At 62.9% G+C, this 57,671-nt stretch carries 49 protein-coding genes and 2 pseudogenes (1 of these 51 running past the window's edge); 43 read left to right on the top strand and 8 right to left on the bottom strand.

All coding sequences use genetic code 11. From position 1 onward, the window contains the following. The 6 genes from RAC97_RS14640 to RAC97_RS14615 form a co-directional block, all read left to right on the top strand. Positions 1 to 182, top strand: the 3' portion of a protein-coding gene (locus RAC97_RS14640) for an aspartate aminotransferase family protein (RefSeq protein WP_375100031.1). It extends 1,180 nt beyond the left edge of the window; only the last 182 of its 1,362 coding nucleotides appear in the window; its start codon lies off the left edge, out of view; it ends in the stop codon at positions 180 to 182. Between the two features lie 159 nt (positions 183 to 341). Further along, complete coding sequence (locus RAC97_RS14635; RefSeq protein WP_375100033.1) at positions 342 to 1,439, top strand: polyamine ABC transporter substrate-binding protein; 1,098 nt, start codon at positions 342 to 344, stop codon at positions 1,437 to 1,439. A 162-nt stretch (positions 1,440 to 1,601) separates the two neighbouring features. Beyond that, on the top strand, positions 1,602 to 2,696 hold the full coding sequence (locus tag RAC97_RS14630; protein WP_375100035.1) for a polyamine ABC transporter substrate-binding protein: 1,095 nt from the start codon (positions 1,602 to 1,604) through the stop codon (positions 2,694 to 2,696). A gap of 72 nt (positions 2,697 to 2,768) precedes the next feature. Then, a complete protein-coding gene (gene potA / locus RAC97_RS14625) occupies positions 2,769 to 3,911 on the top strand; it encodes a polyamine ABC transporter ATP-binding protein (protein ID WP_375100036.1) in 1,143 nt (380 codons plus the stop codon). Next, positions 3,908 to 4,828, top strand: coding sequence for an ABC transporter permease subunit (locus RAC97_RS14620; protein WP_375100037.1), 921 nt, complete (start codon positions 3,908 to 3,910; stop codon positions 4,826 to 4,828). The genes potA and RAC97_RS14620 overlap by 4 nt, the downstream gene beginning before the upstream one ends. Continuing rightward, the gene (locus RAC97_RS14615; protein WP_375100039.1) at positions 4,825 to 5,718 is read left to right on the top strand and encodes an ABC transporter permease subunit; all 894 of its coding nucleotides are present in this window, start codon (positions 4,825 to 4,827) and stop codon (positions 5,716 to 5,718) included. Before RAC97_RS14620 ends, RAC97_RS14615 begins: the two co-directional genes overlap by 4 nt. Positions 5,719 to 5,839: 121 nt before the next feature. Here the strand turns inward: RAC97_RS14615 and RAC97_RS14610 are convergent. Beyond that, positions 5,840 to 6,294: pseudogene (locus RAC97_RS14610) on the bottom strand (transposase). Positions 6,295 to 6,636: 342 nt separating this feature from the next. Between RAC97_RS14610 and RAC97_RS14605 the strand changes: the two are divergent. From RAC97_RS14605 to RAC97_RS14535, 15 genes are all read left to right on the top strand, one after another. Further along, entirely contained in the window at positions 6,637 to 7,725 is a 1,089-nt protein-coding gene (locus tag RAC97_RS14605; protein ID WP_375100040.1) for an efflux RND transporter periplasmic adaptor subunit, read from the top strand. Further along, the gene (locus RAC97_RS14600; protein ID WP_375100041.1) at positions 7,722 to 8,792 is read left to right on the top strand and encodes an efflux RND transporter periplasmic adaptor subunit; all 1,071 of its coding nucleotides are present in this window, start codon (positions 7,722 to 7,724) and stop codon (positions 8,790 to 8,792) included. The genes RAC97_RS14605 and RAC97_RS14600 overlap by 4 nt, the downstream gene beginning before the upstream one ends. Continuing rightward, positions 8,789 to 11,842 carry an efflux RND transporter permease subunit gene (locus tag RAC97_RS14595; protein ID WP_375100042.1) on the top strand — a complete coding sequence of 1,018 codons (3,054 nt, stop codon included), beginning with the start codon at positions 8,789 to 8,791 and terminating at the stop codon, positions 11,840 to 11,842. Before RAC97_RS14600 ends, RAC97_RS14595 begins: the two co-directional genes overlap by 4 nt. Before the next feature lie 238 nt (positions 11,843 to 12,080). Next, the gene (oscA, locus tag RAC97_RS14590; protein ID WP_016489716.1) at positions 12,081 to 12,263 is read left to right on the top strand and encodes a sulfur starvation response protein OscA; all 183 of its coding nucleotides are present in this window, start codon (positions 12,081 to 12,083) and stop codon (positions 12,261 to 12,263) included. Between the two features lie 47 nt (positions 12,264 to 12,310). Beyond that, the gene (locus RAC97_RS14585) at positions 12,311 to 13,318 is read left to right on the top strand and encodes a sulfate ABC transporter substrate-binding protein (protein WP_375100045.1); all 1,008 of its coding nucleotides are present in this window, start codon (positions 12,311 to 12,313) and stop codon (positions 13,316 to 13,318) included. Between the two features lie 98 nt (positions 13,319 to 13,416). Continuing rightward, positions 13,417 to 14,235 (top strand): sulfate ABC transporter permease subunit CysT, encoded by an 819-nt coding sequence (gene cysT, locus RAC97_RS14580; protein ID WP_375100047.1) that lies wholly within the window; start codon positions 13,417 to 13,419, stop codon positions 14,233 to 14,235. Between the two features lie 14 nt (positions 14,236 to 14,249). Further along, positions 14,250 to 15,122 (top strand): sulfate ABC transporter permease subunit CysW, encoded by an 873-nt coding sequence (gene cysW, locus RAC97_RS14575; protein ID WP_375100049.1) that lies wholly within the window; start codon positions 14,250 to 14,252, stop codon positions 15,120 to 15,122. A gap of 3 nt (positions 15,123 to 15,125) precedes the next feature. Continuing rightward, positions 15,126 to 16,115: a sulfate/molybdate ABC transporter ATP-binding protein gene (locus RAC97_RS14570; protein WP_375100050.1), complete on the top strand. Its 990-nt coding sequence runs from the start codon at positions 15,126 to 15,128 to the stop codon at positions 16,113 to 16,115. 304 nt (positions 16,116 to 16,419) lie between these two features. Beyond that, positions 16,420 to 17,001, top strand: coding sequence for an alpha/beta hydrolase (locus tag RAC97_RS14565; RefSeq protein ID WP_375100052.1), 582 nt, complete (start codon positions 16,420 to 16,422; stop codon positions 16,999 to 17,001). A gap of 64 nt (positions 17,002 to 17,065) precedes the next feature. Beyond that, a complete protein-coding gene (locus tag RAC97_RS14560; protein WP_375100054.1) occupies positions 17,066 to 18,025 on the top strand; it encodes a sigma 54-interacting transcriptional regulator in 960 nt (319 codons plus the stop codon). A gap of 166 nt (positions 18,026 to 18,191) precedes the next feature. Then, positions 18,192 to 18,977: a MetQ/NlpA family ABC transporter substrate-binding protein gene (locus RAC97_RS14555; protein ID WP_375100055.1), complete on the top strand. Its 786-nt coding sequence runs from the start codon at positions 18,192 to 18,194 to the stop codon at positions 18,975 to 18,977. A 544-nt stretch (positions 18,978 to 19,521) separates the two neighbouring features. Continuing rightward, a complete protein-coding gene (locus RAC97_RS14550) occupies positions 19,522 to 20,187 on the top strand; it encodes an amino acid ABC transporter permease (protein WP_375100056.1) in 666 nt (221 codons plus the stop codon). Then, complete coding sequence (locus RAC97_RS14545; protein WP_375100058.1) at positions 20,168 to 20,827, top strand: amino acid ABC transporter permease; 660 nt, start codon at positions 20,168 to 20,170, stop codon at positions 20,825 to 20,827. Before RAC97_RS14550 ends, RAC97_RS14545 begins: the two co-directional genes overlap by 20 nt. Next, entirely contained in the window at positions 20,824 to 21,597 is a 774-nt protein-coding gene (locus tag RAC97_RS14540) for an amino acid ABC transporter ATP-binding protein (protein WP_375100060.1), read from the top strand. Before RAC97_RS14545 ends, RAC97_RS14540 begins: the two co-directional genes overlap by 4 nt. Further along, positions 21,594 to 22,466, top strand: coding sequence for a transporter substrate-binding domain-containing protein (locus tag RAC97_RS14535; protein ID WP_375100061.1), 873 nt, complete (start codon positions 21,594 to 21,596; stop codon positions 22,464 to 22,466). The genes RAC97_RS14540 and RAC97_RS14535 overlap by 4 nt, the downstream gene beginning before the upstream one ends. Before the next feature lie 48 nt (positions 22,467 to 22,514). On the opposite strand, the gene RAC97_RS14530 is transcribed toward RAC97_RS14535, so the two are convergent. Further along, positions 22,515 to 24,881 (bottom strand): penicillin acylase family protein, encoded by a 2,367-nt coding sequence (locus tag RAC97_RS14530; RefSeq protein WP_375100063.1) that lies wholly within the window; start codon positions 24,879 to 24,881, stop codon positions 22,515 to 22,517. An 86-nt stretch (positions 24,882 to 24,967) separates the two neighbouring features. Here RAC97_RS14530 and RAC97_RS14525 point away from each other — a divergent pair, with 86 nt between their 5' ends. After that, positions 24,968 to 25,534 carry a sugar O-acetyltransferase gene (locus RAC97_RS14525; RefSeq protein WP_375100064.1) on the top strand — a complete coding sequence of 189 codons (567 nt, stop codon included), beginning with the start codon at positions 24,968 to 24,970 and terminating at the stop codon, positions 25,532 to 25,534. Here the strand turns inward: RAC97_RS14525 and RAC97_RS14520 are convergent. Next, positions 25,513 to 26,109: a DUF6436 domain-containing protein gene (locus RAC97_RS14520; protein ID WP_379671493.1), complete on the bottom strand. Its 597-nt coding sequence runs from the start codon at positions 26,107 to 26,109 to the stop codon at positions 25,513 to 25,515. The two genes, RAC97_RS14525 and RAC97_RS14520, sit on opposite strands and share 22 nt — an antisense overlap. A gap of 69 nt (positions 26,110 to 26,178) precedes the next feature. On the opposite strand from RAC97_RS14520, the gene RAC97_RS14515 reads away from it, so the two are divergent. Further along, positions 26,179 to 27,099 (top strand): alpha/beta hydrolase, encoded by a 921-nt coding sequence (locus RAC97_RS14515; protein ID WP_375100068.1) that lies wholly within the window; start codon positions 26,179 to 26,181, stop codon positions 27,097 to 27,099. On the opposite strand, the gene RAC97_RS14510 is transcribed toward RAC97_RS14515, so the two are convergent. Beyond that, entirely contained in the window at positions 27,100 to 27,852 is a 753-nt protein-coding gene (locus RAC97_RS14510) for a DUF2059 domain-containing protein (RefSeq protein WP_375100069.1), read from the bottom strand. A 114-nt stretch (positions 27,853 to 27,966) separates the two neighbouring features. Here RAC97_RS14510 and RAC97_RS14505 point away from each other — a divergent pair, with 114 nt between their 5' ends. Next, complete coding sequence (locus tag RAC97_RS14505) at positions 27,967 to 28,599, top strand: 2OG-Fe(II) oxygenase (protein ID WP_375100070.1); 633 nt, start codon at positions 27,967 to 27,969, stop codon at positions 28,597 to 28,599. Further along, a complete protein-coding gene (locus RAC97_RS14500; protein ID WP_375100071.1) occupies positions 28,580 to 29,089 on the top strand; it encodes a DUF523 domain-containing protein in 510 nt (169 codons plus the stop codon). The genes RAC97_RS14505 and RAC97_RS14500 overlap by 20 nt, the downstream gene beginning before the upstream one ends. A 28-nt stretch (positions 29,090 to 29,117) precedes the next feature. On the opposite strand, the gene RAC97_RS14495 is transcribed toward RAC97_RS14500, so the two are convergent. Together RAC97_RS14495 and serA are read right to left on the bottom strand one after the other, a co-directional pair. Beyond that, entirely contained in the window at positions 29,118 to 29,594 is a 477-nt protein-coding gene (locus RAC97_RS14495) for a transporter substrate-binding domain-containing protein (protein WP_375100073.1), read from the bottom strand. 181 nt (positions 29,595 to 29,775) lie between these two features. Further along, positions 29,776 to 31,005, bottom strand: coding sequence for a phosphoglycerate dehydrogenase (gene serA, locus RAC97_RS14490; RefSeq protein ID WP_375100074.1), 1,230 nt, complete (start codon positions 31,003 to 31,005; stop codon positions 29,776 to 29,778). 170 nt (positions 31,006 to 31,175) lie between these two features. Here serA and RAC97_RS14485 point away from each other — a divergent pair, with 170 nt between their 5' ends. The 4 genes from RAC97_RS14485 to RAC97_RS14470 all read left to right on the top strand — a co-directional run bounded on the left by RAC97_RS14485 (position 31,176) and on the right by RAC97_RS14470 (position 35,348). Continuing rightward, the gene (locus RAC97_RS14485; protein WP_375100076.1) at positions 31,176 to 32,606 is read left to right on the top strand and encodes an FAD-binding oxidoreductase; all 1,431 of its coding nucleotides are present in this window, start codon (positions 31,176 to 31,178) and stop codon (positions 32,604 to 32,606) included. Then, positions 32,603 to 33,268 (top strand): fumarylacetoacetate hydrolase family protein, encoded by a 666-nt coding sequence (locus RAC97_RS14480; RefSeq protein ID WP_375100078.1) that lies wholly within the window; start codon positions 32,603 to 32,605, stop codon positions 33,266 to 33,268. The genes RAC97_RS14485 and RAC97_RS14480 overlap by 4 nt, the downstream gene beginning before the upstream one ends. 130 nt (positions 33,269 to 33,398) lie before the next feature. Continuing rightward, a complete protein-coding gene (locus RAC97_RS14475) occupies positions 33,399 to 34,319 on the top strand; it encodes an SdiA-regulated domain-containing protein (RefSeq protein ID WP_375100080.1) in 921 nt (306 codons plus the stop codon). A 117-nt stretch (positions 34,320 to 34,436) separates the two neighbouring features. After that, a complete protein-coding gene (locus RAC97_RS14470) occupies positions 34,437 to 35,348 on the top strand; it encodes an SdiA-regulated domain-containing protein (RefSeq protein ID WP_375100081.1) in 912 nt (303 codons plus the stop codon). Between the two features lie 81 nt (positions 35,349 to 35,429). Here RAC97_RS14470 and rpiA read toward each other — a convergent pair whose 3' ends face one another. Continuing rightward, entirely contained in the window at positions 35,430 to 36,104 is a 675-nt protein-coding gene (gene rpiA, locus RAC97_RS14465; RefSeq protein ID WP_375100083.1) for a ribose-5-phosphate isomerase RpiA, read from the bottom strand. A gap of 137 nt (positions 36,105 to 36,241) precedes the next feature. Between rpiA and ilvA the strand changes: the two genes are divergently transcribed. The 4 genes from ilvA to ptsP all read left to right on the top strand — a co-directional run bounded on the left by ilvA (position 36,242) and on the right by ptsP (position 41,339). Next, positions 36,242 to 37,756, top strand: a complete 1,515-nt coding sequence (gene ilvA / locus RAC97_RS14460; protein WP_375100085.1) for a threonine ammonia-lyase, biosynthetic — start codon at positions 36,242 to 36,244, stop codon at positions 37,754 to 37,756. 149 nt (positions 37,757 to 37,905) lie between these two features. Continuing rightward, a complete protein-coding gene (locus RAC97_RS14455) occupies positions 37,906 to 38,331 on the top strand; it encodes a DUF2269 family protein (RefSeq protein ID WP_375100087.1) in 426 nt (141 codons plus the stop codon). 232 nt (positions 38,332 to 38,563) lie between these two features. Then, entirely contained in the window at positions 38,564 to 39,043 is a 480-nt protein-coding gene (locus tag RAC97_RS14450; protein WP_029614755.1) for an RNA pyrophosphohydrolase, read from the top strand. 22 nt (positions 39,044 to 39,065) lie between these two features. Then, positions 39,066 to 41,339, top strand: a complete 2,274-nt coding sequence (gene ptsP, locus RAC97_RS14445) for a phosphoenolpyruvate--protein phosphotransferase (RefSeq protein WP_375100089.1) — start codon at positions 39,066 to 39,068, stop codon at positions 41,337 to 41,339. Between the two features lie 120 nt (positions 41,340 to 41,459). Here the strand turns inward: ptsP and RAC97_RS14440 are convergent, their stop codons facing one another. After that, positions 41,460 to 42,206 (bottom strand): NRDE family protein, encoded by a 747-nt coding sequence (locus tag RAC97_RS14440; RefSeq protein WP_375100091.1) that lies wholly within the window; start codon positions 42,204 to 42,206, stop codon positions 41,460 to 41,462. 131 nt (positions 42,207 to 42,337) lie between these two features. On the opposite strand from RAC97_RS14440, the gene RAC97_RS14435 reads away from it, so the two are divergent. The 10 genes and pseudogenes from RAC97_RS14435 to RAC97_RS14390 form a co-directional block, all read left to right on the top strand. Next, positions 42,338 to 43,120 (top strand): sulfite exporter TauE/SafE family protein, encoded by a 783-nt coding sequence (locus RAC97_RS14435; protein ID WP_375100092.1) that lies wholly within the window; start codon positions 42,338 to 42,340, stop codon positions 43,118 to 43,120. A gap of 15 nt (positions 43,121 to 43,135) precedes the next feature. Then, the gene (gene lgt, locus RAC97_RS14430) at positions 43,136 to 43,945 is read left to right on the top strand and encodes a prolipoprotein diacylglyceryl transferase (protein WP_375100093.1); all 810 of its coding nucleotides are present in this window, start codon (positions 43,136 to 43,138) and stop codon (positions 43,943 to 43,945) included. 48 nt (positions 43,946 to 43,993) lie between these two features. Next, a complete protein-coding gene (locus RAC97_RS14425; protein WP_375100094.1) occupies positions 43,994 to 44,965 on the top strand; it encodes a thymidylate synthase in 972 nt (323 codons plus the stop codon). A 211-nt stretch (positions 44,966 to 45,176) separates the two neighbouring features. Then, entirely contained in the window at positions 45,177 to 46,913 is a 1,737-nt protein-coding gene (locus tag RAC97_RS14420; RefSeq protein ID WP_375100095.1) for a ShlB/FhaC/HecB family hemolysin secretion/activation protein, read from the top strand. A 26-nt stretch (positions 46,914 to 46,939) separates the two neighbouring features. Further along, positions 46,940 to 55,300, top strand: a complete 8,361-nt coding sequence (locus RAC97_RS14415; protein ID WP_375100097.1) for a hemagglutinin repeat-containing protein — start codon at positions 46,940 to 46,942, stop codon at positions 55,298 to 55,300. A 10-nt stretch (positions 55,301 to 55,310) separates the two neighbouring features. Continuing rightward, the gene (locus RAC97_RS14410; RefSeq protein ID WP_375100099.1) at positions 55,311 to 55,658 is read left to right on the top strand and encodes a hypothetical protein; all 348 of its coding nucleotides are present in this window, start codon (positions 55,311 to 55,313) and stop codon (positions 55,656 to 55,658) included. 207 nt (positions 55,659 to 55,865) lie between these two features. Next, positions 55,866 to 56,213, top strand: coding sequence for a colicin D domain-containing protein (locus RAC97_RS14405; protein ID WP_375100101.1), 348 nt, complete (start codon positions 55,866 to 55,868; stop codon positions 56,211 to 56,213). A gap of 16 nt (positions 56,214 to 56,229) precedes the next feature. Then, positions 56,230 to 56,502 carry a colicin immunity domain-containing protein gene (locus RAC97_RS14400; RefSeq protein WP_375100103.1) on the top strand — a complete coding sequence of 91 codons (273 nt, stop codon included), beginning with the start codon at positions 56,230 to 56,232 and terminating at the stop codon, positions 56,500 to 56,502. Positions 56,503 to 56,505: 3 nt separating this feature from the next. After that, positions 56,506 to 56,775: a hypothetical protein gene (locus RAC97_RS14395; RefSeq protein ID WP_375100104.1), complete on the top strand. Its 270-nt coding sequence runs from the start codon at positions 56,506 to 56,508 to the stop codon at positions 56,773 to 56,775. Positions 56,776 to 57,335: 560 nt separating this feature from the next. After that, positions 57,336 to 57,671, top strand: a pseudogene (locus RAC97_RS14390) (hemagglutinin repeat-containing protein); the annotation flags it as partial.

Raw genomic sequence — 57,671 nt, 5'->3', positions numbered from 1 at the left:
ACCAAGGCAAAGGCGTGGGCATGGTGTGCCGCAACTTCTGCTTCGATAACGGCCTGATCATGCGCGCAGTGGGCGACACCATGATCATCGCGCCGCCGCTGGTGATCAGCCCGGCAGAGGTCGATGAGCTGGTGGAGAAAGCCCGCAAGTGCCTGGACCTGACGCTGGAAGCGATTCGATAAGCCTTTGCTAGGCTAGCGATGTGACATTAAGTCATTACAAAACCGCGGTTTCCTTGAAACCGCGCCTTGTAACTTGCCAGACTAGCGACTGTTTCAGTCGCCCAGCGGGACCTGGCTGCTGAACAGATGGCTACTAAAAAAATTCTGGAGCATTAACGCATGAATAAAATGGGCAAGACGTTGCTGGCCGCCGCCCTCATGGGTGCCATGGCCACTGCTGTTCAGGCTGAAGACAAGGTGCTGAACGTCTACAACTGGTCGGACTACATCGCCCCGGAAACCGTGGCCAAGTTCGAGAAGCAGACCGGCATCAAGGTCAAGTACGACGTCTTCGACAGCAACGAAACCCTGGAAGCCAAGCTGTTGGCCGGTAAGTCGGGTTACGACATCGTGGTGCCGTCGAACAACTTCCTGGCCAAGCAGATCAAGGCCGGGGTCTACCAGGAACTGGACCGTTCCAAGCTGCCGAACTGGAAGAACCTCGACGAAGACCTGCTCAAGGCCGTGGGTGACGCCAGCGACCCGGGCAACAAGTACGCCTTCCCCTACATGTGGGGCTCCATCGGCATCGGCTACAACCCCGAGAAGGTCAAGGCCGCGCTGGGCATCGACAAGATCGACTCGTGGGACGTGGTGTTCAAGCCCGAGAACATCGCCAAGCTCAAGAGCTGCGGCGTGAGCTTCCTCGATGCCCCGACCGAGATGCTGCCAGCGGCGCTGCATTACCTGGGCAAGCCGACCGACAGCACCAAGAAGGACGACCTGAAGGCGGCCGAGGACCTGTTCCTCAAGATCCGTCCTTCGATCACCTACTTCCACTCCTCCAAGTACATCGGCGACCTGGCCAACGGCAACATCTGCGTAGCCGTGGGCTACTCGGGTGACCTGGAGCAGTCCAAGGCCCGTGCCCACGAAGCCGGCGACAAGGTCAAGCTGGACTACGTCATTCCGAACGAAGGCGCCGGTACCTTCTACGACATGGTCGCCATGCCCAAGGACGCCGAGCACAAGGAAGCCGCCTACAAGTTCATGGACTTCCTGATGCAGCCGGAAATCATGGCCGAGATCACCAACGCCGTGCGCTTCCCGAATGGCAACAAGGCGGCCACCCAGTTCGTCGAGAAGGAAATCACCAGCGATCCAAGCATCTACCCACCAGCGGATGTGAAGAAAAAGCTGTATGCCATCGCTGCTCCTGAAGCCAAGGCCCAGCGTGACATCACCCGTAGCTGGACCAAGATCAAGTCGGGCAAGTAAACGCCCGTCGCCAGACCCTCTGGGCCGGGCCTTCCGGCCCAGAGACAGGAACGACAATTGCTGATTGCGACATCGTAGCGACGCAGGTAAGTTGCGCGCCGGTTTTGCGTGTACGGCTGCACCCAGCCGCCACCGGAGGCACGAATTGTGAGGACCACCCACTTGTCTACTTCTGTATTTCGCAAGGCCTTGATGGCTGGAGCGGGTCTGACGCTGGCTGCCAGCGTCCAAGCGGCGCCCACGGTGCATTTCTACAACTGGTCCGACTACATCGGCCCGACTACCCTCGCAGACTTCGAGAAAGACTCCGGCATCAAGCCGGTGCAAGACGTCTTCGATTCCAACGAAACCCTGGAAGGCAAGCTGCTGGCCGGCAATACCGGCTATGACCTGGTGGTGCCGTCCAACCATTTCCTCGGCAAGCAGATCAAGGCGGGCGCGTTCCAGAAGCTCGACAAGGCCCTGCTGCCCAATTATTCCAATCTCGACCCGGCGCTGATGAAGCGCCTCGAGAAGAACGACCCCGGCAACCAGTACGCCGTGCCCTACCTGTGGGGCACCAATGGCATCGGCTACAACGTCGACAAGGTCAAGGCCGTGCTGGGCGTCGACAGCATCGACTCCTGGGCAGTGCTGTTCGAGCCCGAGAACATGAAGAAGCTCGCCACCTGCGGCGTGGCCTTCCTCGACTCGGCGGACGAAATGCTGCCGGCGGTGCTCAACTACATGGGCCGCAACCCCAACAGCACCGACGCCAAGGACTACGCCGACGCCGAGAAGAAGCTGCTGGCGGTGCGTCCCTACGTGACTTACTTCCATTCCTCGAAATACATCACCGACCTGGCCAACGGCGACATCTGCGTCGCGGCAGGTTTCTCGGGCGATGTGTTCCAGGCCAAGGCGCGCGCCGAAGAAGCCGACAAGGGCGTGAACCTGGCCTACGCGATTCCCAAGGAAGGCGGCAACCTCTGGTTCGACGTACTGGCCATTCCCAAGGATGCCAAGAACGTCAAGGAGGCCCATGCCTTCATCAACTATTTGCTGAAACCTGAGGTTATCGCCCAGGTCAGTGACTACGTCGGTTATGCCAACCCCAACCCCAAGGCTGGCGACCTGATGGACCAGGCTGTGAGAACTGACGCCGCGGTTTACCCACCGCAGGAAGTGCTGGACAAGATGTTCGTCAACTCGGAGTTGCCCCCCAAGGTGCAACGTCTGATGACCCGCAGCTGGACCAAGGTCAAGTCGGGCAAGTAATTATCCAGGCCCGCCGCGGTGGCTGTAGAACAGGCCGCGCGGGCATAAAAAATCTTGTTGGGAGTTTCACTCATGGCAGTTGCCTCCGGTGCCTATAAAAAAGCCCTCGAGGGTGGCCAGCAACCCAAGCAGGTGCTGGTCAAGATCGACCGGGTCACGAAGAAGTTCGACGAAACGGTCGCCGTGGACGATGTGTCCCTGGAAATCCGCAAGGGCGAGATATTCGCCCTGCTGGGTGGCTCCGGCTCGGGTAAATCCACCTTGCTGCGCATGCTGGCGGGCTTCGAGCGCCCTACCGAAGGGCGGATTTTCCTCGACGGTGTCGACATCACCGATATGCCGCCCTACGAGCGACCGATCAACATGATGTTCCAGTCCTACGCGTTGTTCCCGCACATGACCGTGGAGCAGAACATCGCTTTCGGCCTGCAGCAGGACAAGATGCCCAAGGCCGAGATCGAAGCCCGCGTGGCGGAGATGCTCAAGCTGGTGCACATGACCCAATATGCCAAGCGCAAGCCGCACCAGCTGTCGGGTGGCCAGCGCCAGCGCGTGGCCCTGGCCCGTTCCCTGGCCAAGCGCCCCAAGCTGCTGCTGCTCGACGAGCCGATGGGCGCGCTGGACAAGAAACTGCGCTCGCAGATGCAACTGGAGCTGGTAGAGATCATCGAGCGGGTTGGCGTGACCTGCGTCATGGTGACCCACGACCAGGAAGAGGCCATGACCATGGCCCAGCGCATCGCTATCATGCACCTGGGCTGGATCGCCCAGATCGGCAGCCCCATCGACGTCTACGAGACTCCCACCAGCCGCCTGGTGTGCGAGTTCATCGGCAGCGTCAACCTGTTCGAAGGTGAAGTAGTCGACGACGCCGAAGGCCATGCGCTGATCGCCTCGCCGGAGCTCGAGCGCAAGATCTACGTCGGCCACGGCGTCACCACCTCGGTGGAAGACAAGCACATCACCTACGCCCTGCGCCCGGAGAAGCTGCTGGTCACCACCACGCAGCCGGAGTTCGAGCACAACTGGTCGCGCGGCAAGGTCCACGATATCGCCTACCTGGGCGGGCACTCGGTGTTCTACGTCGAGCTGCCGTGCGGCAAGCTGGTCCAGTCGTTCGTCGCCAACACCGAGCGCCAGGGCACCCGCCCGACCTGGGGCGATGAAGTGTACGTGTGGTGGGAAGACGACAGCGGCGTGGTACTGCGCTCATGAAACCTCGAAAGCTCAAGCGAGCCCTCCAGCGCATCACCCCTGAAGGGCGGCACCTGGTCATCGGCGTGCCGTTCATCTGGCTGTTCCTGTTCTTCATGCTGCCGTTCTTCATCGTTCTGAAGATCAGCTTCGCCGAAGCCGACGTGGCGATTCCGCCCTACACCGACATCTACAGCTATGTCGAGGGCAAGGTCCAACTGGTGCTGAACCTGGCCAACTATGGTCTGCTCACCGAGGACGAGCTGTACCTCTCGGCCTACCTGGGTTCGTTGAAGGTCGCGTTCTTCAGCACCCTGCTGTGCCTGCTGATCGGCTACCCGATGGCCTACGCCATCGCCAATGCCCGCAAGGACATCCAGACCGTCCTGCTGTTGCTGATCATGATGCCGACCTGGACCGCGATCCTGATTCGCGTATACGCCTGGATGGGTATCCTCAGCAACAACGGCCTGCTCAACAGCTTCCTGCTGTGGCTGGGCCTGATCGACCAGCCGCTGCAGATCCTCAACACCAACCTGGCGGTCTACATCGGCGTGGTCTATTCGTACCTGCCGTTCATGATCCTGCCGCTGTACGCGAATTTGGTGAAGCACGACCAGAGCCTGCTGGAAGCCGCGAGCGACCTGGGTTCGAGTACCTTCAACAGCTTCTGGAAAATCACCGTGCCGCTGTCGAAGAACGGCATCATCGCCGGCTGCATGCTGGTGTTCATCCCGGTGGTGGGCGAGTTCGTCATTCCTGAGCTGCTCGGCGGCCCGGAAACCCTGATGATTGGCAAGGTGCTGTGGCAGGAATTCTTCAACAACCGTGACTGGCCGGTGGCATCTGCCTTGGCGGTGGTGATGCTGGCGATCCTGATCGTGCCCATCCTGCTGTTCAACCGCAGCCAGGCCAAGGAAATGGAGGGCAGGGCATGAAGCGCTTCGGTTTCTCCAAGCTGATGCTGGTGCTCGGCTTGTTGTTCATCTACCTGCCGATGCTGATCCTGGTGATCTACTCGTTCAACGCCTCGAAGCTGGTGACGGTGTGGGGCGGTTGGTCGGTGAAGTGGTACGTCGGCCTGCTCGACAACTCGCAGTTGATGGGCTCGGTGATGCGCTCGCTGGAAATCGCCTTGTACACGGCGGTGGCGGCGGTGGCGCTGGGTACTTTGGCAGCTTTCGTGCTGACCCGGGTGACGCGTTTCAAGGGCCGCACGCTGTTCGGCGGGCTGGTCACCGCACCGCTGGTGATGCCCGAGGTGATCACCGGTCTGTCGCTGTTGCTGCTGTTCGTGGCCATGGCGCAGATGATCGGCTGGCCCCAGGAGCGTGGCATCGTCACCATCTGGATCGCCCACACCACGTTCTGCGCGGCCTATGTCGCTGTAGTCGTGTCGGCGCGGCTGCGTGAACTGGACCTGTCGATCGAAGAGGCGGCCATGGACCTTGGCGCAAGGCCGTGGAAGGTGTTCTTCCTGATCACCATCCCGATGATCGCGCCGTCGCTGGCGGCAGGCGGCATGATGTCGTTCGCCCTGTCGCTGGACGACCTGGTACTGGCCAGCTTTGTTTCCGGCCCTGGCTCGACCACCTTGCCGATGGAAGTGTTCTCGGCGGTGCGCCTGGGCGTGAAGCCCGAGATCAACGCCGTGGCCAGCTTGATCCTGCTGTCGGTGTCGTTGGTAACCTTCCTGGTCTGGTACTTCACCCGCCAAGCCGAGGAGCGCCGCCGCAAGGCAATCCAGCAGGCGATCGAGGAGGGTGCTGCGGCGAACGCGCAGTCGACCCAGCTCAAACGCACCACCCAGGCCGCAGCGTCGGCCTGATCGTCCCTGGGGCCGCGCTGCGGCCCTTCGCGGGCAAGCCCGCTCACAGGTACCGCGTCGGCCTCAAGGCCAGCGCTGAACCTGTGGGAGCGGGTTTACCCGCGAATGCCTCACCGCCGCCTCAGAGCCATGCTGCATCCCAATGCGGATACTCCCGGATGCTGCTTACCAACCCCGCTCGCAGAGGGTTGGAAATGATGTAGCGAGCACCTGCCTAACATCCTCCTCCCGCCGTAGTGCGCGATCATGGTAGCCAGGCTGCCAGATCGGATCTTGTCCCACTCCCGCCTTGTGCAGGACCAAACTGGAGCGAGATTTGAATCTGCGCATCAGCGTTGCCAAGGTCACAGATCTCAATTCGATCAGCCAATGCACATGGTCCGGCATGACAACCCAAGCCAGTGATCGACATGCCAGTTCATAGTCGGATCGCCTCATCTGCTGCACCGTTTTCCGAGCATTGAGAAAGTCTAGAAACAGCGGTTTGCGCTGATGGGTGATGGTTGTCAGCAAGTACAGCCTGCCAGGTTCTGAAAAGCGTCCACGACGCAATAGGCGAGATTGAGCGAAGGGCATGTCCAGTCGTCCTTGAGATGAGTCCCCGTAGAACCATAACGTCCGGGGTGCAGATCTCCAGCGGCTGATAATTTCTGGATGTTGATCGGTGTATTCCAGTGTCGGATGGCACCGGCGTCGCCGGTGTTCGCGGGTAAACCCGCTCCCACAGGGTCTGAGCCTACCGTTGAGAACGGCGCCGTACCTGTAGGCGCGGGTTTACCCGCGAAAAGGCCGGTATTGACTCAACAAAGACAGTGGTTATCAAAAGGTCTTTCCCCGCACCGCATACCGTTTTTGGAACCCTGAACTACGCTGACAGTCGCATCCCTCGAATCATTAGCGCGCAAGCAAGGAGCCCGCATGACGTGGATACGTCTGCTGTCGGTCGTTTGCCTGGGGGGGCTGTTCACGCTTTCGGGGTGCAAGGATGAAGTTTCCAGCCCGGAACTGCCCAGGGTCGGCGTACTGCAAGTTCAACCCACCGATTTCGCCGCCAAGGTCACCCTCACCGGCGACATACAGGCCCGGGTCAAGACCGACCTGTCGTTCCGCGTGGGCGGCAAGATCATCTCGCGCAGTGTCGATGTGGGCGACCACGTCAAGGCCAACCAGGTGTTGGCACGCCTCGACCCCAAGGATTTGCAGAACAACGTCGACTCGGCCAAGGCCTCGGTGTTCGCCGAGCAGGCACGGGTGCAGCAGAGCAGCGCCGCCTTCGTGCGCCAGCAGAAATTGCTGCCCAAGGGCTATACCAGCCAGAGCGAGTACGACGCCGCCGAAGCCGCGCTGCGCAGCAGCCAGAGCGCGCTCAAGGCCGCCCAGGCGCAACTGGCCAATGCCAACGAGCAACTGAGCTACACCGCGCTGGTGTCAGAAGCCGATGGCGTCATCACCGCGCGCCAGGCCGAGGTCGGCCAGGTGGTGCAGGCGACCATGCCGATCTTCGGCCTGGCCGTCGATGGCGACCGCGATGCTGTGTTCAATGTCTATGAAACGCTGTTGGCGGCACCGCCAAGCAACGAAAGCGTGACTGTCAGCTTGCTTGACAACCCTGACGTCAGTGCCGAGGGGAGGGTTCGCGAAATCACCCCGACGGTATCCGCCGAAAGCGGCACGGTGCAGGTCAAAGTGGCCCTGCGCAACTTGCCCCAGGGCATGCAGTTGGGCTCGCCAGTGACCGCCACCGGCAACACCCAGGGCCGACCCAGTATCGAGCTGCCCTGGGCGGCGCTGACCAAGGCGCTGAAAAAGCCTGCAGTGTGGGTGGTGGGCGAGGGCGACAAGGTCGAGCTGCGCGAAGTGCAGGTGGCCCGCTACCTCACCGGCAAGGTGGTGATCGGCGAAGGCATCAAGGGTGGCGAGACCGTCGTGGTCAGCGGCGGACAGTTGCTGCACCCCGGCATGCAGGTGGAGAAGGTCGCCGCCAACGATGCAGGAGACACGCCATGACGCGTTCGTTGCTGGTGCTGTGCGTCGTCGGCGTGGTGCTTGGCGGCTGTGGCGGCGAAGAGCCGACCCCCGAGGTGGTGCGGCCGGTGCTGTCGACCCTGGTAGAGCCTCAGGCCCAGGCGCAACTGGGCCGCTTCGCCGGCAGCATCCAGGCGCGCTACGAGAGCACCCTGGGCTTTCGTGTGTCGGGGCGTATCGCCCGGCGCTGGCTGGATGTCGGCGCGCAGGTGAAGCCAGGCGACACCCTGGCCACCCTCGACCCTACCGACCAGCAGAACCAGCTGCGCGCCGCCGAGGGCGACCTGGCGCGGGTGCAGGCGCAGTGGATCAACGCCCAGGCCAACGCCCGCCGCCAGCAGCAGCTGTACGACCGTGGCGTCGGCGCCCAGGCGCAGCTGGACATCGCCCAGACCGACCTGAAGACCACCGGCGCCTCCCTGGAGCAGGCTCGCTCGGCGCTCAGCCAGGCCCGCGACCAGCTCGACTACAGCACCCTGCGCAGCGACCACACCGCCGTGGTCACTGCCTGGCAGGCCGAGGCCGGGCAGACGGTCAGCGCCGGCCAGGCGGTGGTCACCCTGGCCAGGCCCGACGTCAAGGAAGCGGTGATCGACCTACCGATACAGCTGGCCGAGCAACTGAGCCAGGGCCTGACCTTCACCGTCGCCTCGCAGCTGGAGCCAGATATCAACACCACCGCTACCCTGCGCGAGCTGGAGCCCCAGGCCGACGCTACCACCCGCACCCGCCGTGCCCGGCTGACCTTGGCAGGCACCCCCGAGGCCTTCCACCTGGGCACGGCGATCAGCGTCACCCTCTCTTCAGCCATCACCCCGCGCAGCGAGCTGCCGGCCACGGCGTTGCTCGAGCGCGAGGGCAAGACCCAGGTGTGGGTGGTCGACCCGCAGCAAAAGACCGTCGCCACCCGCGACGTCACCCTGGCTGAGCGCAACCGGCAACGGATCGTGCTGGCCTCTGGCGTACAGCCGGGCGAGCGCGTGGTCATCGCCGGGGTCAACAGCCTGGAGCCCGGCCAGAAGGTCACATTCGACGAGGACGCACGATGAAAGGAAGCTTCAACCTCTCCGAATGGGCGCTCAAGCACCAGTCATTCGTCTGGTACCTGATGTTCGTCGGGCTGCTGATGGGCATCTTCTCGTACTTCAACCTGGGCCGAGAGGAAGACCCGTCCTTCACCATCAAGACCATGGTGATCCAGACCCGCTGGCCCGGCGCGACCCAGGACGAAACCCTGTACCAGGTCACCGACCGCATCGAGAAGAAGCTCGAGGAGCTGGACTCGCTCGACTACGTGAAAAGCTACACGCGGCCGGGCGAGTCCACGGTCTACGTGTACCTGCGCGACACCACCAAGGCTCCCGACATCCCGCAGATCTGGTACCAGGTGCGCAAGAAGATCGACGACATTCGTGGCCAATTCCCCCAGGGCATCCAGGGTCCCGGCTTCAACGACGAGTTCGGCGATGTGTTCGGCTCGATCTACGCCTTCACCGCCGACGGCCTGACCCTGCGCCAGCTGCGCGACTATGTGGAGCAGGCCCGCGCCGAGATCCGCGAGGTGCCCAACATCGGCAAGGTGCAGCTGGTCGGCACCCAGGACGAAGTGCTGTACCTGAACTTCTCCACCCGCAAGCTGGCTGCCTTGGGCATCGACCAGCGCCAGGTGATGCAAGCCCTGCAAGCGCAGAACGCGGTGACCCCGGCAGGGGTGATCGAGGCAGGCCCCGAACGTATTTCGGTGCGCACCACCGGGCAGTTCGCCTCGGAGAAAGACCTGCAGAACGTCAACCTGCGGATCAACGACCGCTTCTTCCGCCTCGCCGATATCGCCGATATCGAGCGCGGCTACCGCGACCCGCCCGAACCCATGTTTCGCTACAACGGCCAGACCGCCATCGGCCTGGCCGTGGGCATGAAGGCCGGCGGCAACATCCAGGTGTTTGGCCAACTGCTCAAGGAAAAGATGGACCACATCGTCACCGAGCTGCCGGTGGGCGTCGGGGTGCACACCGTGTCCGACCAGGCAGTGGTAGTGAAAAAGGCGGTTGGTGGCTTCACCAGCGCGCTGTTCGAGGCGGTGGTGATCGTGCTGGCGGTAAGCTTCGTCAGCCTCGGCGTGCGCGCCGGGCTGGTGGTGGCGTGTTCGATCCCGCTGGTGCTGGCCATGGTGTTCGTGTTCATGGAGTACAGTGGCATCACCATGCAGCGTATTTCCCTGGGAGCGCTGATCATCGCCCTGGGGCTGCTGGTGGACGACGCGATGATCACCGTCGAGGTGATGGTCACGCGCCTGGAAATGGGTGAAAGCAAGGAACAGGCGGCCACCTTCGCCTACACCTCGACGGCCTTCCCCATGCTGACCGGCACCTTGGTGACGGTGGCCGGCTTCGTGCCGATTGGCCTGAATGCCAGCTCCGCGGGTGAATACACCTACACGCTGTTCGCGGTGATTGCCGTGGCGTTGCTGGTATCTTGGGTGGTGGCGGTGTTCTTCGCCCCGGTGCTCGGCGTGCACATCCTCGACAGTGGCAAGCTCAAGGCCCACGAAGCCGAGCCAGGGCGCGTCGGGCGCGCATTCGAGGGCGGGTTGCTGTGGTGCATGCGCCATCGCTGGCTGACCATCATCGGCACCATCGTGCTGTTCGCCCTCTCGATCTTCAGCATGCGTTTCGTGCAGAACCAGTTCTTCCCGTCGTCCGACCGCCCGGAAATCCTCGTCGACCTCAACCTGCCGCAGAACGCCTCGATCGAGGAAACCCGCAAGGTGGTCGACCGGCTGGAGGCGAAGATCAAGGACGACCCCGACCTGGTGCACTGGAGCACCTACATCGGCCAGGGCGCGATCCGTTTCTACCTGCCGCTGGACCAGCAGTTGCAGAACCCGTACTACGCCCAGTTGGTGATCGTCAGCAAGGGCCTGGAAGAGCGCGCCGGCATGATCGAGCGCTTGCAGAAACTGCTGCGCGAGGACTTCGTCGGCATCGGCACCAACGTGCAGTCGCTGGAGATGGGCCCGCCGGTCGGGCGGCCGCTCCAGTATCGGGTCAGCGGCAAGGACATCGACCAGGTGCGCAAGCACGCCATCGAACTGGCAACGTTGCTCGACAGCAATCAGCACGTCGGCGAGATGATCTACGACTGGAACGAGCCCGGTAAGGTGCTGCGCGTGGAAATTGCCCAGGACAAGGCGCGCCAGCTGGGGCTGTCGTCGGAGGACGTGGCCAACGTGATGAACAGCATCGTCACCGGCGTGCCGGTGACCCAGGTGAACGACGACATCTACCTGGTGGACGTGATCGCCCGCGCCGAAGACAGCGAGCGCGGCTCGCCGGAAACCTTGCAGAACCTGCAGATACTCACACCCAACGGCACTTCCATCCCGCTGCTGTCGTTCGCCACCGTGCGCTACGAGCAGGAGCAGCCGCTGGTGTGGCGGCGCGATCGCAAGCCGACGATTACCCTCAAGGCCTCGGTGGTCGGCGAGATCCAGCCTACCGACCTGGTGGCCCAGCTCAAGCCGGAGATCGACGCATTCGCTGGCAAGCTACCGCCTGGCTATGAAGTGGCCACCGGCGGCACGGTGGAGGAGAGCAGCAAGGCCCAGGGGCCGATCGCCCAGGTTATTCCGCTGATGCTGTTCCTCATGGCGACCTTCCTGATGATCCAGCTGCACAGCGTGCAGAAGCTGTTCCTGGTGGTCAGCGTGGCGCCGCTGGGGTTGATCGGCGTGGTGCTGGCGCTGGTGCCCACGGGCACGCCCATGGGATTCGTGGCGATCCTTGGGATTCTCGCCTTGGCAGGCATCATCATTCGCAACTCGGTGATCCTGGTGACCCAGATCGACGAGTTCGAGGCCCAGGGCTACACGCCGTGGGATGCGGTGATGGAGGCGACCAACCATCGGCGACGGCCGATCCTGCTGACCGCTGCTGCCGCCAGCCTGGGCATGATCCCCATCGCCCGCGAGGTGTTCTGGGGGCCGATGGCCTACGCGATGATCGGCGGCATCATCAGTGCAACGCTGCTGACGCTGCTGTTCCTGCCAGCGCTGTATGTGGCCTGGTACAAGATCCGCGAGCCGGAAGAGCAATCCTGAAATACGACACCACCCCCTGTGGGAGCGGGTTTACCCGCGAATGCGGCAGTGGCCATACCTCGGCATTCGCGGGTAAACCCGCTCCCACAGGGGCGGTGACGAGCATCTAATCAATGGTTATATAAACATTCTTAAACAGTATTTTTAAGAATATCCGCGCCTCACTACTATTGCCTTCAAGCCAGGCGCCCATCCCCTTCGAACCCTGCCCGGCACCCCAATCCCCAGGAGAACGAGCATGAGCGCATCGCTGCGTAGCATCGACGGTCAGGACGAAGCCACCATTCTGCGTGAAATCCAGAGCGCCTTGCGCGACCTGCGTTTCGGTGCGGTGGAAATCACCGTGCACAACGCCCAGGTCGTGCAGATCGAGCGCAAGGAGAAGTTCCGCCTGCAGCAGCCTGGCAACAAGTCCGGCTGATTCACCGAATACATCCAACTAGAAAAATGCCAATCGGGAGCTTCACCATGTCCATCCGCCGTTATGCGCTTGCCGCCCTGGCCAGTGCTGTTTTTGCCGGTTCCGCGATCGCCAAGGACTACGAACTGCTCAACGTGTCCTACGACCCGACCCGCGAGCTGTACCAGCAGTACAACGCCGAGTTCATCAAGCATTGGCAGCAGGCTCACCCGGACGACAAGGTGAAGATCCAGCAATCCCACGGCGGCTCTGGCAAGCAGGCCCGTGCAGTGATCGACGGCCTGCGCGCCGATGTGGTGACCCTGGCACTGGCCGGCGACATCGACGAAGTGGCCAAGCTTGGCAAGACCCTGCCTGAGGACTGGCAGAAGCGCTTGCCACAAGCCAGCACCCCGTATACCTCGACCATCGTGTTCCTGGTGCGCAAGGGCAACCCGAAGAACATCAAGGACTGGGACGACCTGATCAAGAAAGATGTCTCGGTCATCACCCCCAACCCGAAAACCTCCGGCGGTGCTCGCTGGAACTTCCTTGCCGCCTGGGCCTACGGCCTGAAGACCGGCGGTAGCGAAGCCAAGGCCAAGGAATACGTGCAGGAGCTGTTCAAGCACGTGCCAGTCCTCGATACCGGCGCCCGTGGCTCGACCATTACCTTCGTCAACAACGGCCAGGGCGACGTGCTGCTGGCCTGGGAAAACGAAGCCTTCCTGGCACTGAAGGAAGACGGCGGCACCGACAAGTTCGAAATTGTCGTTCCGTCGCTGTCGATTCTCGCCGAGCCGCCGGTGGCCGTGGTTGACAAGAATGCCGAGAAGAAGGGTAACACCGAGATCGCTACCGAGTACCTCAAGCACCTGTACAGCCCGGCTGGGCAAAAGATCGCCGCGCAGAACTTCTACCGTCCACGTGACGAGAAGGTCGCCGCTGAATTTGGCCAGCAGTTCCCCAAACTGGACCTGGTAACCATCGACAAGGACTTCGGTGGCTGGAAGACTGCACAACCGAAGTTCTTCAACGACGGCGGTGTGTTCGACCAGATTTACCAAGCGCAGTAAGGCCAAGGAAAAGCGGGGCCGCTCTGCAGCCCCAGGATTCAGAAGCTTGCACTGGCCCGGCATGACTGCCGGGTTTTGTGCGTCAAACAGGGACTTTTATGTCACGTCGCATTTCCCCCGTCATACCCGGCTTCGGGCTGACACTGGGGTACACCTTGGTGTATCTCAGCCTGATTGTGCTGATACCGCTGGCCGCCATGTTCGTGCATGCCGCCCAGCTGACCTGGGAGCAGTTCTGGAACATCGTCAGCGCGCCGAGGGTGCTTGCCGCCCTCAAGCTGAGTTTCGGCACCGCCCTGTTTGCCGCCGTCATCAATGGTGTGATCGGCACTCTCCTGGCCTGGGTACTGGTGCGCTATACCTTCCCGGGGCGCAAGGTGATCGAAGCGATGATCGACCTGCCGTTCGCCTTGCCCACCGCCGTTGCCGGTATCGCCCTGACCGCCCTGTACGCGCCCTCGGGCTGGGTCGGCCAGTTCGCCACCGACCTGGGCTTCAAGATCGCCTACACCCCCTTGGGCATCACCCTGGCACTCACCTTCGTGACCTTGCCGTTCGTGGTGCGCACGGTGCAGCCGGTGCTTGCCGACATCCCCCGAGAAGTCGAAGAGGCCGCGGCCTGCCTGGGCGCAAAACCTTTGCAGGTGTTTCGCCACGTGCTGCTGCCGGCCTTGCTGCCCGCCTGGCTGACCGGTTTCGCCCTGGCCTTCGCCCGTGGCGTGGGTGAGTACGGCTCGGTGATCTTCATCGCCGGCAACATGCCGATGAAGACCGAGATCCTGCCACTGCTGATCATGGTCAAACTCGACCAGTACGACTACACCGGCGCCACGGCCATCGGCGTGCTGATGCTGGTGGTTTCCTTCATCCTGCTGCTGCTGATCAACCTGTTGCAGCGGCGCATCGAAACCCCTTGAAGGAGGCCAGGCCCATGTCTTCGACTTCCATTGGCGCCAATGCCGCCGCCAATGCCGCCCGGCGTGGCAGCGCCACCTCGCGCCGCGTGCTGATCGGCCTTGGCTGGCTGGTGTTCGCGCTGTTTCTGTTGCTGCCGCTGGTGATCGTGGTGTCGCAGGCCCTGAAGAACGGCTTCGGCGTGTTCTTCGAGGCGATCTTCGAACCCGACGCCTTGTCGGCGCTGCGCTTGACCCTGCTCGCCGTGGCCATCTCGGTGCCGTTGAACCTGGTGTTTGGCGTCAGCGCCGCCTGGTGCGTGAGCAAGTACAACTTCCGTGGCAAGAGCCTGCTGGTGACCTTGATCGACCTGCCGTTCTCGGTCTCGCCGGTGATCGCCGGCCTGGTCTACGTGCTGATGTTCGGCGCCCAGGGTTTCCTCGGGCCGTGGTTGCAGGACCACGACATCCAGATCGTCTTTGCCCTGCCGGGTATCGTACTGGCCACTATCTTCGTCACCGTACCCTTCGTCGCCCGTGAACTGATCCCGCTGATGCAGGAGCAGGGCAGCCAGGAAGAAGAGGCCGCACGGCTGCTGGGCGCCAACGGCTGGCAGATGTTCTGGCACGTGACCCTGCCGAACATCAAGTGGGGCCTGATCTATGGCGTGGTGCTGTGTACCGCCCGGGCAATGGGCGAGTTCGGCGCGGTGTCGGTGGTGTCCGGGCACATCCGCGGCGTCACCAACACCTTGCCGCTGCACGTGGAGATCCTCTACAACGAGTACAACCACGTCGCGGCCTTCAGCGTGGCCAGCCTGCTGCTGATCCTGGCGCTCTTCATCCTGCTGCTCAAGCAGTGGAGCGAGAACCGTATCAACCGTCTGCGCCACAGCGCAGCCGAGGAATAATTCATGTCCATCGAAGTTCGTAACGTCAGCAAGCGCTTCAACAGCTTCCAGGCCCTGGACAACATCAACCTGGATATCCACAGCGGTGAGCTGGTGGCCCTGCTCGGCCCGTCCGGCTGTGGCAAGACCACCTTGCTGCGGATCATCGCCGGGCTGGAGACCCCGGACGACGGCAGCATCGTGTTTCATGGCGAGGATGTTTCCGGCCACGACGTGCGTGATCGCAACGTCGGCTTCGTCTTCCAGCACTACGCCTTGTTCCGCCACATGAGCGTGTTCGACAACGTCGCCTTCGGCCTGCGCATGAAGCCCAAGGGCGAGCGCCCGAGCGAAAGCAAGATCGCCGAGAAGGTACACGAGCTGCTGAACATGGTGCAGCTCGACTGGCTTTGCGATCGCTACCCCGAGCAGCTTTCCGGCGGCCAGCGCCAGCGTATCGCCCTGGCCCGCGCCCTGGCGGTGGAGCCCAAGGTGCTGCTGCTCGACGAGCCGTTCGGGGCACTGGATGCCAAGGTGCGCAAGGAGCTGCGCCGCTGGCTGGCGCGCCTGCACGAGGACATCAACCTGACCTCGGTGTTCGTCACCCATGACCAAGAAGAGGCCATGGAAGTGGCTGACCGTATCGTGGTGATGAACAAGGGCGTGATCGAGCAGATTGGCTCGCCGGGCGAGGTGTACGAGCAGCCGGCGAACGACTTCGTCTACCACTTCCTCGGTGACTCCAACCGCCTGAGCCTGAGCGAAGGGCACCATGTGCTGTTCCGCCCGCACGAGGTGTCGCTGTCGCGCCACGAAACCGAAGGCCACCATGCCGCCGAAGTACGCGACATACGCCCGCTGGGTGCAACGACGCGAGTAACGCTGAAGGTGGCAGGCCAAAGCGAGCTGATCGAGGCCGAGGTGGTCAAGGACCACGACAGCCTTGCCGGGCTGGCGCGTGGCGAGACATTGTTCTTCCGGCCGAAGGTGTGGCAGAAGGTGGCGGATATCTAAGCCGCTGACGCGCTTCTTCAGCTAGCTGTTTCAGGGCCATTCTCCTTGGCTGGGGGTGGCCCTTTTTTATGCGTTATGCCGTGCCTTCTGCGGCGGCTTTTTCGCGGGTAAACCCGCTCCCACAGGTGCAGCGCTGTATTCAGGGTCGGCGCTGTACCTGTGGGAGCGGGTTTGCCCGCGAAGAGGCCAGTACGGACGACATAAAAATTATGGTTATTAATAAATAGCTTCTTATTCCTTTACTGATATAACCGCCTCCCTATACTTGGACCCCAAGCACGCAAACTTCCAAGGAGGCGTCCCCATGCGCAATGAGTCGATTCGCTACCTGATTGTGCCGGGCTGGCAAGGATCGCCAGACAACCATTGGCAAAGTCACTGGCAACGCAGCTTGCCCAACAGCGCCCGGGTCGAGCAGCAGGACTGGCTCACCCCGCAGCGCCGCGATTGGGTCCAGGCGCTCGAGCAGGCCATCGCCGCCGAGCGCTCGCCGGTGATTCTCATCGCCCACAGCCTGGGCTGCATCACCATCGCCCATTGGGCCGCGCAGGCCAGCCCGGCCTTGCTGCGCCGGGTGCGCGGAGCGTTGCTGGTGGCGCCGGCGGATGTCGAGCGGCCAACCTGCGCGCCGGCACTGCGTAATTTCGCGCCGATTCCAACCCAGCCGCTGCCGTTCCCAAGCCAGGTGGTCAGCTCCGACAACGACCCCGCCATCAGCGTGCCGCGCGCGTTGCTGCTGGCCCAGGCCTGGGGTGCGGAAGCCGGGCTGCTGGCCAACGCCGGCCACATCAACGTCAAGTCTGGGCACGAACGCTGGGAGCAGGGTTTCGCCTACCTGTATCGCCTGCAAGGCCGGATAGAACATCGCGACCTGCGCCGCGCCTGACCCGGCGGCCTCTCACCGATCGACCTGGACCCCCAGCCGGCAGCGGTTGGGGCGGGAGCATTGCATGACTTTCAACACCCCCTTCGGCCAGCCGCTGCTGACCTTCCCCGACCAAGACAAGAGCCCGCTGAGCATTCGTGCCAAGGCGCTGGTATTTGTCGACCCGCGCTCGCAAGCCCTGCGCCAGGACCTTGAGCGCCTGGCGCCACAACCCTTGCCGGTGTTGATCCGCGGCGAAACCGGCACCGGCAAGGAGCTGCTGGCCCGCCAGATACACCGCGCCAGCGACCGCGGCGGGTTGTTCGTCTCGGTCAATTGCGCGGCCATCAGCCCGACCTACGCCGATGCCGAGCTGTTCGGCTACAGCGCTGGCAGCCACGGCGGCACGGCCAGCAGCCGCGCGGGATGGTTCGGCTCGGCCAACGGCGGCACCTTGTACCTGGATGAGATCGCCGACCTGCCGCTGGCGATCCAGGGCAAGTTGCTGGCCGCGTTGGAAAACCGCGAAGTCACCCGGGTCGGTGCGCAGCAGCCGCAGGTGGTGGATGTACGGTTGGTGGCCGCGTCCAGTATCGAGCTGGCCAAGGCCGTGCAGGCCGGGCGCTTCAACGAGCGGCTGTATCACTACTTGCAGGAGGGGGAGCTGGCGCTGCCGGCGTTGCGCGAGCGCGTGGGCGATATCCTGCCGCTGGCCGAGTATTTCGTCGGCATCTACAGCGCGCGCCTCGGCAGGCCCGTGCCGTTGATCAGCGAAGCGGCGCAGCAGGCCCTCGAGGCGCACGCCTGGCCGGGCAACACCCGGGAGCTGGAGAACGTCATCCACTTTGCCCTCTTGCTGAGCGATGACGAGCAGATATTGCCCAGGCACCTCGATTTGCCGGATGCCGAGCCGCTGGCCAGTCTTGCCGCGCAGCTCGAGCGTCTGGCCCAAGGCCGTGAGGTGGGCAACCAGGTGGCGTTGCGACAGATACTGCAAGGGGCACTGGCACGGTTGGACGCAAACGGCGCCGCAGAAGGCTCATAAGAAAATGCGTTGATGGCAATTTGTTTTTGGAATAAGCAGCGAAATAAAAGATATTGTTACGGAATAAAAAATCCCGGTATCGTCCGCCTCACGCCCACCGGCAGACGCCGGTCGGCACCTAACTTCGCCATCACCGATGGCCCCCAGCTTGATAACAAGGATTGCCATGAAAAAAACGCTGCTGACCACCGCTTTGGCCGCTGCTCTGTCGTTGTCCGGTCTGGCCCACGCCGCCGAGAAACTGGTAGTTGCCGCTACCCCGGTTCCCCACGCCGAAATCCTCGAGCTGATCAAGCCGACCCTGGCCAAGGAAGGCGTGGACCTGGAAGTGAAGGTGTTCACCGACTACGTCCAGCCCAACGTTCAGGTTGACCAGAAGCGCCTGGATGCCAACTACTTCCAGACCCTGCCGTACCTGAAGAACTTCAACGAGGGCAAGGGCACCAACCTTGTCACCGTTATCGGCGTGCACGTCGAGCCCTTCGGCGGCTACTCGAAGAAGGTCAAGAGCCTGGACGAGCTGAAGGAAGGCGCCACCGTCGCCATCCCTAACGAAGGCAGCAACAGCGGCCGTGCCCTGCTGCTGCTGCAGAAGGCTGGCCTGATCACCCTGAAGGACCCGAAGAACGCTCTGGCCACCCCAAAGGACATCGCCCAGAACCCGAAGAAGCTGAAGTTCAAGGAGCTTGAGTCGGCCCTGTTGCCGCGTGTGCTGGACCAGGTCGACCTGGCCATGATCAACACCAACTACGCGCTCGAGGCCAAGCTGAATCCGAAGAAGGATGCACTGGTGATCGAAGGTGCTGACTCGCCCTACGTGAACTTCCTGGTTGCCCGCCCGGACAACAAGGACAGCGCAGCCATCCAGAAGCTGGCCAAGGCGCTGACCAGCCCCGAGGTGAAGGAATTCATCCAGAAGAAGTATGAAGGTGCGGTGCTGCCAGCGTTCTGATACGCGGCAAGTGCTTGAGCCTCAATGAAAACGCCGACGCATTTGCGTCGGCGTTTTTGTTTGTGCTGGGTTTAGGGGTGTCTGCTTCGCGGGTAAACCCGCTCCCACAGGTGCAGCGCTGTACTCAGGGTCGGCGCTGTACCCGCGAAGCAGACACCACAGATCAGCAGGCCTGTCGTTGCTGCCCAGCCAGCGCCTTGCGCAAGGCCAGCAGCCACTGGAGTTGTTCGTTGGAGTTGGCCGGTGTGGGGCTGTTCATCGTTATCGTCCTTGTTGGTTGATGGAACGGCGGTCACTTTCTGTGTCGTTTGAGGCGATTTACAGAAGAAAGATCCCTAGCAGGGCGGGGAAATTTCCGAGGGTCCGATCGGGTGATATCAATATGCAATAAAGGTATTTAAGAAATCCTTCTTATGCCATTAGAGTCTACTGATCGTGCTTACCGGCACAGCCCATCCCTTCGTGATCGACGCCGAGCAACCCTTGCGTCGATTGAGAGCCGCCCTATGTCGCACCCTCGCATTCCTCGGTCGTGGAGTCATCCATGACGTTCGACACCGCTTTCATGCTTAGCACATTGCCAGCATTCATCAAGGCTGTAGGCGTAACCCTGCAAGTCGGCGCTATCGCCGTCGTCACCTCGCTGTTGGTCGCGGTGATCAACGCAACCCTGCTGGTGCTACGTACCCCCTACCTGTGGCGCGTGGTGAAAGGTTATGTGGAACTGGCCCGCAACACGCCGCTGCTGATTCAACTGTTCTTCGTCTACTTCGCATTGCCGAGCCTGGGCGTGAAGGTGTCGGGCTTTGCCGCTGCGATCATCACCATGACCTTCATGGGCGGTGCCTACCTCACCGAAGTGCTACGCGCCGGGGTCGAGGCCGTGCCGCGCGCGCAGTTGGAATCCGGGCGTTCCATTGGCCTTTCGGAAGGCCAACTGCTGCGCCATGTGATCCTCCCCCAAGCGGGGATCCTCAGCCTGCCCGCGCTGTTCGCCAACTTCATATTCCTGCTCAAGGAAACCACCGTGGTGTCGGCCGTGGCCGTGCCCGAGATTCTCTACACCACCAAGAACTACATCGCCCTGTACTACAAGACCTACGAGATGCTAGCCGTGCTGACCCTGCTGTGCGTGTTGCTGTTCCTACCGCTGTCACTGCTACTGCGCTACGTGGAAAGGAGGTTGCAACATGGCCAGTTCGGCAATTGAGCTGCTGCTGGTTTCGCTGCCTCAGTTGGCCAAGGGTGCCGGGCAGACCTTGGCGATCTCGGCGCTGGGCATCGTTCTCGCCACCTTGGGTGGGGTGCTCTACGGCGTGCTGGCGACCTTGGGCAAGCGCTTTCTGAACATCGCATTGCAGGTCTACCTCGAATTGTTCCGGGCCATTCCGGTGTTGGTGTGGCTGTACCTGGTGTTCTTCGGCCTGCCGATCTTCTTCTCGCTGAGCATCCCCAGCTTCTGGTGCGCGGTGCTGGTGCTGGGGCTGTGGGGCGCCAGCGAAGTGGGCGAGGTGGTGCGCGGCGCGTTGCACTCGTTGCCGCGCGGGCAGCGCGAGGCAGGGTTGTCGATCGGCCTGTCCGGCTGGCAGCTGTACCGCCACGTGCTGTTGCCGCAGGCGCTCAAGCGCATGACCCCACCGACCATCAACCTCTACACGCGCATCATCAAGACCAGCTCCCTGGCCGTGCTGATCGGCGTGGTCGAGGTCATCAAGGCCGGACAGCAGATCATCGAGCGCACCTACGAGTCGGTGCTGATCTACAGCGTGCTGTTGCTGTTCTTCTTCTTCGTCTGCTACCCGCTTTCCAGCGCCTCGCGTGCGCTGGAACGCCGCTGGGCCCACTCATGAGCGCATTGATCGAATTCCAGGGTTTCAACAAGTGCTTTGGCGACCAGCAGGTGCTCAAGGACATCGACCTGCAAGTGCAGGCCGGCGAGGTAGTGGTTGTGCTCGGCCCCAGTGGCTGCGGCAAGAGCACCTTGCTGCGTTGCCTCAATGGCCTGGAGGAGGCGAACGGCGGTCACTTGCGCCTCGAGGGCCAGGAACTGCTGAGCCCTTCCACCGATTGGCGCCAGGTGCGCCAGCGGGTGGGCATGGTGTTTCAGAGCTACCACCTGTTCGGCCACATGAGCGTGCTCGACAACCTGCTGCTCGGCCCGCTCAAGGTACAAAAGCGCATCCGCGCCGAAGCCCAGGCCCAGGCCGAGACGCTGCTGGCGCGGGTGGGCTTGCTGGACAAGCGCGACGTCTACCCTCGCCAGCTTTCCGGCGGCCAGCAGCAGCGCATCGCCATTGTGCGCTCGTTGTGCATGAACCCGCAGGTGATGCTGTTCGACGAAGTCACCGCCGCCCTGGACCCAGAGATGGTCAAGGAAGTGCTGCAAGTGATCCAGGGCCTGGCCGAAGGCGGCATGACCCTGCTCATCGTTACCCACGAAATGGCCTTCGCCCGCGCGGTGGCCGACCGAATCGTGTTCATGGAGGCCGGCAGGATCCTTGAACAGAGCGACCCCGAGAGGTTCTTCACCCAACCGCAGACCGCACGCGCGCAGCAGTTCCTGGAGAAATTCTCCTACGTAGAAAGCCTGCCGAAGACACTGAAAAAGGAACTGTCATGAAAACTGCCTATCTCACCAAGCTGCTGGCACCGTTGTTCGGCCTGGCCTTGCTGGCCGGCTGCGACAAGCCCCAGGATGCGAGCAAACCGGCCAGCGCGAGCCCGGCCACCAGCTATCTGGAAACCATCAAGGCGCGCGACAAGCTGATTGTCGGCGTGTTCACCGACAAGCCGCCGTTCGGCTTCGTCGACGCCAGCGGCCGCTACGTTGGCTTCGACACCGATATCGCCCGGCGCTTGGCCAAGAACCTGCTGGGCGATGAGAACAAGGTCGAGTTCGTCGCCGTGGAGCCGGCCAGCCGCATTCCCTTCCTGCAAAGCGACAAGGTCGACCTGATTCTCGCCAACATGACCGTCACTCCGGAGCGCAAGGAGGCGGTGGACTTCACCAACCCCAACCTGCGCGTGGCGGTGCAGGCCATCGTCGCCGACGCCAGCCCCGTGCAGAAGCTTGACGATCTGGCCGACAAGACCATCATCGTGACCACCGGCACCACGGCCGACATCTGGCTGACCAAGCACCACCCGGACTGGAAGCTGCTCAAGTTCGAGAAGAACAGCGAGTCGTTGCAAGCCCTGGCCAATGGCCGTGGCGATGCCTATGCCCAGGACAACCTGATCCTGTTCAGCTGGGCCAAGCAGAACCCGGGTTACCGGGTACTGCCACAACGGCTGGGCGACGAAGCACCGATCGCCCCGGCAGTGAAGAAGGGCAACACCGAGCTGCGTGACTGGGTGAACGCAGAACTCGCCAAGCTGGGCGAGGAGAAGTTCCTGCTCAAGCTGTACGACCAGTACGTGCGCAAGGAACTGAGCGACGACACCAAGCCTGAGAGCGTCATCGTCGAAGGCGGTAAGTGGCAGGGTTGAGCTGATGGCGCCGGGGCCGCAAAAGCGGCCCCGGTTTTTTTCGTGCGGCTACTGCCCGGCCGGAACCAGGCGCAGGGTGCTCTGCGCCGGTATCACGCCCATCTGCGCTTTGTGGTAGCGGCCATCGATGTAGTCCTGGGCCTGGTCGGAATAGTGCCGGTCGAACGGCACACCGCTCTGCCCGACCGGGTTGATGGTCAGGGCTTGTCCGGCGTCGGCGAAATCGATCAGGCGGCGGGTCGAAGGCCCATAGTTGACCTTCCATGGCGCCGGCCCGATGTTGGCCGAGAGGTTGTTCGGCACCTCGTGGCTACCGGGCGCGGCGAACGGCCCGACATTGAACAGCCGGTCCAGGGGCTTCTGCTGACCCAGCGGATGGTTGTGGGTGAGGGTATGTGCCTTGCCCCATTGCCAGCCGGCCGGGTCCTTGCCAAAGGTTTCGCGCAGGTGCTCCAGGGTACGCTGCCAGGCCAGGCGCACGATGCTCGTGCGGTCAGTGCGCTCCTGGCTGCCGCGCAGGTTCCACCAGGGCGACTCGGGGTCGGCGGCCAGGCGTGGCAGGGCGGCGTCGATGGCGCGAGTGCTGATGAGCACCGGGAACCAGGTATCACCCAGTTCGTCGTGCAGGGCGGCGAAGGCCAACTCATCCAGGAACTGGTTGAACAGCGTGGCGCTGGTGGACGTTACCGGGTAGTCGCCGCGCCAGGCTGCCAGTTGTTCTACCAACTCCTTCTGCTCGTCGCCCTGGGCGACCTCGCGCAGGGTTGCCAGCAGCGGCGCCAGGGTGCGCGGGCCGTAGTCGGTTGCGGTGTCCAGTTGCAGTGCCTGGCTGTTCTGCACGTCCCACTTCACATCGGGGTTGGCCAGGTGGCGATCGAGCTGGCGGCCTCGGTCGGGCAGGTTGTAGTAGCCGGGAATCGGCATGCTGGCCGGCGGCTGGTAGTTGGCCGAGACGATGTAGCCGCTGGCCGGGTTTTCCTGCTGGGGGTTGGCGCTGAACGGGTAGAAGCCAGCCTTGTCGGCCTCATGGCTGCTGCCGTCGAGGATGAACGTCGGGTTGACCCCCGCCGGGCGCACCGGCAACTGCGCTGCGGCCCACCAGCCGATATCGCCACGGGCGTTGGCCCAGACCAGGTTCAAGCCCGGCGCCTGGATCTTCGCCGCTGCGTCGCGCATCTTGCCCAGGGTGTCGGCGCGGTTGAGCTGGTAGAAAGCATCGAGAATCGGGTTCTCGGTTTCCAGGAACGCCCACCACATGGAAATCGGCGTGGCGCCGGCCGTGTCGCCCAGCACCTCGTTGACTACCGGGCCATGGGGCGAGCGGCGCAAGGTGATGGTGACCGGGTCCTGGTCTTTGACTGCAATCTTCTGCTCGGTCTTTTCCAGGGTGTGCCACTGGCCCCCGACCATGACTTGGTCGGGGTTGTTCGGGTTGGCCTTCTCTGCGATCAAATCGACGTCGTCGTTCTGGAACATGGTCAGGCTCCAGCCGAAGTCGCGGTTGTGACCCAGAAGGGCGAAGGGGTTCAGGGCCTGGAAATAGCCATACAGGTTGAAGCCCGGCGCCGACAGCTCGGCCTCGTACCATACCGCGGGCACGGCGAAGCCGATGTGCGGGTCGCCGGCCAGCAGCGGGCGGCCACTGCGGGTACGGCTGCCAGCCACGGCCCAGGCGTTGCTGCCTTCGAACTGTGGAATGGCCGCTGCGCCCAGGGCCTCGTTGCTCAGCCGAGCGATACGCTCGAGGCTGCGCCAGTCGGCATCGGCAAGCGCTGGACGCAAGGCACCGTCAGGGTGCCAGTCGAGGTCGAAGATTTTCAGGTACTCCGGGCCCAGCTGGTCGCGGATGTAGGTAAGCGCAGGTTCGGTGCGAAACGCGGCGGCAAAGCTATAGGCCAAGTAGCCGGCGACGCTCAGGGTGTCCTCGGCAGTGAACGGGCGTGACGGAATGCCCAGCACGTCGAATTCCAGCGGCTTGGGGTGGCTGGCCTGCCAGGCGTTCACGCCGGCCAGGTAGGCGTGCAGCGCTTGTCCGCTCGGTGATTGAGGGTCCAGGCGCTCGACCATGCGTGCGGCCTGCTCGCGGATACGCAGGCTGCGAAACAGCGTGTCGGTGTGCACAAGCTTGCTGCCCAGCACCTCGGCCAGCTCGCCGCGGGCCAGGCGCCGCACCAGCTCCATCTGGAACAGGCGGTCCTGGGCATGTACATAGCCCAGGGCGCGGTACAGGTCCGCCTCGTTCTGCGCTTGGATGTGCGGGACGCCACGGGCGTCGTAGCGCACGCTGACCGACGCCGAGAGGCCGGCGATGGCGACCTCGCCGTCACGCTGTGGTTGCTTGCCGTGGATATACCAGTAACCGGCGCCAGCGGCCACGGCAACGACGATGGCCAGCAGGGTCAGGCTGCGCTTCATAGGAGTCCTTGTGCATTCGCGGGGAAAGTGTTGTCCGATCATCCATGGGAAGACGAATTGAGAGTAGCCCCCGTTAAGGAGTTTCCATGTCTTTGAGTGAAAAACAGAAAATGCTGGCGGGCCAGCTCTATCACGCAGGCTGCCCCGAGCTTCAGGCCGACCAGATCGCCAACAAGCACTGGATGCAACGCTACAACCACAGCGTCGAGTTGCTCAATGACGGGCGCCACGCGCTGTTGCTGGAGCATTTCGCCAGTGTCGGCGAGGGCGTGGTGATCCGCCCGCCGTTCTACTGCGACTATGGCTACAACATCAGCGTCGGCAGGAACACCTTCATGAACTTCAACGTGGTGATACTCGACGTGCTGCCGGTGCGTATCGGTGACGATTGTCAGATTGCTCCCTCGGTGCAGATCTACACCGCCGACCACCCGCTGGACCCCGAACTGCGCCGCACCGGGCTGGAAAGCGGGCGGCCGGTGAGCATTGGCGACAATGTGTGGATCGGTGGTGGGGCAATCATCCTGCCGGGGGTGACCATTGGCGACAACGCCGTGGTCGGTGCGGGTAGCGTGGTGACCCGCGACGTACCGGCGGGAGCGGTGGTGGTGGGCAACCCGGCGCGGGCGCGTCAGCCCGCCCAGGGGCAATAGCAGCCCACCGCCAGGGTGTTCGAGGCGGTCACCTGGCGGCCTTGCAGCAGTGCCTTGAGGATCGGCTCGATGAAGCTGTTGCTGGAGTTGCACAGCGCGCCTTCGCTGTAGGGGCCGAAGTAGGCGAGCTGGCCTTGGCGACCCCAGATGGCGACCGCAGGGCTGGCAGGTAGCTGTTCACTGCCAGGCAGGCTGGCCAGGGGCTTCAGTGCGCTGAGGTTGGCCGCAAGCTGGCCTTGGCTGCCGGGCTTTTGCAGCACATGGAAGCTCACGCCCTCCGGGGCGAAGTGTTCGATCAGCTCGCCCAGGTGCTGCTGGTTGCCGACGTTGCACGGGCAGGCCGGGTCCCAGAAGTGCACCACGCGAATCGGCCCAGGGCCAGCCAGCTCCGCGGGCAGGTGCAACTGGCCGCCATCGAACAGCGTGGCCTGGTTGTCGAAGGGGCGCAGGTAGCGGCCTTGGAAGCTGTCATAGGCCCACCATAGGATGGCGGCACAGAGCAGGGCGGCGAGGGTTTTCATCGTATGTGTGGGGTTCTGTGTTGGCCGCTTCGCGGTGTATGGCAGAGAAGGCATCAGCTTGCCATGACGCAGCGCAGAGCTGAATATCGCAGGTCAATACTTGCACCTCCAGCGGATGTACCGATGCCCGCCACCTTCCACCCCGACCTGCTGCGCGCCAGCCTCGCACCGCTGGCGGCGTGCCAGCCATTGTCGGCCCACGCCCTCGACTACCAACGCTTCTACGGCCTGCCCGGCAATGGCTGGCTGGGCCGTTTCGAGGTGGCCGGCTTCGAGCTGGTCGGGCAGGTGTGGGCGGCGCCCAACCCTGTGGCCACCCTCTTCCTGTTGCATGGCTATTACGACCACATGGGGCTGTACCGTCATGTCATCGAATGGGCCTTGGGGCAGGGGTTCGCGGTAATCGCCTGCGACCTGCCGGGCCATGGGCTGTCCAGCGGTGCGCGGGCCAGCATCGAGAGTTTCGCGGTGTACCAGCAAGTGCTCGAGGCGCTCTTCGAGCAGGCGCACGGCCTGGGCCTGCCGCAGCCTTGGCATCTGTGCGGGCAAAGCACCGGCGGGGCGATTGCCGTGGACCACCTGCTGCACGCAGGCCCGCGTAGCCCGGTGAGCGGCGAGGCGATCCTGCTGGCGCCGTTGGTGCGTCCGCGGGCCTGGTACTGGTCGAAACTGAGCTACTGCGTGCTGCGCCATTTCGTCGATGGCATCGAGCGGCGTTTCAGCGACAACAGCAACGACCCGGCCTTCCTGCCCTTCCTGCAGGCCGACCCCCTGCAACCACGGCGCCTGGCCACGGCCTGGGTAGGGGCGTTGGTGGACTGGATCAAGCGCATGGAAGCGGCGCCGCATAGCACACGGCGGCCATTGATCGTGCAAGGGGAAGCCGATGGCACGGTGGACTGGCGCTACAACCTCGACGTGCTCAAGGCCAAGTTCGCCGAGCCGCAGGTATTGATGCTGCCCGAGGCCCGCCACCACCTGGCCAACGAGCTGCCGGCCATCCGCGCCCGTTATTTCGCCTTTATCGGCCAGCGCCTGGGCTGACTATTTCAGGTCCGCGCTGTTCTGGCCGACCGCAAGGCCGGCGCGCACTGCAGAGAGCGCGGCCTTGTAGTAGGCCTGGCCTTCGGGCGACTCGGCAAAGGTCGAGAACTCTTCGAGTTCGGTGTCGGAGAGGTCGCGGTAGACATACAGCAGGGTGTTGTTCAGGTCGGCGCCGATCTGCTCCATCAGGCGCTGGCGCTGGCCTTCGAGCAGACCTTGGGCCTGGCCGCCGCCGAGCAGGCCGGGAAGCATCGCACTGAGGCTGTCGGCAGCCACCCCGGCGATTGCCAGGCTGACCTCTGCACCGGCCTCGCGGGCGGGCAGGGCCTGGGCCAGGTGACCGATGACCAGCAGGCGGTTGTCGCTGGCCTGGATCTTTGGCAAGCCCTTGGCGTTCTTGGCGAGTTGATCCTTGCGTGTGGCCAGCAGCTCGGCGGCCACCACCTTGCGTCCCAGAGGCGACTGGAAGAACGCCAGCGCCGGCGCCGGGTTCTTCAGGTTGGCGCGCAACTGCGCCTGGGCGCGACGGTCCATGGCCTGGGCTTCGAAGCGCTGGCTGCTGTTGTTGACCAAGGCCTGGTACACCGCGGGCGGCAGGCTGTTGCGGTAGCGCTGCTGGGCGGCGTCGAGGGCATCGTTGAAGTGGGCGCGCTGGTCGGGCCAGCCCGCGGCCTTGTAAAGCTGGTCAAGGCTGTCTGCCCAGACAGGCGTGGTGCAGATCAACAGCACAAGCAGGGAAAACAAACGGCGCATTCAGGACTCCTGTCGGCAGGCCGCTATTGTCCTAGGCGTGGCGGGGCTTTGTCGAGATACCAGTGACGGTTGGTGGCCAAGCGGTGCTGTCGGTTTGATCGTCCAGTGGCTACTATGCGCGCCATGAACCTTTCTCCCGAACATCCGACGGTGACCGCCATCGTCGACGACCTCGCCAACCGTGGCTGGGCCCAGCAGTCGCTGTTCCTGCCCGCGCCGTTGATCCGCACCTTGGCCGACGAGTGTCGCCAGCGTGCCGAGCAGGGCGAATTGAGCCCGGCCAGCGTGGGTCGTGGCGCTGGCCAGGAGGTACGCGAAGCGGTTCGTGGCGACCGCATCCAGTGGCTGGAGCGAGGCCAGTCCGAGGCTTGCGACCTTTACCTGAACGCCATGGACAGCCTGCGCCAGGCGCTCAACCAATGCCTGTTCCTGGGCTTGGAAGACTATGAGAGCCATTTCGCGCTCTACCCGCCGGGGGCGTTCTACCGCCGCCACCTGGACCGTTTCCGCGACGACGATCGGCGTGCCGTGTCGGCGATCCTCTACCTCAACGAAGACTGGCAGCCACAAGACGGCGGCCAGTTGCGCATGTACCTCGACGGCGAGCAGACCCTGGACGTGCTGCCGGTCGCCGCTTGCCTGGTGGTGTTTCTTTCCGGCGACATTCCCCATGAAGTGCTGCCGGCCGGGCGTGAGCGCCTGTCGCTGACGGGCTGGTTCCGACGCCGTGGCAACGACCCGTTCTGAGTTGCCCAAAGTGCTGGTGAGCGCCTGTCTGCTGGGCCAGCCGGTGCGTTACGACGGTCGCGCCAGCGGCCACCCCGGCCTGTTGCAGCGATGGCAGGCCGAAGGCCGCGTGGTGCCGTTGTGCCCCGAGGTGGCCGGCGGCTTGCCGACACCCCGGCCCCCGGCAGAGATCCCAGGCGGGCAGGGCGCGCAGGTGCTCGACGGCCAGGCCCAGGTGTTGACGGTGAGCGGGGAGGATGTGAGCGCGGCCTTTCTTGCAGGCGCCAGCCAGGCCCTGGCGCTGGTGCGGCGGCATGGAATACGCGTGGCGGTGCTCAAGGCCGGCAGCCCGTCATGCGGCAACCGACTGACCTATGACGGCACGTTCAGTGGCGTGAAGGTGGCAGGCGAGGGCGTGACCACGGCGTTGCTGCGCCGGGAAGGGGTACTGGTGTTCAGCGAGCTGGAGCTGGACGCGGCCGAGGCGGCGTTGGCCTTACACAAAACCTGAGCGGTGCGCGACCCCTGTAGCCTTGCCGTCACTGCCCGGCAGTGCTGTGGGGCTGGTCCTTGAGCCACTTGGCTTCCAATGCCTCCAGTCGCCCGTCGCCCTTGATCCGCTCCAAGGCGTTGTTCACCGCGCTCTCGAAGGCCGCGTTGCCTTTCTGGAACTGCACCGCCCGGCCATCGTCGGCAAAGGCGTTGCTGGCGTCGAGCCCATCCTGGGTGTTTGCTTTGTCCAGGGTGATGTCGTACTTGCCCTCGACCACCCCCGGCACTTGCTGCTCGACAGGGGTTTCGATGAACTCGGCGCGCAGGTCCAGCTCCTTGGCCAGAGCCTGGCCCAGTTCCACGTCGAAACCGGTCAGTTGTTCATTTTCCTTGAAGGCATAAGGAGCGGTATCGGCTGGTACGGCAATGCGCAGTTCGCCTCGGTCGTTGATTTCGTCTATCAGCTCGGCCTGGGCCGCCGGACTTATCAGTACTGCCAGCAGTACACCAATGGTCAAACGCATGAAGATCCCTTTTATTTCTTGGCAGTTGAATTTCATTCGCCGAGGCTTTATCGCCTGCCTCGGTCGAACGCAGCCTATGACCCCAAGACCTTACTAATGTTTACGCCACATCTGAAATTTTTATGTCGCAAATGAAGAAAGGGAGGCCACCAGGGCCTCCCTTCTTCGTGCTGCAGGGCGATCAGAACAGGACGCGGGAGCGGATGGTGCCCTTCACGTGCTGCAGCTTCTCTTGCGCCAGGTCCGAGTACTCGGCGTCGACGTCGATCACCACGTAGCCGACTTTCTCGTCGGTCTGCAGGAACTGACCAGAGATGTTGATGCCGTTCTCGGCGAACACCTTGTTGATCTCACTGAGCACACCCGGGATGTTCTCGTGGATGTGCAGCAGGCGGTGCTTGCCTGGGTGCGCCGGCAGGGCCACTTCCGGGAAGTTGACCGACGACACGGAGGTGCCGTTGTCGCTGTACTTCACCAGCTTCTCGGCCACTTCCAGGCCGATGTTGGCCTGGGCCTCGGCGGTGGAGCCGCCGATGTGCGGGGTGAGGATCACGTTGTCCAGGCCCCGCAGCGGGCTTTCGAACTCTTCGTCGTTGGAGCGCGGCTCGACCGGGAACACGTCGATGGCGGCACCGATCAGGTGCTTGTCCTTGATCGCGGCGGCCAGGTGGTCCAGTTCGACCACGGTGCCGCGGGCGGCGTTGATCAGGATCGAACCCTTCTTCATCGCGCGGATTTCCTTCTCGCCGATCATCCACTGGGTGGATGGCAGCTCAGGCACGTGCAGCGAAACGATGTCGGCCAGGCCCAGCAGTTCGTTCAGGCTGGTGACCTGGGTGGCGTTGCCCAGCGGCAGCTTGGTCAGCGGGTCGAAGAAGTACACCTGCATGCCCACGCTCTCGGCCAGTACCGACAGCTGGGTGCCGATCGAGCCGTAGCCGACGATGCCCAGCTTCTTGCCACGGATCTCGAACGAGTTGGCCGCGCTCTTGATCCAGCCGCCACGGTGGCACGAGGCGTTCTTCTCGGGAATGCCGCGCAGCAGCAGGATGGCTTCGGCCAGCACCAGTTCGGCCACCGAGCGGGTATTGGAGTAAGGCGCGTTGAACACGGCGATACCGCGCTCGCGGGCCGCGTTCAGGTCGACCTGGTTGGTACCGATGCAGAAACAGCCGACCGCGACCAGCTTCTTCGCGCAATCAAAGACCTCTTCGGTCAATTGGGTGCGCGAGCGGATGCCGATGAAGTGGGCATCTGCGATCTTTTCCTTCAGATCGGCGTCTGGCAGCGAGCCAGTGAGGTACTCGATGTTGGTGTACCCGGCAGCCTTGAGGGTATCCACAGCGTTCTGGTGGACGCCTTCGAGAAGAAGGAACCTGATCTTGCTCTTGTCGAGAGAAGTCTTGCTCATCTGCGTAAACCTGTATCCCGGAGAAAAAATGGCGAGGGGGCAAAGCGGCGCGGCGTCGGCCTTAGCACGAACGGCGGGAGGGCTATGCTAGCATACGCGACACTGTCTGAGCTTATCCCGCCAGGTGAAGAGTGCTCAGGGTGACTATGAATAGTTCGAGAGTTCTACTGATGACTCACTCTGCGGTAATTGATGAGCTGATGACCCTGGTCGACCCCGGCAAGGTGCTGACCGACCCCGCTTCCCTCCAGGCCTACGGCAAGGATTGGACCCAGCAATACCCGCCGGCGCCCTCTGCCATCGTGTTGCCCAAGACCATCGAGCAGGTGCAGGCCATCGTCGCCTGGGCCAACCGCCACAAGGTGGCGCTGGTGCCGTCCGGCGGGCGCACCGGCCTGTCGGGGGCTGCCGTCGCCGCCAATGGCGAGGTGGTGGTGGCGTTCGACTACATGAACCAGATCCTCGACTTCAACCCTTTCGACCGTACCGTGGTCTGCCAGCCGGGGGTCGTCACCCGCCAGTTGCAGCAGTTCGCCGAAGAACAGGGGCTGTACTACCCGGTAGACTTCGCTTCCAGCGGTTCCAGCCAGATTGGCGGCAATATCGGCACCAATGCCGGCGGAATCAAGGTAATTCGCTACGGCATGACCCGCAATTGGGTGGCCGGCCTGAAGGTGGTCACCGGCAAGGGCGAGCTGCTCGAACTGAACCGCGACCTTATAAAGAACGCCACCGGCTACGACCTGCGCCAGCTGTTCATCGGCGCCGAGGGCACGCTGGGCTTCGTGGTCGAGGCGACCATGCGCCTGGACCGCGCGCCGCGCAACCTCACCGCCATGGTGCTCGGCACCCCGGACTTCGACTCGATCATGCCGGTGCTGCATGCCTTCCAGGGCAAGCTCGACCTCACCGCCTTCGAATTCTTCTCCGACAAGGGTTTGGCCAGGATCATGGCCCGCGGCGATGTGCCGCCGCCGTTCGACACGCCATGCCCGTTCTATGCGCTGCTGGAGTTCGAGGCCAGCAACGAGGACATCGCCAATGAAGCGCTGGCGACCTTCGAGCATTGCGTGGAGCAAGGCTGGGTGCTCGACGGCGTAATGAGCCAGAGCGAGACCCAGTTGAGAAACCTGTGGAAGCTGCGCGAGTACCTGTCCGAAACCATTTCCCACTGGACGCCCTACAAGAACGACATTTCCGTCACCGTCTCCAAGGTGCCGGCCTTCCTGCGCGACATCGATGCGGTGGTCAACGCCCACTACCCGGACTATGAAGTGGTCTGGTACGGCCACATCGGCGACGGCAACCTGCACCTGAACATCCTCAAGCCCGAGCACATGGGCAAGGACGAGTTCTTCGCCTCGTGCGCCAAGGTCAACAAGTGGGTGTTCGAGATCGTCGAGCGCTACAACGGCTCGATTTCCGCCGAGCATGGCGTGGGCATGACCAAGCGCGACTACCTGGGCTACAGCCGCTCGCCAGATGAAATCGCCTGCATGAAGGCGATAAAGGCGGTGTTCGACCCGAACGGCATCATGAATCCGGGTAAGATCTTCGCACCTGAACAAGCCAAGCAGTACCCAGAGGAGTCGGCCCAATGAGTTACCAGCACCAGTACGTAGACGGCACGCACATCCACTTCCCGATTGGCAAGGTGGTGTGCATCGGCCGTAACTATGCCGAACATGCCAAGGAACTGGACAACCCCATTCCCAGCGAGCCACTGCTGTTCATCAAGCCGGGCAGTTGCGTGGTGCCCCTCGAAGGCGGTTTCAAGATCCCGACCGAACGTGGCTCGGTGCACTACGAGGCGGAAATCGCCGTGCTGCTGGGCAAGCCGCTGTCGACCAAGCCGACCGAGGAGGAGGTGCTCGATGCCATTTCCGGCTACGCCCCGGCCCTGGACCTGACCCTGCGCGAGGTGCAGGCCAAGCTCAAGGAGAAGGGCCTGCCCTGGGAGCTGGCCAAGAGCTTCGATGGCGCCTGCGTACTGCCGCCTTTCGTCAGCGCTGCCACCTTCGAGGACCTGACCGATATTCCGGTGCGCCTGACCGTCAACGGTGAAGTGCGCCAGGACGGCAACAGCGCAATGATGCTCAACCCGATCGTGCCGATCATCCAGCACATCGCCGCGCACTTCTCCCTGCAACCGGGTGACGTGATACTGACCGGCACGCCAGCCGGTGTCGGCCCGTTCAACGTGGGCGACGAGCTGGTGCTGGAGCTGCCCGGCGCAAGCCGCTTCGAAAGTCGAGTGCTCTGAGCCGGCAAGGGTGGCGGCGCATGCCGCCATCGTTTCCCGCCTTACCGTTTTTTTCACATGCGATGCGGATAATGACGCCACAACGTTATCTGCCGTAGTCATGGATCACTCGGCATGCCGAGGAGTTTTCATGGCTATTCCATCTGCTGGTTACCTTCCTTCCCTGCCCAGGAAGCGCCGAACGCTGTTGCCCTGGCTGGCCCTGGGGCTCGTGGCCGCCTACGGTTTGTCGGTGCTGATGCACTGGGATGATCGTGCCAGGCTGTGGGTCAAGGAACATTTCGAAACCCCGGCTGAGCGCGTGAGCAGCACCTGGTTGCCAGACTACGTGGCAGACATCGACGCCAAGGTGATGCCGGGCGTTGGCGACGCTGAAGCGTCCGACCTGACCTTCAACCCGAAGACCCGCACCTTGTTCACGGTGACGGGCAAGCGCCCGTTCCTGGTCGAGCTGAGCCTCGATGGCGATGTGCTGCGCAAGATGCCGTTGCTTGGCTGGTCCAACCCTGAAGGCGTGGCCATGTTGGAAAACGGGCAGATGGCGATCATTGACGAGCGTACGCACCTGTTGACCCTGGTAAAGGTGGATGCCAATACCCGCGCTCTGAACCACGCAGACTTCAAGAGCTTCGACCTGGGTGAATCGGCCGATGACAACAAAGGTTTCGAAGGCATAGCCTGGGACCCGAAGCACCAGCAGCTGGTACTGGGTGAGGAACGCCCAGCCCAGTTGTTCACTTGGCGCACCGATGGTCGTGGCCCGCTTGCTGGCGACAAGCAGGCGCTGCCCAGCAGTGCACTGGAGGTGCGCAACCTGTCCGGCCTGACCATCGACCCGCGTACCGGCCACCTGCTGGTGTTGTCGGCAGACTCCAACCTGCTGCTTGAGCTGAACGAGCGCGGCGAGCAGGTCAGCTTCATGACTTTGCTGGGCGGCTTCAATGGGCTTGCCAGTCGAGTCCCAAGGGCTGAGGGCGTGGCGATGGACGACAAGGGTAACCTCTATGTAGTGAGCGAGCCCGACCTGTTCTATCGCTTCAAGAAGCGCTAAGCCGCTCTAGTGCAGTATTCCAACCATTGCCGGACTGAAAGCGGCTTAAATGATGGCATTAAGCTTTACTTCAGCTGTTCATGATTAGATTCGTCACCCTCTTGCCGAGTCTGTCCCATGCGCCGTTACCTTCGCCTGCCTTTTCTACTGCTCGTCCTTGGCCTTTCCACGCTGCTGGTACTCGGCGTGGCCGGCCAGCAGTTTCGTCTATTCGAACGCGGCTGGTTCAACCTCAAGACCTGGTGGCAGCCTTCGGAGCAGAGCATTGGCCTGGACCGTTACCAGGTGGTGGTCGAGGCTCAACCCATCGAGGGGCTGGACGATGACCTGTCGGCACTGACCTACGACCCCGACCGCAAGACCCTGTTTTCCGTCACCAATGCCCGCTCCGAGCTGATCGAACTGTCGCTCGATGGCCGTATCCTGCGCCGCGTGCCGCTGACCGGCTTCGGCGACCCGGAGGCGGTGGAATACATCGGGCCAAACAGCTATGTGATCACCGACGAACGCCAGCAACGGTTGATTCGCGTGCATCTGGACGACGACACGCTGTTCCTCGACGCCAACGATGCCGAGCAGCTCACCCTCGGTATTGGCTTGAACGGCAACAAAGGCTTCGAGGGCCTGGCCTACGACTCGAAGGGCAACCGCCTGTTCGTGGCCAAGGAGCGCGACCCGATGATGATCTACGAAGTGCACGGCTTTCCTCATCAGAACCCCGAGCAGCCCTATGCGGTGCATGTAGTGCAGGACCACAAGCGCGACGCGCGGCTGTTCGTGCGTGACCTGTCGAGCCTGCAGTTCGACGAGCGCAGCGGGCACCTGCTGGCGTTGTCGGACGAGTCGAGGCTGGTGGTCGAGCTGGACGTGAAGGGCAAGCCGCTCAACACCCTTTCGTTGCGCAAGGGTTTCCAGGGCTTGAAGCAGAGCGTGCCGCAGGCGGAGGGAATAGCAATGGACGATGCCGGCACGATCTACCTGGTGAGCGAGCCGAACCTGTTCTATGTGTTCAAGTTGCCGGCTGAGTAGTCGAATTCAAGGCGCTTGGCGCGAGGCTTGCGCTGCGCCTGTAGGAGCGGGCCTGCCCGCTCCTACCCGAATTACGCCAGCTTACTCGGCCTTGAGCGTCTTCACGCCTTCAGCGGTACCCAGCAGCAGCAAGTCCGCTGGGCGTGCGGCGAACAGGCCGTTGGTCACTACGCCAACGATGGCGTTGATCTGGCTTTCCAGCTCCACCGGGTTGGTGATCTGCAGGTTGTGCACGTCGAGAATGACGTTGCCGTTGTCGGTCAGCACGCCTTCGCGGTAAACGGGGTCGCCGCCCAGTTTCACCAACTGACGCGCCACGTGGCTGCGGGCCATGGGGATCACTTCCACCGGCAGCGGGAAGGCGCCGAGCACCGGTACCAGCTTGCTGGCGTCGGCGATGCAGATGAAGGTGCGGGCCACTGCCGCGACGATCTTCTCGCGCGTCAGCGCCGCGCCGCCGCCCTTGATCAGGTTCAGGTGCGCGTCGCTCTCGTCGGCGCCGTCGACATAGAACTCCAGTTCGCTGACGCTGTTCAGCTCGTACACCGGGATGCCATGGGCCTTCAGGCGCTCGGCGGTGGCCTCGGAACTGGCGACCGCGCCATCGAAGGCGGTCTTGTGCCGGGCCAGCGCATCGATGAAGAAGTTGGCGGTCGAGCCGGTGCCGACGCCGACGACGCTTTTCTCATCCAGCTTGGGCAGAATGAAGTCGACGGCGGCCTGGGCGACGGCCTGTTTCAGTTGGTCCTGGGACATGCGGGCTCCGAAAAGGGGCGGGGTAGGTTTCAAAGGTGGCGTAGTATAACCAGTCGCGCGGCTTTGCTGTGGTCGCCCGACGTAGCGCTGGGGTAGACTTCCAGGCCTTGTCCCCCGGCCCTGTGATGTTTCCCGCGATGCTCGAACAGTACGTCAAGAAGATCCTCACCTCGCGCGTCTACGACGTTGCGGTCGAAACCCCTTTGCAGAGTGCCGGGCAGCTGAGCAAGCGCCTGAACAACACCGTGCTGCTCAAGCGCGAAGACCTGCAACCGGTGTTCTCCTTCAAGATCCGCGGGGCATACAACAAGCTGGCGCAGCTGACCCCCGAGGAGCTGGCGCGCGGCGTGGTAACCGCTTCGGCCGGCAACCATGCCCAGGGCCTGGCCCTGGCGGCCCGCGAGCTGGGCATCAAGGCGACCATCGTGATGCCCAAGACCACTCCGGAAATCAAGGTGGAGGGCGTGCGTTCGCGCGGTGGCAAGGTGGTGCTGCACGGCGATTCCTTCCCCGAGGCGCTGGCCTATTCGCTGAAGCTGGTGGACGAAAAGGGTTTTGTCTATATCCACCCCTATGACGACCCACACACCATCGCCGGGCAGGGCACCGTGGCCATGGAGATCCTGCGTCAGCACCCGGGCCGGCTGGACGCGATCTTCGTGCCTGTCGGGGGGGGCGGGCTGATTGCCGGTATTGCCGCCTACGTGAAATACCTGCGCCCGGAAATCAAGGTGATCGGCGTCGAGCCAGACGACTCCAACTGCCTGCAAGCCGCCATGGCTGCCGGTGAGCGCGTGATATTGCCGCAGGTCGGGCTGTTCGCCGATGGCGTGGCGGTGGCTCAGATCGGCCAGCACACCTTCGATATCTGCAAGCTGCACGTGGACGAGGTAATAACGGTCAGTACCGATGAAATCTGTGCGGCTATCAAGGACATCTACGACGATACCCGCTCGATCACCGAACCTGCCGGCGCATTGGGTGTTGCAGGCATCAAGAGGTATGTGGAACTCACCGGCGTGTCGGGGCAGACCCTGGTTGCGATCGACTCAGGCGCCAACGTCAACTTCGACCGCCTGCGCCACGTTGCCGAGCGGTCCGAGCTGGGCGAGAAACGCGAGGCGATCATCGCCGTGACCATTCCCGAGCAACCTGGCAGCTTCAAGGCGTTCTGCGAGGCCATCGGCAAGCGCCAGATCACCGAGTTCAACTACCGCTACCACGCCGACAAGGAGGCGCACATCTTCGTCGGCGTGCAGACCCATCCGGAAACCGACCCGCGTGCTGCGCTGGTGCAGCATTTGACCGAGCAGGGTTTCCCGGTCACCGACCTGACCGACAACGAACTGGCCAAGATGCATATTCGCCACATGGTGGGCGGCCATTCGGTGGGGGTCAGCGACGAGCTGGTGTTGCGCTTCGAATTCCCCGAGCGGCCGGGCGCGCTGTTCAATTTCCTCAACAAGCTGGGTGGGCGCTGGAACATCTCGATGTTCCACTATCGCAACCATGGCGCGGCCGATGGGCGCGTGGTGGCTGGCCTGCAGGTGCCTGACGACGAGCGCCACCTGGTGCCGGAGGCGCTGGCAAAGATCGGCTACCCGTACTGGGACGAGACCGACAACCCGGCGTACAAGCTGTTCCTGGGTTGAGCGGCTACGCTTGAGCCTGTGTCGGCCCCTTCGCGGGCAAGCCCGCTCCTCCAGATTCTCCGCTGCCCTCGAGAGCGACGCGGTGCCTGTAGGAGCGGGCTTGCCCGCGAAGGGCCGGTAAAGTCACCCGCCGCCTTGCCGAGGACCCAATGGAATACCTGACCACCCTCAAGACCCTGCATATCCTCGCCACTGCGCTGCTGCTGCTGGGCGCGCTGGGGCTGGCGGCCTGGACCTTGCGCGCACGCCGCCAGGGCGATGGCGAGGCATACGCCAAGCTGCTGCGCCGGCCGCTGGTGTTCGTCTGGCTGTTGATGGGGCTGTGCCTGGTGAGCCTGCCGTTCACCGGTTGGTGGCTGGTGCACCTGGTGGGCTGGCCGTTGGGGCAGGCCTGGTTGCTCGCCTCCAGCGTCCTTTATACCGCCGGCGCGTTGGCAGCATGGTGGTTACTGGTGCGCCTCAACCGGCTGCGCAAGGCCGAGCCGGTGGGGTTGCGGCTCACCTTGGCGTTGGCGCTGTTCAGTGGTGTGTGCGTGCTCTCCATCGCCGGGTTGATGGGCGCCAAGCCTGTGTAGTGCACCCGCTTGCAACCCGCGCTCCAGCATCCCGCGCTTGCGGCGCGTCACCTTGCGTTCATGCAAACCGGGTATATCGTTGCCATGCCCGGTGTGGCGCTCGCAACCAGCCGTGGGAAGCCCCGCAGAATACGGAGTTTCCATCTCGCCGCAGATAAGCTTGGCGGGCGCGTTGCTGCGCTCGCAGGCTTTGTGGAACAATGCGGCGACATGCGTTTTCGAGGTTGCTGCCGTGATCGACCCGGATGGTTTTCGCCCCAACGTCGGGATCATTCTCACGAATGATGCCGGGCAGGTGCTATGGGCTCGGCGGATCAACCAGGATGCCTGGCAGTTTCCCCAGGGTGGTATCAACCCTGACGAAACGCCGGAAGATGCCCTGTACCGCGAGTTGAACGAAGAAGTCGGGCTGGAGCGCGAGGATGTGGAAATTCTTGCCTGCACCCGAGGTTGGTTGCGTTATCGTTTACCCCAGCGCCTGGTGCGCACCCACAGCCAACCGCTGTGCATAGGCCAGAAACAGAAGTGGTTCCTGCTGCGCCTGGTGAGCAATGAGCAGCGGGTGCGCATGGACCTGACCGGTAAGCCGGAGTTCGATGGCTGGCGCTGGGTCAGCTACTGGTATCCCCTGGGCCAGGTGGTGACATTCAAGCGCGAGGTCTACCGTCGCGCCCTGAAAGAGCTAGCCCCGCGCCTGCTGACGCGCGACTGACGACGGAGTCCGACCCCGAGCCATGCTCAATACGCTGCGCAAGATCGTCCAGGAAGTGAACTCCGCCAAAGATCTCAAGACGGCGTTGGGGATCATTGTCTTGCGCGTCAAGGAAGCCATGGGCAGCCAGGTCTGCTCGGTCTACCTGCTCGACCCGGAGACCAACCGCTTCGTGCTCATGGCTACTGAAGGCCTGAACAAGCGCTCCATCGGCAAGGTCAGCATGGCCCCCAACGAAGGCTTGGTTGGCCTGGTCGGCACCCGCGAAGAACCCCTGAACCTGGAAAACGCCGCCGACCATCCGCGCTACCGCTACTTTGCCGAAACCGGCGAAGAGCGCTTCGCCTCCTTCCTCGGTGCGCCGATCATCCACCACCGCCGGGTCGTCGGCGTACTGGTCATCCAGCAAAAAGAGCGTCGCCAGTTCGATGAAGGCGAGGAAGCCTTCCTGGTGACCATGAGCGCGCAGCTTGCCGGGGTTATCGCCCACGCCGAGGCCACCGGCTCCATCCGTGGCCTGGGGCGTCAGGGCAAGGGTATCCAGGAAGCCCGCTTCGTCGGTGTGCCGGGCTCGCCGGGTGCTGCGGTCGGGCGCGCCGTGGTCATGCTGCCGCCCGCCGACCTGGAAGTGGTGCCGGACAAGACCGTCGACGATATCGACGCCGAGCTCAAGCTTTTCAATACCGCCCTCGAAGGCGTGCGTGCCGACATGCGCAAGCTGTCGGCCAAGCTCGCTACCCAGCTGCGTCCGGAAGAGCGTGCGCTGTTCGACGTCTACCTGATGATGCTTGAAGACGCCGCCCTTGGTGGCGAGGTGGTCGAGGTCATCAAGACCGGCCAGTGGGCCCAGGGCGCGCTGCGCCAGGTGGTAGGCGAGCACGTCAACCGTTTCGAGCTGATGGACGACGACTACCTGCGCGAGCGTGCCTCCGACGTCAAGGACCTCGGGCGCCGCCTGCTGGCCTATTTGCAGGAAGCCCGCTCGCAGTCGCTGGTGTACGCCGACAACACCATCCTGGTCAGCGAAGAGCTCACCCCGGCCATGCTCGGCGAGGTGCCGGAAGGCAAGTTGGTGGGCCTGGTCTCGGTGCTCGGCTCGGGCAACTCCCACGTGGCGATCCTGGCGCGTGCCATGGGCATTCCCACGGTCATGGGCGTGGTCGACCTTCCTTATTCGAAGGTCGACGGCATCGAGATGATCGTCGACGGCTACAAGGGCGAGGTGTTCACCAACCCCAGCGATGTGCTGCGCAAGCAGTACAGCGACGTGGTCGAAGAGGAACGCCAGCTGGCCAAGGGCCTGGATGCGCTGCGCGAGCTGCCGTGCATCACCCCGGACGGCCACCGCATGCCGCTGTGGGTCAACACCGGCCTGCTCGCTGACGTGGCCCGCGCCCAGCAGCGTGGCGCCGAGGGCGTGGGGCTGTACCGCACCGAAGTGCCGTTCATGATCAACCAGCGCTTCCCCAGCGAGAAAGAGCAGTTGGCGATCTACCGCGAGCAGCTCGCGGCCTTCCACCCTCTGCCGGTGACCATGCGCACCCTGGACATCGGCGGCGACAAGGCGTTGTCGTACTTCCCGATCAAGGAAGAGAACCCTTTCCTGGGCTGGCGCGGCATTCGCGTCACTCTCGACCACCCGGAAATCTTCCTGGTGCAGACCCGCGCCATGCTCAAGGCCAGCGAGGGGCTGAACAACCTGCGTATCCTGCTGCCGATGATTTCCGGCATTCACGAGCTGGAAGAAGCGCTGCACCTGATCCACCGCGCCTGGGGCGAGGTGCGCGACGAAGGCACCGACGTGCCGATGCCACCGGTTGGGGTGATGGTGGAAATTCCTGCCGCGGTGTACCAGACCAAGGAGCTGGCGCGCCAGGTGGACTTCCTCTCGGTCGGCTCCAACGACCTCACCCAGTACCTGCTGGCGGTCGATCGCAACAACCCGCGTGTCGCCGACCTCTACGACTACCTGCACCCGGCGGTGCTGCAAGCTTTGCAGACCGTTGTCCGTGACGCCCATGCCGAAGGCAAGCCGGTGAGCATCTGCGGCGAGATGGCCGGCGACCCGGCGGCGGCGATCCTGCTCATGGCCATGGGCTTCGACAGCCTGTCGATGAACGCCACCAACCTGCCCAAGGTCAAGTGGATGCTGCGCCAGATCAACATGAGCAAGGCCCGTGAGCTGCTGGTCGAGGCCATGGGGCATGACAACCCGCAGGTTATCCACAGCGCGTTGCAGTTGGCGTTGAAGAACCTGGGGCTGGCACGGATGATCGGGCCGAACAAGACCCTCTGAATTTTGCTTTGGCAGGTCTTGGCTCTTCGCGGCCAAGCCCGCTCCTACAAGTACAGTGCTGAACCTTGTAGGAGCGGGCTCGCCCGCGAAGAGGGCAGTGAAACCAACCCAGCACTAAAGTCAGACAACCAGTTCCACTTCCCCCAAATGCCCACCAAACGGGCCGAAGCTGTGCTCGATCATCCGCCTTTTGCCTTGATCATCGACAATCAGCACGGTACTGGCCCGCGTTCCATAGCTCTGGCTGGCAATGAACACGCTCGACAGCAACCGCTCCGTGGCCAGCCCTACGCCTGTCTCCGGCAGCTCCCCATCAGCAGCAGTGGCGTCATCGGCGAGAATCGCCAGCAGTCGCTGCGGATCGGGTGAATCCAGCGTCTGCGCCAATGCCCGCCGCGCCTTGACCAGTTTCGGCCAGGGCGTGTCCAACCCGGCGTTCGACACCCCATATACTCCCGGCTCCAACAAGCGTGGAGCGGGGTTGCGGGCATTCAGGTAACCGAGCTGCTGCCCGTCGCCCACCAGCAGGTTGAACCCCGAATACTGCGCGCTGCGGCTGGCGACCTGGTCCAGGTAAGCCTCCACTCCCAGTTCGCCGCGCAGGTACGCCGCCACCAGTTCGCCCCGCGAGCGTGGCCCTACCGGCTGCTTCGGGTCACGGATATTGGTCAGCGCCGCGAAGCGCCCGCCTGGCCCCACGCCCAGCCAGGTGCCGCCCGCTTCCAGGTCGCGCCCGGCATGCACGCCGGGGGCATCGTCCCAGGCTGCCAGCGCCTGGGTAGGCCTTGCATAGAATTCGTCGCGGTTGGCCGCGACCACCAGCGGCAGGGCATGCCCCGGTCGCCAGGCGAATACGATCAGGCACATAGGTTGGCCTCTGTGTTTTTCGCCACTCTACCCACTGCGCCAGGCGCAAGCCATCACCTGACACAGAGTTCACTAGAGCCCCGGTACTGGCTTCCGTTACCATTGCGGATTGATTTCCTCTGGGGCGGCGAATGGCATTCGTTCTCTATCTGCTGTTGGGCGCCTGCGCCGGTGTCCTCGCCGGCCTGTTCGGCGTGGGCGGCGGCATCATCATCGTGCCGGTGCTGGTGTTCAGCTTCACCTTGCAAGGCTTCGATGCTTCAGTGCTCACCCACCTTGCGGTCGGCACTTCCCTGGCCACCATCGTCTTTACCTCGATCAACGCCGTGCGCGAGCACCATCGCAAAGGCGCGGTGCGCTGGCCGATCTTCCTGTGGATGACCGTCGGCATCCTCATCGGTGCCGGCATCGGTGCCAAGACCGCTTCGCTGATCCAAGGCCCGATGTTGCAGAAGATCATCGGCTGCTTCGCCCTGCTGGTCTCCGTGCAGATGGCCCTGGACCTCAAGCCCAAGGCCAGCCGCGGCATCCCCGGCAAGCCCGGGCTGATCGGCGCCGGCGGGGTGATTGGCTGGGCCTCGGCGATCTTCGGTATCGGCGGCGGCTCGCTGACCGTGCCGTTCCTCACCTGGCGCAGTTTGCCGATGCAGCAGGCGGTGGCCACGTCCTCTGCGTGCGGCCTGCCGATCGCCCTGGCCAGCGCCCTGGGTTTCATCGTGTTGGGCTGGCACGAAACCCACCTGCCCGAGCACAGCTTTGGCTACGTGTACCTGCCGGCACTGCTTGGCATTGCCGTCACCAGCATGTTCTTCGCCCGCTTCGGCGCGCGCCTGGCGCACAAGCTGTCGCCACGCCTGCTCAAGCGCCTGTTCGCCGCGCTATTGTTCTGCGTCGGCTCAAGCTTCCTGATTTAACCGAGAGGAACCACCATGCTGCCTTACCCGCAGATCGACCCCGTGGCCCTGGCCATCGGGCCGCTGAAAATCCACTGGTACGGCCTGATGTACCTGATCGGCATCGGCGGCGCGTGGCTGCTCGCCTCGCGTCGGCTGAACCGCTTCGACCCCACCTGGAACCGCGAGAAACTTTCCGACCTGGTGTTCTGGCTGTCCATGGGGGTGATCGTCGGCGGACGCCTGGGCTACGTGCTGTTCTACGACCTGCACCAGTACCTCGCCAACCCCACACTGATCTTCGAGGTGTGGAAGGGCGGCATGTCGTTCCATGGTGGCTTCATCGGCGTGATGCTGGCGGCGCTGTGGTTCGGCAAGCGCAACAACAAGTCGTTCTTCGAGCTGATGGACTTCGTCGCCCCGATGGTGCCAATCGGCCTGGGCGCCGGGCGCATCGGCAACTTCATCAACGCCGAGCTGTGGGGAAAGGCCACCGACGTGCCTTGGGCCATGGTGTTCCCACCGTTCAGCGACCCCGCGCAGCTGCCGCGTCACCCGTCGCAGCTGTACCAGTTCGCCCTCGAAGGTGTGGCATTATTCGTCATCCTCTGGCTGTATTCGCGCAAACCGCGCCCGACCATGGCCGTTTCCGGCATGTTCGCGCTGTTCTATGGCATCTTCCGCTTCATCGTGGAGTTCGTGCGGGTGCCTGACGCGCAGCTGGGCTACATTGCCTTCGGCTGGTTGACCATGGGTCAGTTGCTCTGCGTGCCGATGATCGTCGGCGGTATCTTCCTGATCTGGTGGGCCTACAACCACACCCCAACGGCCAAGGCCGCCGTTTGATTCCCGCGGCAGGGGCGCTCCCCCTGCCGTTCTTGCTACAGGTAAGCCATGAAACAGTATCTAGACCTGGTTCGCGACGTCATCGAGAACGGCACGCTGCAACAGAACCGTACCGGCGTGCGCACCATCAGCCTGCCGGGCGCCATGCTCAAGTTCGACCTGCAAAAAGGCTTCCCCGCCGTCACCACGCGCAAGCTGGCGTTCAAGTCGGCGATCGGCGAAATGGTCGGTTTCCTGCGTGGGGTGAAGAACGCCGGGGAGTTCCGCGAGCTTGGCTGCAAGGTGTGGGACCAGAATGCCAACGAGAACGCCCAGTGGCTGGCCAACCCGTTCCGCCAGGGGCATGACGACCTTGGCGAGATCTACGGCGTGCAATGGCGCCAGTGGCCGGGCTACAAGCGCATCCCGCTGAGCAACCCGGCGGCCATCGAAATGGCCGAGAAGGCAGGTTTTCGCCGCATCGCCCAGGACGAAGAGGGCGGTGAGGCGTTCGTCATCCTGTACAAGGCCATCGACCAGGTGCGCCAGTGCCTGGACACCATCGCCAACGACCCGGGCAGCCGACGCATTCTGTTCCACGGCTGGAACTGCGCCCAGCTCGATGAAATGGCCCTGCCGCCCTGCCACCTGCTGTACCAGTTCCACCCGAACGTCGAGACCCGGGAAATCTCCCTGACCCTCTACATCCGTTCGAACGACCTGGGCCTGGGCACGCCGTTCAACCTCACCGAAGGCGCCGCGCTGCTGTCGCTGTTCGGCCGCCTCACCGGCTACACCCCGCGCTGGTTCACCTACTTCATTGGTGATGCGCATGTGTACGAGAACCACCTCGACATGCTCAACGAGCAGCTCAAGCGCGAGCCCCTGCCAGCGCCGAAGCTGGTCATCAGCGACCGCGTGCCAGCGTTCGCCGACACCGGCAAGTACGAGCCAGCGTGGCTGGAGAAGATCGAACCGAGCGATTTCAGCCTGGAAGGCTATGAGCACCATGCGCCGATGACCGCGCCGATGGCGGTTTGATCGCAGCCGCAAGGTTTGCGCAATACCTGTAGGAGCGGGCTTGCCCGCGAACCCGGGCAAAGCCCTGGCCATGCACCGCGGTGTTTTTTTCGCGGGCAAGCCCGCTCCTACAGAACCGACCATTTGTCGTTATGTTGTAACGGTGTTTGACGCCGGGTTAGTGGCTAACTAGTATCGCGCGCTCTTTTTCCCGTGTTTCGAAGGATTGAACATGTTTCCCCCTAGTCTGGGACTCAGGGCGCGCCTTGCGCTGTCCTGCTGCTGCCTGTGGTTGGCAGCCTCCGCAAATGCCGTGCTGGCGGCGACGCTCAGCAACCCAGGCGACCAGGACCTGATTCGCGACCGCCAGAACCGACTGCTGGAAGAGCAGCAACGGCGCCTCGAAGAACTCAAGGACCTCCCCGGCCAAAGCACCCCGCAAACGGCACCCACAGCCCCCGTCGACAGCCGCTGCTTCCCCATCAGCCACATCGAGCTCAAGGGTGCCGATGCGTTGTCCGCGGCCGAGCGCGACGGCCTGCTCAAGCCCTACCTCGGCCAATGCCTGGGCGTGTCGCAACTCAACGCGTTGCTCAAGGCCATCACCGACCTTTACCTCGCCAAGGGCCTGGTCACCAGCCGTGCCTACCTGCCGCAGCAAGACCTTTCCCGAGGGCACCTGCAAGTGCTGGTGGTGGAAGGCCGGCTAGAAGGCCTCAAGGCCGCCGAAGGCAGTACCCTCAGCGCCCGCGAACTGGACATGACCTTCCCTGGCTCGCTCGGCGAGCGCCTCGACCTGCGCCAGGTCGAGCAGATGGTCGACCAGCTCAACCGCCTGCCGTCCAACCAGGCCAAGATGGAACTCACCCCAGGCCAGGCGGTGGGCGGCAGCCAGGTACTGGTGCGCAACACCCCGGGCAAGCCGTGGCGCGCGGGCCTGTCGCGCAGCAACGATGGGCAGAAGAGCACCGGCGAGCAGCAGTGGGCCACCACCTTCGAATGGGACAGCCCGCTGGGCCTGGCCGACCAGTTGGTGCTGCGCGGTGGCCGCGATGCGATCAGCGACCATCAGAAATCCTCGCGCAACGCCATGCTCTACTACAACCTGCCGTTCGGCTGGTGGAACCTCACCTATAGCTACAGCCAGAGCGAATACCGCTCCCAGGCTCAGGCCAGCGGCTTCGATTTCGAGCAGACCGGCGACAGCCAGAACCACCAGTTGCGCCTGGAGCGGGTGATCCACCGCGACGGGCTAAGCAAGACCTCGCTGAACACTGGCCTGAGCTACCTGCGTACCAACAACTACATCGAAGACAGCAAGCTGGGCTACAGCAGCCACCGTCTGAGCGAGGCCCAGTTCGGGGTCAACCATGGGCGGCGAGTGGGCGGGGCTTTCGTCAACCTCGACCTGGGCATGCAGGAGGGCATCGGTGCCTTCGACGCCCAGCGCGAGAACCAGCGCGGCGACTTCGGCAGCCGCCAGGCCAACGCCCGCTACCGCAAGTACACCGCCACCGTCAGTTTCCTGCAGCCGTTGCGGCTATGGGGCGAGTCGCTGGTGTTCAGCAGCCTGGTGACCGGCCAGCGCAGCGAAGACATCCTGTTCAGCCCGCAGCGCATGAGCCTGGGTAGCCTTTCATCGATCCGTGGCTACAAAGACCAGAGCCTCACCGGCGACAGCGGCTACTACTGGCGCAACGACCTGCGCTGGAGCCGCCCGGTGACCTGGAGCTGGCTGTACCCGGTGTTCGGCGAGTACGGCATGGCGCTGGGCTACGACGTCGGTGCCATCCGCAACGACCGCTACAACGGCGAGGTTCATGGTCGCGTCTCCAGCGACTCCCTGGAGCTGTTCGCCCGCGGCAAGCACCTGGCCACCAGCGTGCTGTTCGCCCATTCCCTCGAGCGTCCGGATGCCTTGAGCGAACGCGAAGCGCCGATCTACTTCCGCCTGGACGTCTTCCTCTAATTCCCCGTTTTCCCGAGATCATCGAAATGGATTTTCGTCAGTTCGAACTGCTGGCTCGCCAACCCAGTGCTGCGCTGCGTGAGCGCCGCACCTTCTGGGGTCTTTCCAAGCGCGGGCTAGCGTTCATGCTGGTCAACATGATGTTCTGGCAGCCGCTGGTGGCGATGGCCGATGGGGTGGTGCCCAACGGCCCGGGCACCAGCGTCGGCCAGGCGGGCAACGGGGTGCCCGTCGTCAACATCGTCGCGCCCAATGGCAGCGGCCTGTCGCACAACACCTTCAACGACTACAACGTCGGCCAGCAGGGGTTGATCCTCAACAACGCCACCGACCGCACCCAGGCCACGCAACTGGGCGGCATCATCGTCGGCAACCCCAACCTCAATGGCCGCTCGGCCAATGTGATCCTCAACGAGGTCAACGGCGGCAGCCCCAGCCAGCTGCGCGGCTACACCGAAGTGGCCGGGCAGTCGGCCCATGTCATCGTCGCCAACCCCTATGGCGTCACTTGTAACGGTTGCGGCTTCATCAACACGCCCAAGGCCACGCTGACCACCGGCAAGCCGGTGATCGAGCATGGCCAGCTGCAGCGCTACCAGGTGGAGCAGGGCAGCGTCGCTATCGAGGGTGCTGGGCTTAACGCCAGCAATATCGACCAGTTCGAGATCATCACCCGCAGCGCCAAGGTCAACGCGCAGATCCAGGCCAAGCACCTGGCGATGGTCACCGGCGCCAACGACGTCGACGCCCGCACGCTCGATGCCACGGCCCGCACCGCCAACCCGGACGATGCCCCGCAACTGGCCATCGATGCCTCGGCCCTGGGCGGCATGTACGCCAACACCATCAAGCTGGTGGGCACCGAGGCCGGGGTTGGGGTAAAGCTCGACGGCCAGATGATCGCCAGTGGCGGCGACATGCAGATCGATGCCAACGGCCAGCTGCGCATGGCCGAGGCCAGCGCCGCCAAGGGCTCGGTGGCCATCAACGCCGCCAGCCTGGATGCCCAGGGCACGGTGTATGCCGGCAAGGAACTCAAAGTCCACACCCAGGGCGACCTGACCAACCGTAAGTCCCTGGCGGCGGGCGAGCGTGTCGACCTGGCCAGCGGCGCCCGCCTGACCAACCAGGGCGTCATCGAAGCGGGAGTCAATGCCGACAACAGCCGCAACGCCAACGGCGACCTGCAGATCACCGCACAGCACCTGGATAACCGCGGCAAGAACCTGCTGGCCAGCGGCACCCTGAGCGCCACCGTTACCCAGACCCTGGACAACCAGGGCGGCACCCTGAGCGGGCAGCGGCAGGTCACCGTCAATGCCGGCAGCCTGGATAACCGCAACAAGGGCAAGGTGGCCAGCAGCAGCGGTAGCGTCGAGGCAACGGTCAGCGGCGAGCTGCGCAACAGCGGCGGCGGCACCCTGGCCAGCCAGCAAACCCTGAGCGTGACGGCGGCGAACCTCGACAACAGCGACGGCGGCATCCTCTCCAGTGCAGGTGAGCAAAACCTGGTCGTCAGCGACCTGTTGAACAACGCCCAGGGCGGCCTGATCGACAGCGGCGCGGCCCTTACCCTGAACGCCATGACCCTCGGCAATGTGGGCGGCGGTATCAATGCCATCGAGGCGCTGCGCATCACCGCCCACAGCCTGGACAACAGCGGCGGTAGCCTGGCTGGCAAAGGTGAGGTCAACCTTACGCTGCTGGGCGCGCTGACCAACACACAAGGCAAGCTGAGCAGCGCCGGGCCGCTGCGCCTGGAAGGCACGGCAGCGGTATCCAACCAAGGCGGGCATATCGTCAGCGACGGCCTGATGAGCCTCTTCGCCAGCAGCCTGGTCAACACCCAGGGCACACTACAGAGCCAGGGCCTGCTCAGCCTGAATACCGGTGATATCACCAACGACGGCGGACGCATCACCGCCCAGGACGGTGATGCGCACATCACCGCTGGCAATGTCGACAACCGCGATGGTGGGCTGTACGCCAAGGGCCTGGTGAAGGTCAGCGCAAACGACTTCGACAACAGCGGCCAGGTCGCAGGCCAACAGGTCGACTTCGACCTCAGCGGTGCCTTGAACAACCGCCAGGGCATCATCGAAAGCGACAGCACCCTGACCATCAGGGCCGCCAGCCTCGATAACCAGTCCGGCCAGTTGCGTACCCTGGACCGCACGGGCAACACCCGCTTCGCCATCGATGGGTTGCTCGACAACCGCAGTGGCACCTTGGAAAGCGCCAGCCACGACCTGGGCCTGGGCGCCGGCAGTTTCCTCAACGCCGGCGGCAGCCTGTTGCACGTGGGCCTGGGTACCTTCGATATCGCCACTGGTACGGTCACCGGCGCCGGGGGCAGCATCGTCACCCACGGCAGCCTGGCCCTGAATGCCGACAGCTGGAATAACAGCAGCGTCATCCAGGCCGGGCGCCTGACGGTCAACGTCGGCAACTTCAGCCAGACCGCCGCAGGCCAACTGCTGGCGGGCCAAGCGTTGGTGGGCAGCGGCGGCACCTGGGTCAACGATGGCCTGATCGCCAGCGACGGTAGCCTCAGCCTCGACCTGGACGGCGGCTACAGCGGCAATGGCCGGCTGAGCAGCCGCGACACCCTGGGCCTGAGTGCCGGTCAGCTGACTTTGGGCAGTACCGCGAGCATCGCAGGCGGTGCCGACACCAGCGTGCAGGTGGCAGGGCAACTGAACAACGCCGGCCGCATCACCACGGCCGGCAACCTGGGCCTTAGCGCGGCGGGCGTACACAACCAAGGCACGCTTGCTGCCTCCGGCAACCTCACCTTGGGCACCGGCGCCCTGAGCAACGAGCGGGGCCTGCTGTTCAGCGGCGGCGACATGGCGCTGCGGGTCGACAGCCTGAGCAACAGCTACGCCGATGTGTATAGCCTCGGCAGCCTGACGATCGACCGCGACGGCCAGGGCGGCCTGGCCAGCCGCATCGTCAACAGTTCCGGCTCGCTGCAAAGCGACGGCGCGATGAGCCTGGCCGCCACTAGCATCCAGAACGTGCGGGCGGTGCTCGAAACCAGCGACCAGGGCGCCTACACCGCACGCATCAGCGAAGTGGCCTGTATCGAGGGCTACAACGCCGGTGATTGCAGCGGCAAGCGCAACCATGTCTGGGAAATCGTCCAGCGCGACAAGTTCGAAGTCACCGAGGCAAGCGCCGCCTCCAGCATCACCACTGGCAGCAACCTCGCTATCAACGGCAGCGAGCTGCTCAACAGCAGCAGCACCATCGCCGCTGCTGGCAACCTGACGATCGCGGTCGACAACCTGACCAACAGCGGCGTACAGACCGGCGAAACCGAAACCACGCGCATCTTCATGTCGGCGCGCACCCGCAATGGCGGTGCCTGGTACGACGCCGCCAACGCGTTCAACAGCCAGTACTGGTACCAGAACCCAGGCTACAACCCCAACAACCTGGCCGGCCTGCAAGGCGCCATGGCCAGCTTCATCGGCATGACCGAGCAAGAGTGGGTCAGCCTGGGAAGCCGCCGCACCTTGGCCGTCGGCGACCAGCGCTACGCCGGCGTGATACAGGCCGGCGGCACCGTCAGCATCAACGCTGCCAATGGCATCGACAGCAGTGTGGTGCGCCCCGGCTACAGCTATATCGGCAGCGGCGCACGCACCGACACCAGCGCCCCCGGCACCGCGTTCTCCACGCGGATCAGCCTGAACCAGCAGTTGCCGCCAGACCTTGCCCAGCAACAACTGAACCCGCTGGCGTTGCCGGACTTCACCCTTCCCGAGGGGCAGAACGGCCTGTTCCGCCTCACTGGCGACAGCGCCAACGCCGTGATCGGCAGCGGCGTTGGCAGCAGCTCGCACAAGTACCTGATCGAAACCAACCCGGCGCTCACCGACCTCAAGCAGTTCATGAGCTCGGACTACCTGTTGGCCAACCTCGGCTACAACCCCGACGACAGCGCCAAGCGCCTGGGCGATGGTTTCTACGAGCAGCGCCTGATCCAGCAGGCGCTGGTGGCTCGCACCGGCCAGCGCTTGCTCGACGGCCAGAACAGTGACGAAGCGCTGTTCAAGCACTTGATGGACAACGCCCTGCAGAGCAAGCAGCAGCTCGACCTGGCACTGGGCGTCAGCCTGACCTCGGCGCAAGTGGCCGCGCTCACCCACGACATCGTCTGGCTGGAAAGCGCCGAGGTGAATGGCGAGCAAGTGCTGGTGCCGGTGCTCTACCTGGCCAACGCCAACCACCGCCTCGCCGCCAATGGTGCCTTGATCGCTGGCAGCGACGTAAGCCTTATTGCTGGCCAGAAACTCGACAACGTCGGCACCCTGCGCGCCCGCAACACCCTGTCGGCCCAGGCGGGCAGTAACCTGGTCAACAGCGGCCTGGTCGATGCCGGCAACCGCCTCGACCTGCAAGCGGGCAACGACCTGATGAACAAGGCCGGCGGCATCATCGCCGGGCGCGATGTAAGCCTCACCGCAGGCCAGGACGTCATCAACGAACGCACCCTGACCTCGCACCAGAGCAACAACGGCAGCTACGCCCAGCAGCGCGACTTCGTTGACAACGCCGCCCGGGTAGAAGCGACCAACAACCTGGTGGTCAACGCCGGTCGCGATGTGCTCAATCGCGGCGGCGCGCTCAGCAGCGGCGGCGACACCAGCATCAAGGCCGACCGCGATGTCAGCCTCACGTCGGTGGCGCAACGGGTCAGCAACGACCATGGCGTGCGCCACAACAACTCCAGCGTCACCCAGAACGGCTCCAGCGTGCACGCCGGGCAAGACCTCACGATCAGCGCCGGGCGAGACGTAACCGCGGTCGCCAGCCAGGTCGAAGTCAAGCGTGACCTGGCGATTACTGCCGTTGGGGATCTGAGCCTGGTATCTGCTGCCAACGAGCAGCATTCGGCGACCAAGACGCGCAAGGTTACGGCGCAGGAAGACCACGTGCAGCAGGTGTCCAGCAGCGTGGTGGCAGGCGGCAACCTGGCGCTGAAGGCTGGCGACGACCTGACCCTGAGCGCCAGCCAGGCAACGGCGGGCAAGGAGGCGTACCTCTACGCAGGCGGCGATGTGAACCTGGTCGCCGCAGAGAACAGCGACTACAGCTACTACCGCAAGACCAAAACCAGCAGCTCGGGGCTGTCGAGCAGCCAGAAAACCCGCATCGACAGCTCGCACTCCGTCACCCAGGAAGGCGCGTCGGTCAGCGGCGACACCGTGGTGGTACGCGCGGCGCAGGATATCGGCGTGTCGGGCAGCAGCGTGGTGTCCACCCATGACACCAGCTTGCTGGCCGGGCGCGATGTTCACATCGAAAGCGCCACCGAAACCTTCGAGCAAAGCCATTCCACCTCGAAGAAGAAATCCGGCCTGCTCAGCAGCGGCGGTATCGGCTTCACCCTGGGTTCTACCCAGATGCAGCACACCTCCACCAGCAGCACCGAGAGCGCCAAGGCCAGTACGGTCGGCAGCGTGATGGGCGATGTGTCCATTGAGGCTGGCAAGAACCTGGGGGTAAAAGGTTCCGAGGTGATTGCTGGCCGGGACATCAGCCTGGTCGGGCAGAACGTCGAAATCGTCGCCGCCGAAAGCCACAACAAGAGCGAGCAAACCTCCAAGAGCAAGAGCAGTGGCTTGACCCTTGCCTTGTCCGGAACGGTGGGCAGCGCGATCGATACCGCCTACCAGACCACCAAGCAGGCCACCAAGGAAGAAGACAGCCGCCTCGCTGCGCTGCAAGGCATCAAGGCCGGCCTGACCGGCGTGCAAGCCTGGCAGGCTGCGCAGGAAAACGGCGGCATGAACTCGGCGAACGCCGGGGAGTTCGTCGGCATCGCCATTTCGCTGGGCGGGCAGAAGTCGAGTTCGCGGCAAACCCAGGAACAGACCGTCAGCCAAGGCAGCAGCCTCACCAGCGGCAACGACCTCAGCGTGGTGGCCACCGAAGGCGATATCCGCGTGCAAGGCAGCCAGCTGAAGGCGGGTAACAACCTGTCGCTGGAGGCCGAGCGCGACCTGCTGCTGGAGGCTGCGGCCAACCGCCAGAAGCTGGATGGCAAGAACAGCAGCAGCGGCGGTGCCATTGGTGCCAGTATCGGGTTCGGCTCGAACGGCGGTGGCCTGAGCATCTTCGCCAACGCCAACAAAGGCTCCGGCAACGAAAAAGGCACCGGCACCACCTGGACCGAAACCACGCTCGATGCCGGCAACCAGGCCAGCCTCAACAGCGGTCGGGACACCACGCTCAAAGGCGCGCAGGTCAACGCCGACAAGATCGTCGCCGACGTGGGCCGCGACCTGACCTTGCAGAGCCTGCAAGACACCGACGACTACAAGTCCAAGCAAACCAACGTCAGCGGCGGGGTGAGCGTCGCCATCATCGGCGCGGGCGCCAGCGGCAGCCTGAGCGTCAGCCAGACCAAGCTCGACTCGAAGTACCAGAGCGTGCAGGAGCAAACCGGCCTGTTCGCGGGCAAGGGCGGCTACGACATAGAAGTCGGCAAGCACACCCAGCTCGACGGCAGCGTCATCGCCAGCACCGCCGACGCCGACAAGAACCGCCTCAGCACCGGCACCCTGGGCTGGAGCGATATCGAGAACAAGGCCGAGTACAAGAGCCAGGTAGTCAGCGCCAGCGTGAGTGGCGGCAACAGCGGTACTACCGGGTTCACCAGCAACATGCCGAGCGGGATGTTGATTGCGGCGAGCCATGGCGATAGCGCCAGCGGCACCACATCGTCGGCGATCTCAAACGGCACGCTGGAAGTGCGTGACGCGGCCAACCAACAGCAGGACGTCGCGACCCTGAGCCGCGATGTGGAAAACGCCAACGGCAGCATCAGCCCGATCTTCGACAAGGAGAAAGAGCAGCGGCGCCTGCAACAGGTGCAGTTGATTGGCGAGATTGGTACGCAGGTGTCGGACATCATCCGCACCGAAGGGCTGCGCAAAGCCAACCAAGAGGCCACCGCCGAGCTGGAAGCCCAGGGCATCAAGGCGCCGGCCAAAGGCGCCAGTGACGAAGACCTCAAGCAGTACAACCAGCAGTTGGTGGGCACCAAGGCCTACCAGCGGATCATGGGCAAGAACGGCACCAGCGGGGATTACCAGCGCGTCACCCAGGCGGTGACGGCGGCCTTGCAAGGGTTGGCCGGTGGCAACATCGGCGGGGCGTTGGCGGGGGCTTCGGCGCCGTATGTGGCGCAGCTCATCAAGAAGTCGACCGGGGATAACGCGGCGCTGAATGTGATGGCGCATGCGGTACTGGGCGCTGTGGTGGCGCAGGCGCAGGGGAATTCGGCAGCGGCTGGGGCTGCGGGAGCGGCGTCGGGGGAGTTGGCGGCGCATCTGATTGCTCAGCAGTTGTATGGCACGAGCGATGGCAAGGCGCTGAGCGAAGCGCAGAAGGAAACGGTTTCCGCTCTGGCAACGCTTGCTGCGGGTATGGCAGGGGCTGCAGTGGGTGGTGACCTGTCGGGTGCTGTTGCGGCGGGGCAGGCGGGGAGGAACGCTGCCGAAAACAACGCGCTTAGCGACATCATCGAGAACAAAGCTGCTGGGATTACCCAAGAGGAGAAATACCAGAGGGCGCAGGATGAACTGATACGAGCGGTCAAGGAGTTCAAGGCGCAGAGCTGCGCGGGACTTAGCAGCGATGCCTGTGCTGTGAAGATGGAGGCTCACCAGAAGGAACTGCTCGTTGGCGCGGGGCTGTTTGGCGCTGACTTCCTGCCGGTTGTTGGCACTATCAAGGGTTTCGTTGAGGCTAATACGGCAGAGGAATACCTGCTGGCGGCGGCTGCGGCCTTACCGATTGGTGCTGCTGTTGGTAAGGTGGTGAAGGCTGGGTCCAAGGAGGCGGCTGAGGCGGCGGAGGCTGCTGCTAAGGCGAAGGGGAATGGTAGGAATCCTACTTGGTCGAGTTCGGATGGGCCGTACAGCGATTCGCTTGGTGTTGAGTACCCCAAGGGTACAACAACCGTTAATGGGCAGGTTGTTGAGGGGGCGGGTGATTTCAGTACTGGGTTGAAAAAGGGCTCAAAGGTTGAAACGGTCGTAGAAATTGCCCCAGGTAAATTTGATTACCTATTTGGTCGTGTAGCTAGCAGCTCTCACAATGCTGCTCGCTCTAACCAGCTTGCACTTGAAATGAAGAGGCTTGGAGTCCCAGATAATATCGATGGTCGTCAGATGTTGACGGACCACTTGGTACTTTCGGCCAAAACTCAAGGTAACGTCTTGAAAACTTACAGTAATCAATACGGGAATTTTGAAGTGAGGGAATCATTGTTTGTAGGGCCGTCTGGAAAGGCTGCTAACCTTCAAAGTACGTTTCAGGTTCTTAACGACGGAACTCGTAAATTGAGTACAGTCATACCGCTTCACTGAGGGCTTTAGGATGAGATTTCCACGCGAAAATGATTTTTTGGAAGAGTTTGGTATAAGCCCTATCGAGGTTGATCCAGGTTTGGCTTTAATTCGATTTTTGGTTAAGTCTAATGATGGAAACGTCGAGCTGGACTTTTCTTTCAGCGCAGTTATGGAGTCTTTTCAGGTTGTATGGAGGTTTGCCAATAGGGATATGATGGTTATTTCTTCAGAAAAAGTAAGCGCTATTGAGATGATTCGTGATGATTCAGGAGCGGGGATCCGTGTGGTTTTCGATGTCTGTGAATCTATATCAGAGGCTAGAGTTAATATTGAGCCTGATATTAGTTGCCGGTGGTGGACTTTGCGTAGTTCGTAGATAGCCGAAAGGAGGCAGAACAATTTCCTGGATATTAGCTAGCTGGCGACGGCTGCGGTCTTACCGATTGGGACTGCTGTTGGTAAGGTGGTGAAGGCTGGGTGCAAGGGGGCGGCTGAGGCGGCGGAGGCTGCTGCTAAGGCGAAGGGGAATGCTACAGGAAAGGCACCATATTCCTCGACTGTATCGCTGGATGCTGAGGCTGGCATGCCGTATGCGCTCCCGGTAAAGGAGGTGGGTGCAAAAGGTGATAGTGTTGCTGAGGCGTTAACTAGCGTTACCCAGAAGCAGCTCGATAAAAAATTCAAGCATGCTTCGGATTTTGGTGTGGTGACTACAAAGAAAAATTCTGAAACACTTGCTCAGTATGAGCCTGCAATCAAAGCCCACATGAGTTCCACTTCTACGATTCAGCAGGGTACATACGGATTCGTAAAAGACTCCAAGGTGTTCTTCAATTCGAGCACCAACAACGCTGTTGTGCTCGATGCGTCTGGAAATTTTGTGACGGGCTTTAAGTTTTCGCCAGGACTCAGCAGTTTGATAACTATATGAAAAATGGGGTTCTACGATGAGTTTTACTCTCTTGGAATTTGCAAGATCATATGTGGCCGGAAGGCTGACGGCCGAAATTTTTTCTGAGGCGTATATTGAGCTTTGGAAAATTGAGCGAGATAGGAATCTCCTTCAACTCGATGAGCCTTTGCTGAGCGAGTGCTTGTCCAGCATTTTTTGTGCTGCGGACATGTACGAGCCAGATGAGTCAAGGGAAGAGTATGAGTTGGACGATGAAATGCTTAAATCTAAAGTCGCTAGCTTGACGCAAAAAATAGTGGCTGATTAGTTGGTGCAAAAGGAGCAGGCGAAACTGCTGGCTCCGCTAAAAACTTCTCATATGATAAAAGAACTGATTAAGATTTTACCCCCGCCATCTCAGCGTGATGCAAGTGGAATAGTGTGGGGTGAGGCCGAAAAAGAAACAGGCGCGCAATTTCCGAAAGATTTTAAGGCGTTTGTTGAGGTTTATGGGGGCGGGTTGATTGATGGGTTTGTTTGGGTGCTCAATCCGTTTTCAAATAATTCAAACATAAGCTTCAAAAAAGTATGTATTTCATAGATGCTTATGGTGTGATGCGTCAGGAGTTCCCATTAGATTATGTGAGGCCAAAATACCCTGAGGAGTGTTCTTTTTTACCTTGGGCGGTGACGGATAATGGAGAAACATTTGTATGGGTAGTGGAGGGGCGGCCGACTCTTGGAAGGTTGCTATTCATAGTTCGGACCAAAGAGAAGAAGAGATTTACAGTTTGGGATGTGTAGAATTTCTCCTGAAATTACTCGTTGGAAAAATATCGTCAAAAATTCTTCCTGCTCAGTTCCCTCCAACTGGTCTGAGTGTGCATGCGTTTATGGCAGCGGATTAAGCGGAAAGAGATATCCTAATTTAAAGAGGAAAGGGGAAAAAGAGAAAAGGGATAGGGCGAGCTGGCGGTTACCAGACAAAAGAGAGACAAAAGGGGACGGATTTATTTTCCTTGCTCTAAATTTCACTGGTGTCGGCTACGTTAGCCCTTTGGTCGGCTTTTTTTGATTTGGCAGTTTAACATCAAGCCTATTGAAATGCGGCATGATCGACAGGGATTAGAGTACGGAAAATAAATCCGTCCCTTTTCTGCCGGCAACGAAAAAGGCACCGGCACCACCTAGACCGAAACCACGCTCGATGCTGGCAACCAGGCCAGCCTTAACAGTGGGCGGGACACCACGCTCAAAGGCGCGCAGGTCAACGCCGACAAGATCGTCGCCGACGTGGGCCGCGACCTGACCTTGCAGAGCCTGCAAGACACCGACGACTACAAGTCCAAGCAAACCAACGTCAGCGGCGGGGTGAGCGTCGCCATCATCGGCGCGGGCGCCAGCGGCAGCCTGAGCGTCAGCCAGACCAAGCTCGACTCGAAGTACCAGAGCGTGCAGGAGCAAACCGGCCTGTTCGCGGGCAAGGGCGGCTACGAC

It is taken from the genome of Pseudomonas sp. LS_2, assembly GCF_042709235.1.
Classification (GTDB): domain Bacteria; phylum Pseudomonadota; class Gammaproteobacteria; order Pseudomonadales; family Pseudomonadaceae; genus Aquipseudomonas.
This window is presented reverse-complemented; position numbering and strand designations above follow the sequence as displayed.

Coding starts and splice junctions, on each gene's coding strand:
- RAC97_RS14635 (WP_375100033.1), top strand. CDS start 342: ATGAATAAAATGGGCAAGACGTTGCTGGCCGCCGCCCTCATGGGTGCC.
- potA (WP_375100036.1), top strand. CDS start 2,769: ATGGCAGTTGCCTCCGGTGCCTATAAAAAAGCCCTCGAGGGTGGCCAG.
- RAC97_RS14620 (WP_375100037.1), top strand. CDS start 3,908: ATGAAACCTCGAAAGCTCAAGCGAGCCCTCCAGCGCATCACCCCTGAA.
- RAC97_RS14615 (WP_375100039.1), top strand. CDS start 4,825: ATGAAGCGCTTCGGTTTCTCCAAGCTGATGCTGGTGCTCGGCTTGTTG.
- RAC97_RS14605 (WP_375100040.1), top strand. CDS start 6,637: ATGACGTGGATACGTCTGCTGTCGGTCGTTTGCCTGGGGGGGCTGTTC.
- RAC97_RS14600 (WP_375100041.1), top strand. CDS start 7,722: ATGACGCGTTCGTTGCTGGTGCTGTGCGTCGTCGGCGTGGTGCTTGGC.
- RAC97_RS14595 (WP_375100042.1), top strand. CDS start 8,789: ATGAAAGGAAGCTTCAACCTCTCCGAATGGGCGCTCAAGCACCAGTCA.
- oscA (WP_016489716.1), top strand. CDS start 12,081: ATGAGCGCATCGCTGCGTAGCATCGACGGTCAGGACGAAGCCACCATT.
- RAC97_RS14585 (WP_375100045.1), top strand. CDS start 12,311: ATGTCCATCCGCCGTTATGCGCTTGCCGCCCTGGCCAGTGCTGTTTTT.
- cysT (WP_375100047.1), top strand. CDS start 13,417: ATGTCACGTCGCATTTCCCCCGTCATACCCGGCTTCGGGCTGACACTG.
- cysW (WP_375100049.1), top strand. CDS start 14,250: ATGTCTTCGACTTCCATTGGCGCCAATGCCGCCGCCAATGCCGCCCGG.
- RAC97_RS14570 (WP_375100050.1), top strand. CDS start 15,126: ATGTCCATCGAAGTTCGTAACGTCAGCAAGCGCTTCAACAGCTTCCAG.
- RAC97_RS14565 (WP_375100052.1), top strand. CDS start 16,420: ATGCGCAATGAGTCGATTCGCTACCTGATTGTGCCGGGCTGGCAAGGA.
- RAC97_RS14560 (WP_375100054.1), top strand. CDS start 17,066: ATGACTTTCAACACCCCCTTCGGCCAGCCGCTGCTGACCTTCCCCGAC.
- RAC97_RS14555 (WP_375100055.1), top strand. CDS start 18,192: ATGAAAAAAACGCTGCTGACCACCGCTTTGGCCGCTGCTCTGTCGTTG.
- RAC97_RS14550 (WP_375100056.1), top strand. CDS start 19,522: ATGACGTTCGACACCGCTTTCATGCTTAGCACATTGCCAGCATTCATC.
- RAC97_RS14545 (WP_375100058.1), top strand. CDS start 20,168: ATGGCCAGTTCGGCAATTGAGCTGCTGCTGGTTTCGCTGCCTCAGTTG.
- RAC97_RS14540 (WP_375100060.1), top strand. CDS start 20,824: ATGAGCGCATTGATCGAATTCCAGGGTTTCAACAAGTGCTTTGGCGAC.
- RAC97_RS14535 (WP_375100061.1), top strand. CDS start 21,594: ATGAAAACTGCCTATCTCACCAAGCTGCTGGCACCGTTGTTCGGCCTG.
- RAC97_RS14530 (WP_375100063.1), bottom strand. CDS start 24,881: ATGAAGCGCAGCCTGACCCTGCTGGCCATCGTCGTTGCCGTGGCCGCT.
- RAC97_RS14525 (WP_375100064.1), top strand. CDS start 24,968: ATGTCTTTGAGTGAAAAACAGAAAATGCTGGCGGGCCAGCTCTATCAC.
- RAC97_RS14520 (WP_379671493.1), bottom strand. CDS start 26,109: ATGCCTTCTCTGCCATACACCGCGAAGCGGCCAACACAGAACCCCACA.
- RAC97_RS14515 (WP_375100068.1), top strand. CDS start 26,179: ATGCCCGCCACCTTCCACCCCGACCTGCTGCGCGCCAGCCTCGCACCG.
- RAC97_RS14510 (WP_375100069.1), bottom strand. CDS start 27,852: ATGCGCCGTTTGTTTTCCCTGCTTGTGCTGTTGATCTGCACCACGCCT.
- RAC97_RS14505 (WP_375100070.1), top strand. CDS start 27,967: ATGCGCGCCATGAACCTTTCTCCCGAACATCCGACGGTGACCGCCATC.
- RAC97_RS14495 (WP_375100073.1), bottom strand. CDS start 29,594: ATGCGTTTGACCATTGGTGTACTGCTGGCAGTACTGATAAGTCCGGCG.
- serA (WP_375100074.1), bottom strand. CDS start 31,005: ATGAGCAAGACTTCTCTCGACAAGAGCAAGATCAGGTTCCTTCTTCTC.
- RAC97_RS14485 (WP_375100076.1), top strand. CDS start 31,176: ATGACTCACTCTGCGGTAATTGATGAGCTGATGACCCTGGTCGACCCC.
- RAC97_RS14480 (WP_375100078.1), top strand. CDS start 32,603: ATGAGTTACCAGCACCAGTACGTAGACGGCACGCACATCCACTTCCCG.
- RAC97_RS14475 (WP_375100080.1), top strand. CDS start 33,399: ATGGCTATTCCATCTGCTGGTTACCTTCCTTCCCTGCCCAGGAAGCGC.
- RAC97_RS14470 (WP_375100081.1), top strand. CDS start 34,437: ATGCGCCGTTACCTTCGCCTGCCTTTTCTACTGCTCGTCCTTGGCCTT.
- rpiA (WP_375100083.1), bottom strand. CDS start 36,104: ATGTCCCAGGACCAACTGAAACAGGCCGTCGCCCAGGCCGCCGTCGAC.
- ilvA (WP_375100085.1), top strand. CDS start 36,242: ATGCTCGAACAGTACGTCAAGAAGATCCTCACCTCGCGCGTCTACGAC.
- RAC97_RS14455 (WP_375100087.1), top strand. CDS start 37,906: ATGGAATACCTGACCACCCTCAAGACCCTGCATATCCTCGCCACTGCG.
- ptsP (WP_375100089.1), top strand. CDS start 39,066: ATGCTCAATACGCTGCGCAAGATCGTCCAGGAAGTGAACTCCGCCAAA.
- RAC97_RS14440 (WP_375100091.1), bottom strand. CDS start 42,206: ATGTGCCTGATCGTATTCGCCTGGCGACCGGGGCATGCCCTGCCGCTG.
- RAC97_RS14435 (WP_375100092.1), top strand. CDS start 42,338: ATGGCATTCGTTCTCTATCTGCTGTTGGGCGCCTGCGCCGGTGTCCTC.
- lgt (WP_375100093.1), top strand. CDS start 43,136: ATGCTGCCTTACCCGCAGATCGACCCCGTGGCCCTGGCCATCGGGCCG.
- RAC97_RS14425 (WP_375100094.1), top strand. CDS start 43,994: ATGAAACAGTATCTAGACCTGGTTCGCGACGTCATCGAGAACGGCACG.
- RAC97_RS14420 (WP_375100095.1), top strand. CDS start 45,177: ATGTTTCCCCCTAGTCTGGGACTCAGGGCGCGCCTTGCGCTGTCCTGC.
- RAC97_RS14415 (WP_375100097.1), top strand. CDS start 46,940: ATGGATTTTCGTCAGTTCGAACTGCTGGCTCGCCAACCCAGTGCTGCG.
- RAC97_RS14410 (WP_375100099.1), top strand. CDS start 55,311: ATGAGATTTCCACGCGAAAATGATTTTTTGGAAGAGTTTGGTATAAGC.
- RAC97_RS14405 (WP_375100101.1), top strand. CDS start 55,866: ATGCCGTATGCGCTCCCGGTAAAGGAGGTGGGTGCAAAAGGTGATAGT.
- RAC97_RS14400 (WP_375100103.1), top strand. CDS start 56,230: ATGAGTTTTACTCTCTTGGAATTTGCAAGATCATATGTGGCCGGAAGG.